This is a genomic window from Sphingomonas psychrolutea (genome assembly GCF_014636175.1).
GTDB classification, from domain to species: domain Bacteria; phylum Pseudomonadota; class Alphaproteobacteria; order Sphingomonadales; family Sphingomonadaceae; genus Sphingomonas; species Sphingomonas psychrolutea.
Genome location: NZ_BMDW01000001.1, coordinates 1 through 56,883, shown reverse-complemented (window position 1 = coordinate 56,883; position 56,883 = coordinate 1). Strand labels below are relative to the sequence as shown.

Below are 56,883 nucleotides of genomic sequence, written 5' to 3'. Positions count from 1 at the left end.
TTCCCGGCCAGCCAGCGGTACAGCGCGCTATAATCGTCCACCACGCGATCCCAACTGAAATCCCGCGCCACCAACGCCAGACCATTGGCCCCGATCGCCCGCAGGTCACCATCATCGGCGAGGCGTTGCGCGAGGACGCTGGCGAGCGCAGCGCTGTCGGTTTCAATCCGGATCGCGGCATTGGCGGCAAAGCCACTCGGCAGATTGCACGCTTCGGTCATGAACACCGGCAAGCCGTATGCCCACGCCTCGAGCACCGAAATCGGCAAACCTTCGCTGCGCGAGGGCAAGATGAAGGCGTGCGCTTGTGCGAAGGCATCGTGCTTCGCCTCGCCGAATACCGCTCCGGGCACAGTAATGTGATCGCTCAGGCCGAGCTCCGCCACCTGCTGTCGTGCCGCATCGATCAAACCGCCGTCATCCCATCCGGCCAGCGTCAGGCGCCAGCGCGTGCCGATCTCGGGGGCACGGTCGAGCATTTGCCGCCACGCCGCAATCAGTTCCTGCACGCCCTTCTTTGGGTGCAGGCGCGCGAGGAACAGCATCGTGCGACGCCGGTCCGCCGACCAGTCGCGCGTCGCGACGACGCTTTCCTCGGGCAGGTCGACCCCGTTCGGAATGACCGCGATCGGCACATCGATCCCGTAGGCGCGGACCGCCGCCGCCTCCGCCGTGTTCAGGGCATGGATTGCGGCAGCGCTGCGCAGCGCACGCCGTTCGTAGAGCGCCGCGACGATCCGCTTCTTGGTCGGGGAAAACACCAGAGCACCGGGGTCGAGCATCCCGTGCGGTGAGATTACCAGCGGGCGCTGCGTCCGTTTTTGCCAGTGCAGGCCGGCGAGCGACGCGAAATTCCAGATCCCGTGGACATGCAGCACTTCGAGCGCGGCGCGGTCGAGCGCTTGAATCAGCGGAAGGCTGACCTTGAACCCGCGCGGCCCGAATCCGTCAAAGGCGGCAAGATGCGAGATGCGCCATGCCGCGCGGTCGTCCGCGAAGTTCGCGTCGCGCAGACCGAAGACCGATTGCGCAATCCCCCGCGCCTCGAGCCGATTGGCGACGTCGCGAAGCGCGAAGAACAGGCCGCCTGCCGCGGTCGACAGGCTCGCGGTCAGCACGCCGACCTTGGGGTTGCGCGGCGTCACCGCTTATCGCCGCCGCGCAACCAGATTGAGCATCGCGCGGTCCATCCCGTTTGGACCGGCCGGCGCGGCGACCGCGGCACGCACCGCCTCCGCCATGCCGCTGCCGAAGCGTGCCGGACCCCACGCATCGACGCGCGCACGCCCGTGCGCGGCAAAGGCCGCACTCTCGTCCGTCGCGGTCAGCCGCGTCAGTACCCGCGTGATCGCCGCCGTATCGAACGGGTCGAACAGCAGACCGGTTACGCCGTCCTCGACCAACACTTCGGCACAGCCGCAGCGATTGGAAATCGCGACAGGCAAGCCGCTTGCCATCGCTTCGTTAACGACCAGCCCCCATTGTTCGGTGGTCGAGGCGTGGACGAACGCGCCTGCGGTCCCGTAAAAACGCGGGAGTTCGTCGATCTGGCGGAACCCCGGCATCAGCACATGGCGCTCCAGCCTAAGCGCCTTCCGCTGTGTCTCCAGCGCCGCGCGGAGCGCGCCATCGCCAAGCAGCACCAGCGGCCAATCCGCCGGATCGTCGCTGCGCCCGCGGCGGAACGCGGCATAGGCATCAAGCAAGCGCGCCAAATTCTTCTTTTCGATGAAGCGGTTCGAGGTGAGGAAATACCGTCCATGAGGCGTCTCGGGCAATCCTTCGGGCATCGTGGCATTTGCCGATGTGCTTGCGAAATAGGCGTTGTCGACAGCATTATAGCCACGGAAGATCGCGTCTGCGTTCAGCCCGAGATCGACGAGATAGCGCGCTTGTGAATCACTCGTCACCAGCCCGGCACTGTAATGCGCCACGATCCGGCGCTTGACCCATTCCGCGATCGGCTTGCGCGCGAAGTCCCAGCCATTGGTTTCGGACATCAGGATCGCCGGGACCTTGCGCTGCCGCGCCCAGATCAGCGCAGCGAAGGCCGCGCGCGACGACCAGCCCGGCAGCGCGATTGCAGCGGGGGCGAGCGGCGTGAGCTTGCTGTCGAGTTCGGCGACAATCTCGCGAAGCGTTCCCGCGCCCGCTAACGGCAGATAGTGCAGCGGGGCAGGGACCACAGGCTTGTCCCAGCCATATTCGGTCCCGCGCGGTGTCGCCTCGATCGCCACGACGTCGAGCGGCGCCGCCGCACCGAGCATCCGCGCGATATGATACGGCCCAAAATTATCAAACAGGATGGCGACGCGCGGTGCCATCACAAAAGCTCTGCCAAATGGTCGTACAGCGTCGTCGTCGCGGCGCGCCACGTGAACCGGGCGCTCCGTTCGGTTCCGCGCGTCGTCAGCGATGTGCGTAGCACCGAGTCGGCCAACAGCGCGTCGATCAGCGCAACATGCGCGTTAGGATCGTCGATATCTGCATATAACGCAGCGTCGCCGCCTATTTCGGGCAAGGACGAGGCATTGCCTGCTACGACTGGCGTGCCGCACGCCATCGCCTCGATGACCGGTATGCCGAAACCCTCATAGCGTGACGGGAACCAGACGATGTCTGCCGCACGATAGAGCGCGCGCAGAACTGTGTCGTCGACGAATCCCAGCCGCTTGATCGACGGCTGCGTGTCCGCAGCGGCGCTATACCGATCCTCCGAATTACTCGTGACCAGCAATTGAAGATCGGGATGCTGCCGCGACAGGATCGGCCACGCCGCCAGGATCAGATCGGCATTCTTCCGGTACGAAAGGCCACCGGGAACAAGGACGAAGCGCCGGCGGTCGGGATTGTGTAGCGCGACGAGCGCGTGGTCATTCGCGCCCGCAGTTCGGAAAAAATCGGACACGCCGTTGTGGGCAACGCGGATGCGGGGGGCCATTTCGGGGAAAAAATGCGCCAGACGTGACGCCGAAAAGGTCGAAACGGTATGGATCATGTCGACGTGTCGCGCGATTTTCCGATGCAACAGTGCAAACTTCGCCCTTTGCCAGGCAACGGCCGCTGTCTTGGGGTGACCATCGCGCTCGAAATAAGCGGTATCATGGATGGTGACGCTGCTCCGCGCGCGGCGCACCGGGACATAGGCCTCGCTCGGGGAATAGACGATCTCGGCATCGGGCCACCACGATTCGGCGGTCGGTCGGTCGGTCAGCAACCAGCGCAACTGCTGTCGCGACACGCTGGTCTTGAAGCTATGGGCAGGAAAAGCGCGCCAGGTGTCATCGAGCTGCGGTACGACATTTGCAACATCGGCCTGACGCGCCAGGATCTCGACCCTTGCCAGATCGCCCAACCCGCGCACCATTTCGTCGATCACCCGACCAACGCCGGTCGGAGCGATCAGGCGGTGGAGATGAACATAAGCAAGCAGCTTCATGGGCGCGATTCAGAAGGCATCGCGAATCGCGCCGATGAAGCGCGTTTCCCATGCCGCCAAAGAATAATGCTCGGCCTCGCGGACAACGCTCTGCGCCATGCGATCGCGCAAGCCGCGGTTGTCGCAGATGCGCACAACGGCATCGGCGATCGCGTTCGGATCTCGCGGTGGAACGACGATGCCACTTTCTCCGTCGCTGAAATCGACGCCGCCGGCCCGCGTCCCGACGATCGGTAAACCGCTCGCCATTGCCTCGAGGACTGATCCGGCCGCGCCCTCGGCCAGCGATGGAAACAGAAACAAGTCGGCGCGCCCAAACTCTCGCATCAAATCCGCTTTGCCGAGATGGCCGAGCACTTCAATGTTTGGTGCCGATAGCTTCGCTCGCATCGTCGCGGTGGCGCCGCCGGCCATGACGAACCGAATATGCGGGTGGCTGTCACGCAACATGTCGGCGGCGGCCCGGATGTATTGCACGCCTTTGCGCAGATGGAGCGAGCCGCAGAAGAGCACACGGCCGGGCTCCGGCGTTCCACCCGCATTACTCAGGCTAGCGCCGTAAGGAACCAGGCGACATTTCTGAGCATATTGCGCGCCGTACGTCGCGACATCGTCCATCACTGCCTGTGAAGGACAGAAAAGCAGGTCGGATTGCTCGAACATCGCGCGGGAATGCGTTTCATAGTGCTCGGCCAGGGCCTGCGGCGTTGCAACCTCGCCCCAATCAGGAAAGGCGGCGGCCTCGGCATCGTTCACGCGAAACGCGCTGGGCACAATGAAGACGTCGGAAATGATCGGCTTGCGCGGCGCGCGTCGGCGAATGTCTGCACCACCGGTGAAGTATTGGAGGTAGGAGCCGTCGCTCTGCGCGAGGTCCTGTGCGCTCGGGCGCCGCAAGTCGCGGTCGCCCAGCCGCGGCAGCGTGACACTCATTCCGGACCGGATCATCGCGGCGGGTAGCGCGTCGGTGGTGCGGCGGTTGAGTTTGGCGTGGAGCGACCGCGGCATCGGCAACTTTAATATTCCGCGCAGCGGATCTCCTGACCCCATCGCAAAGTCGGTATAGACGCGTTGCAACATGTCGTGCCGGTACAAAAACCGGCCGAAAGCATAATTGTGCCGAGCGCCAGACTGAGCGAGCAGGACGCGTGGCACGTGTTTCGCTCCCTGTGTTCGGTGTCGTCGGCCGCGCCTCACCATCGCGGCGCGCCTGGACCCGTCAGCGCTTCTATTGAGGAAAGAGAGCCCCCGCAACCGGACTTTTTTGCAGTGCATCAATGCGATCGTCCCAAGTTTCGAGGTGCGGGACGCGTCCTTTGCACAGCGCGGTCAGTGCTCGGGCTACCAGGTCCGGTACTGTCTGAACCTCGCCGGTCAACACGTCGTCGCGCTGTGTGATCTGGTCGCAATGCAGCGTCGCAATGATCGGCTGGCCGATCGCGAGATGATCGTACAACCGCATAGGCGAACAGAATCGGTTGAACTCGGTTGCGGCATAAGGGATCACCGCGACGTCGAACGCAGCCATCCATTGCGGCATCTCGCTATGCGGCTGCGCGCCCGTAAAGCGCACCTTTGAGAGCGTACGAAGCCTTTCCAGCGCGGGATCGCCTTCCAACTCCGCCTCGATCGGCCCGACCAAAACGAGCGTACCGACCTGCTCATCCGCGGCAATCGCTTCGAGGAAGGTAAAATCAATCCGGCGATTGAAAATTCCGGCAGTGCCGAATACCGGTCCGGGTAACCCGGCCAGCGTAAAGGGCTGATCGCAAGGTTGCGCAAAGCGTGGCTCGGTCGCGTTGGGCGAAACCCACGTCTTGGCGGGATCAAGCCGATATTCTAAAATCGCCCGCTGCCGTAACGCTTCGCTCACGAATATTGAGAGAGCCGCCATTCGACAGATCGTAGCTTCGGCCTTGGCCATCCGTGCGGCGTTCCAGCCAGCGTAGGAGCGGTAATCGTCCGAACAATAATAGACAATCTTCGTGTGTGGTGCGGCTCGTTGGACGAGCCGAAGGTAGTGCGGTGTCGTGACGACGATGGCGCTGGAGGTTTCGCGCGGAAAGCCAACCATGCCCCTCACCCGGTGTAAAAGCCGCGGCATCGCGAGCCACGCCAGGATCCCGGCCCAGCCGCGGATCAAGCGGACCGGTATGATCTCGCCATTCTGATCGGGTACCGAGGGTGTGCCAGAGAAGGGCGCGATCAACGACACATCGTCAACGCGCCGCTTCAGCGCATCGCCGAATTTCCGTCGCCAGATCGTATTGACGTCAAAAAAAACGATCATGCCTCAGCACCTGGCACGGTTCAGGAAAGGCGCTGCCGGGCATATGGCACCAGAGGCTGTCCCCCTTTGCCCGGGACCTTGCGCTGCGCGTATCGAAACACCACGAAAGTCGACCCGATAATCAAAGGGAGAATACCAATGAAAATACTCGTTGACTCGGTAAAAACCTTCAAACCTACGGCAAGGAGAAGCATATAATAAAACTGCGACACAATGTCACCGGACCGGGCATTTTTCCAAAGTATTCCCATACAATATGAAATTGCGAAAAATATCAGGCATCCAAAATAATGAAATGATTGAAAAGAGTCGGAAAATCCGGTGCGCGTTGCACCATTTGCAAAGTATCTACTGTATCGTTCAGAGTCTGCGTCGTCAGCTCTCATTGCATTCTTAAAATCTCTGCCAAAAATGAAGGCCGGAACATAAAGCTGTACGATAGTATTGTAATAAGGCGATAGTAATTTGTAATCATTTGACCAAGAGGCGATAGCAATATCTGATACACCACTTGCCATCTCATCGTATCTTTTGAGGTTGGTGTCGGCGCTTTGCTGATCGCTGGCGGCAACTGCCTGAATGAGATTGGAATCCTTCTGCGAGATATATCCGCGAATTTCGCCGGCTTGATTGACCAAAATTCCGCCAAACAAGACTAGGGGTACTAAAATCAGTCGACTGACGGATCTTCCCTTTACGAAAAAAAATCCCAACAAAATGATTGACGCGACCGTAAAACTTAATTCGCGGCGCGCGCCAAATAAGATCGTCGGAACGGTAAATGCCAAACCAAATACCGCAATCGTCAAACATCTGAGACTGGAAGTGTATAGGTACAACAGCCACGATAGACATGCGCCATAAATCAGAAGAATTGAGATCATTGCGTAAAAGGCAATCGCGCCTGTCCACGCTTCATTGGCGGCCATCGTTGCCGCCTCGCGTGAAATCATGATCATTGCAAAGCCGCCGATGGCAACGAGCGCCACCGAACCAATGAACAATTTATTCAAATCATATTTTTCGCTCAGCGCTTCGAGCGTGTTGCGATTGACGGCGGGCGTTCGGGCGCCGCCTGCCACGAAGCCAATGACTGTCATCAGGACGCACAGGATCATGTAGCCCCAAGTCAACGTCGGCTCGAAATCGTTCAACTCCCCGACGGATTCGATCCGCCATGCTTGCGGTATCAGGAAAAACCACATCAGCATCGCAGCCGCGATCGGATATCCGAACAGCATTGACGGACGGACGATCGCAAACAGTGCAAGCACTCCGATCAGCCCGGTGAGGATAGTGAGTTCGACGGACATACGGCACCAATCTCGAAGGTTAGGTCGATCTACCGAAAATTCGCCGCCACCGCGAGCGCTAGTTTTGGCGCATCCCGGCCAAATCGGCATCGACCATCAGCCGTGCTAGCGCGGCAACATCGGTCTGTGCGCGCCATCCGATCGCTGCCGCCGCGCGGCTCGCATTGCCGACCAAAGCGGCGGCATCGGCTGGACGCAGGAAGCGTTCGTCCACTTCGACATGCTCCTGCCAGTCGAGCCCGACATGCGCGAAGGCGTGCGCCAAAAATGCTCCGACCGAGGTCGACACCCCGGTCGCGAGGACAAGATCTTGCGCGGTCGGCGCATTCATCATCCGCCACATCGCCTCGACATATTCGGGCGCATAGCCCCAGTCGCGCGTCGCCGAAATCGCGCCCAATTGTAGCTTCGGTCCGCCCTCGCTTGCGATACGCGCAGCGGCCTTGGTGATCTTGCGCGTCACGAAGCTCTCGCCGCGCCTTGGCGATTCGTGATTGTAGCAAATCGCGTTGACGCAAAAGAGCCCGAACGCCTGCCGATAGACGCGCACCATATCGACCGCGAACGCCTTGGCGACGCCGTACGGCGTGATCGGGCGGAACGGCGTATCCTCGTCCTGCGGGCTGTGCGCGGCATTGCCGAACAATTCGCTCGATCCGACATTCAGAAAGCGCGGCGGGGTCGGCAGGTCGCGCACGATTTCAAGGATCTGCAGCGTCCCCATCGCGGTGAATTGGCACGTCGATTCGGGGATTTCGAAGCTCAAGCCAACATGGCTTTGCCCGGCAAGGTGATAGAGTTCGGATGGCTGGATCGACAGCAACAGCCGGCGCAGCGTTGTCACATCGTCGAGATCGCAATAGTGCAGGAACAGGCGCTGATTATAGACCGCAACATCGCCGGTCAGATGATCGAGGCGTGGCCGCTGGATCAGACTCGCGCGACGGACGATGCCGTGCACCTCATAGCCCTTTTGCAGGAGCAATTCGGCCAGATACGAGCCATCCTGGCCGGTAATGCCGGTGATGACGGCCTTGGTCATACGCGTGTCTCCCCGACCAGATCGAGCAGGAATGCCTCCCACCGATCGCACAAAGCCTTGTACGAGAAATGTTCGAGATAGTGGCGCTGCAATCGCTTATGGTCGATTTCGCCGGCATAAAGTGCGTCCGCCAGCGTTCGCAACGCAGGCACGAATTCAGCGAGCGCGCCGCTGGTGACGCGGCAATCCAGATTGTCATAATCGGCAATGCCGCCCATCCCATTGGCGACAAAGGGTACCCCGCACGCCATCGCCTCGAGCAGGACGAGCGGCGCGCCTTCGGCGCCATAGGTCGGCAGCACCTCAAGATCGTAGGTTTGCAGCAATGCCGCATAATCCGCACCGCCCGGAAAGCGCCCGAGTAAGCGGATCCGGTCGACCAGCCCGCGCGCCGCGATCATCGCGCGAAGCTCTACGTCTTGCGGCCCGCTGCCCCAGATGTCGAGCGAGGCGATGTCCTGTCCGACGGTATCCCAGCGCTCGATCAGCCATCCAAGCCCCTTGTGTGGGGCAAGCCGCCCGAAATAGCACGCCTTCAGTATGCCGGGCGCTGGCGCGGGCTTCGGCTGCAGTGTCAGATCGGCGACAAGTTCGAGCGGATCGGACAACGCCGGGATCGTGACGCTCGGACCAGCCCAGCCGAAGCTTTGCCGAAACAGCGCCTCGACCGGTCGCCCTTGGCCGACCACCACGTCATAACCGCGATGGACCAGCATGCGCGGGTCGATCCGCCCGTTGCGTGCGCCGCTCATCACCTCAAAAAATACGCGCTTGCCGATCCGGCGGTTGAGCAGCGGCCCCAGCATCGATTTCCAACCGGTACCGACCACCACCGCGCAATCGAACGCCTCGGGCGTGCCGGTCGGGTATCCGCGCAGGATTTGGCCGATTCGCGCGACATTGACGACGCGGATATCGGATTCCTCGGGCAAATCGTAGGGCTCGGTACCGATCGGCCCCGGCGTCGCCACGGTGACGTCATGCCCGCGCGCGGCCAGGCCACGGCCGAGCCACAGCGTATGGTTCTTCACCCCGCCTTCGCTGTGAAGATAGCCGACCAGCAACAGCTTCATGATGCGACCGCGGCTCCACCGGCGCGACCTACGCCGGTAAACAGGTCGAGATAGGTTTGCAGGATGTCGTGCGCGCGATAGGCGCGCCGATAATCGGCGGCAACCGCTTCGGGCGTCCATCGACCATCGCGCCACTCGGCGATCGTACGCTGCACGATCGTTGCGGCAGCGGGCGCGTCTTCGAGCGGGAGGATCGCGCCAAAATGCCCGCGTGCGAGCATCTGCGGGATCGCGCCGACGCCCGAGGCGAGGAACGCGCGTCCGCGGCTCAACACCTCGAGCGCGACAAGGCACTGCCCCTCACTGGTCGAGGGGTTGAGAAAAATATCGCAGGCATCGATCGCGCCGGGCACCTCCGCGCGGGGGACCGCGCCGTGGAAGATGACGGGCAAGCCCCGCGTTGCGACTTCGGCGCGCAGTCCCGTATCATCCTCGCCTTCGCCAAACATGTGCAGCTCGATCGCGTTCTTGGCCAGCTCCGCGATGATGTCGAGTAAATAGAACAGGTTCTTCTGCGAGACGAACCGGCCGAGAAAACCGAGCCGGCAGATCCGGTCGGCTGGCGGATCGAACGCTGGTGTCTCAGGGGCCAGCGGCGGTAGATACGGCACTTCGACGATCCGCCCGGAAAAGCCCATCGCGCGCAGGTCGGCGGTAAAGTCGGCACTCTGCACGATCATCGTGTCGACGCTTTCCGTGACGAAAGCGGGCAGGCCGGCGGGCCACATTTCGGACGGACGATAGGCCGTGATGTATTGCACCTCTGCTGGCCGTCCGCGGTTGCGCCCGCCAATCGCGAGCATCCGCCGCAGCACCGCAGGCGGCGGAAACTTGCCCAGCACGATTGTGTCGACATCGGTCAGTTTCGCGCCGTGGCGCAAAAACAGGGCACGGTCGGGCCAACCGAAGCGAGATCCGCGCCGGAGAGAGCTGCGGTGAACGCGAACGCCGCTGCGCGCGATCGTCCGCAACTGCGGCAAATCGTCCGCCCAGGCGAACAGCGAAAGGTCGAGCGGCTGCCCGGCAAGTGCAACCGCGATGTCCTCGAAACACGCCTCGATCCCGCCGATCGCTTCGAAGCCGCCGACGTATAACGCCACGGCTGGGACCATGATCGGCTGCCGCGCCATTAACGGGTTTTTCCGACGATCCGTGACCGGCCTGTCCAGATCCGACTGGCAATCTGGGACAGTTCATCCGGCCGGGTCCACAGGCTGACACCGATGGAAAGCACCATTACCGCCACGCCCAGCACGATCGATGGTGTGGTGAACGCGGCCCAGCCATGCGCCGCAAACAGCAGCGCGGCCGCGACGGGCATCGCGTTTGCCGCTACAATCCGAAGATCCGCTCCCCGGATCTTGGCGAGCCATAGACGTGCCAGCAATATTAAAATGTTGCGGGCAAGATAGGCCGCAGCCACGCCGCTGGCACCTGCTAGCCACGTCCCCAGTGCCAGCATGCCGAGATAGGGTAACACGATGCCTAGCGCGATCAGGAAATTGGCGCGCGCATCGCCGCGCGCATTCAACTGGTAGAAATAAATGGCCGACACGCCCTCAATCCACAACGCCGCTGCCAAAAACTCCATGCAAAGCGATGCCTGCTCGGAGAAATCGACCGAGATCCAATAGCGCAACAACGGCGACGCCAGGGCGATCACAACGACATAGCCCGGCGTGAGCAGCAGAATGAAGCGGGTGATTTTGGACAGGAGCGCCTTGCCCGCGTCTTCATCGGCGCCGACCATGTTGGGAAACATCGTCGACAAAAGGTTCAACGGGATGATCATCGCCCGCGATGTGATCGACAGGGGAATGCTGTAAACCGGGATCTGTACCGCGCCGCCAAGCGTACCCAATATCAATCGGTCGGCCGAGGACACGATTGTCTCGACGAATGTGCCGAGCGTGACCCAACTGCCATAACGGGTCATCAGGCGGAGCTGCGTAAGCGAAACGCGCGGCAAGCGGTAGTTAAACATCCGCGCCGAGCATAACGCCATGCCCCCAGCGAGCAGACTAATCCTTGCGGCGAACGTCGCATATAATAATGCCGAAATTTCATTGGAAACATAAAGGGCTGTCACCACCGGCAACAGGATCGTGAACGCCGTTTCTATTGAAGAAAAGCCGGCAAGCGTCAAAAACGCCCTTCTGCCATTCCATGTACCACGGATATTCGCGGTCAGAATTGTGCAAAGCCCGATACCGACCAACGGGGTTATGGCACCGCGTAATTCGATCCGGGCGGACGCACTCAGATGCATCACATTCGCCAGACCGATTGGTAACAATCCGAAGATCAAGACACTGGCAATCAAGCCAAGCGGTGCGCTGAGCGCCATTGCCGACCAATAGGCATCGGATTGCGCCGCGATCTTCCCGTTCAGCGTGCCCGCGATATGGTAAGTAAGTGCCGGACCCATACCGAAATTGAACGTCGATATATACATCGACAGCGACAGGATAACGGCAACGATACCATAGCGTTCAGGCCCGATCGCGCGCAGATAGACCGGCGTCAAAAGCGCAAACAGCAAGAGGCCCAGGAGATTGCCTCCTAAGCTTATCCAGAAACTGCGCCCGGCGGACATCAGTCGCGCAACCGACCAAGGATAAACGCTTTCAAGGGACTCATTTAGCGCACGTTGCGGAAATAATCGATCGTGTGCTTCAGGCCCTCGCGCAGCGGCACGTTCGGTTCCCAATTGTTCAGAAACTGCTTGGCCTTGGAAATGTCGGGCTTGCGCTGGGTCGGGTCGTCCTGCGGCAGGGGCAGATAGACCAGCTCCGACTTCGAACCGGTCAGCGACAGCACTTCCTGCGCCAGCTCGATCATCGTGAATTCGACCGGATTGCCGATGTTGATCGGTCCGGTCACGTCGGGCCCGGTGTCCATCAGGCGCAGGAAACCTTCGACCAGATCATCGACATAGCAGAATGAACGCGTCTGCTTGCCCTCGCCGTAAATCGTGATCGGATCGCCCTTGAGCGCCTGGACGATGAAGTTGGAGACGACGCGCCCGTCGGCCGGGTGCATGCGCGGGCCATAGGTGTTGAAGATCCGCGCAACCTTGATCTCGACCTTGTGCTGGCGGTGATAGTCGAAGAACAGCGTCTCGGCGCAGCGCTTGCCCTCGTCATAGCAGGAGCGGATCCCGATCGGGTTGACGTTGCCCCAATAGCTTTCGGGCTGGGGATGGACGCTGGGGTCGCCATACACTTCGCTGGTCGACGCTTGGAAAATCTTCGCCTTCACGCGCTTGGCGAGGCCGAGCATGTTGATCGCGCCGATCACGCTGGTTTTGGTCGTTTGCACCGGATCGTGCTGATAATGCACCGGCGAGGCGGGGCAAGCGAGGTTGTAGATTTCGTCGATCTCGACATAAAGCGGGAAGCACACGTCGTGGCGCATGAATTCGAGGCGCGAATGGTTGTGCAGATGTTCGATGTTGCGCTTGGCACCGGTGAACAGATTGTCGACGCACAGCACTTCATGGCCCTGTTCGAGCAAGCGGTCGATCAGATGCGATCCGACGAACCCGGCGCCGCCGGTGACGAGGATGCGCTTCCTGCTTTCGTAAAGACGTGCCACGTAAACTTCCCCTTGATCGTCGCGGATCAGGCGACGGCGCCGCGCGCCGCGCCTTCATTATGGTGTTCGAGAAACCAGCGATAGACCGCCGGGATCCCTTGATTAAGCGGCACCGACGGGCGCCAGCCAAGGCCGTTCAGCTTGGTCGTATCGACCAGTTTGCGCGGCGTCCCGTCGGGTCGGCTCGCATCGAAGACGAGATCGCCGTCAAAGCCGACCGCGTCGGCGACGTGCCGCGCGAGCACGGCAATGTTGACTTCGTCGCCCGTGCCGATATTGACGAACTCCTCGTCCGAATAGGTTTGCGCGAGATAGACCAGCGCGTCGGCGAGATCATCGACATGCAAGAATTCGCGGAGCGGCGTGCCGCTGCCCCACACCGTCATCGCCGCCGCGCCCGCCAGCTTCGCGTCATGCGCCTTGCGCATCAAAGCGGGGAGGACATGGCTGGATTCAAGGTCGAAATTGTCGAACGGGCCGTAAAGGTTGGTCGGCTGCGCAGAGATGAAGTCGCAGCCATATTGCCGGCGATACGCGGCGCACAATTTCAGCCCCGCGATTTTGGCGATCGCGTACCATTCGTTGGTCGGCTCGAGCTGCCCGGTCAGCAGCGCGCTCTCCGCCATCGGCTGCGCGGCAAGTTTCGGGAAGATGCACGACGATCCCAGAAAGACGAGCTTGGCGACTCCGGCGCGGCGCGCACCCTCGATCACATTCGCCGCGATCATCAAATTGTCGTAGAGAAATTCGCCCGGAAACGCGTCGTTCGCGGCGATCCCGCCGACCTTGGCGGCGGCGAGGAAGATCAGGTCGATCTTGGCACTGTCGATCCACGCAATGGTCGCGGCCTGGTCGCGCAAATCCACGCGCGTTTCGGGCGAAACGATCGTGCAGCCTTGACCCGCCAGCCGCCGCACGATCGCGCGCCCGACCATGCCGCGGTGCCCCGCGACCCACACGCGTTTGCCGCCTAGAGGGAAAATCACCACCGCCATCACTCAGCCGAGCAGCTTTGCCACGTCGGGGCGGTCGACCAGGCTGGCAAGCGTGATCGCGCGGCGGTGGCCGTCGGGCAGGTGAATATTCAACCGCTCGACCAAGTCGCGCGTGAGCAAATTCTTGCGCACGCAAATCCAGTTCGATTGCGAGAAATTGTCGAGCCCGCGCTCATAGGCCAGTAACTCAAGCCCTCTCGGCAACAGGCGGCACAGGAAATAGCGCTCGCCGAGAAATTCGTAGAAATCAAACAGCGCCTCGCGCGCGAGCAGCGTGAAGATATTATATTCGAATTGGATCACGTCGATCGCGCCGCGCGCCAGCATCGCGTCGAACCCACGCAGGACGGTCAAATCGTGCCCCTCGGTATCGACCTTGAGCAAATCGATATGCGCGATCCCGAGCCGCGCGCATTCGGCGTCGCCGGTTTCGGCCGGCACTGTCACCTTGGTCACGGTGAGCGTGTCGTCGAAGCGATGCACGTCGTACACCGATGATACGACGCTCAGATTGGAGGCGTTGAACTCGAGCGCACCGGGCACGTTCGACAGCGCCTTGTTGAACACATGCGCGCGGGGGTCGGTGACGTTCGCGGTCAGCTCGGCATAGGTCGTCGGGATTGCTTCATAGCAATAGACCGTTGCGGTCTTCGAAAAGTGCAGCACCTCGGCCACCCAGTCGCCGATATTGGCACCGACGTCGAACACGGTGGTCAGCCCGCGTGCGCTCATCCGCTGGAGGAAGAGGCGCTCGCCATTGGTGGCGATGTTCACATCCTCGTTATTATAGCCCCACAGGATCCGCCGCGCGGTCACATAGAGCAGGTACGAAGCCTTGCCGCGTTTTCGCAGCACGCCATCGAGCGCTTTAATGACAAGAGCCTTGATCACAGCGTACCTCTTCTCAGCTCTTGTTCGCATACAGCGTCGAGGGCCGCTCTTCGTCCGGCCGACGGCTTTCGGCCTCGCGCGCGATGACCTTCAGATCCTCGCGCACCATTTCGGCGCACAATTCGGCCAGCGTCGTCGTCGCTTCCCAGCCGAGCAAACGCTTGGCCTTGGCGGGATTGCCGATCAGCAGATCGACCTCGGTCGGGCGGAAATAGCGCGGATCGACCTTGACCAGCGTCTTGCCAGTCTTGGCGCAGCGACCGACCTCATCGACGCCTTCGCCGCTCCAGTCGATCTTCACATCGACCTCGGCAAAAGCGAGTTCGACGAACGACCGAACCGTTTGCGTAACGCCCGTTGCCAGCACGAAATCGTCGCCGTGCGGCTGCTGCACGATCCGCCACATGCCCTCGACATAATCGCGCGCATGGCCCCAGTCGCGTTTGGCGTCGAGATTGCCGAGGTACAGTGTCTCCTGCAGACCGAGATGGATCGCCGCGACCGCGCGCGTGATCTTGCGCGTGACGAAGGTCTCGCCGCGGCGCGGACTTTCGTGGTTGAACAAAATGCCGTTGGAGGCATGCATCCCGTACGCCTCGCGGTAATTCACCGTGATCCAATAAGCGTACATCTTGGCCGCGGCATAAGGCGAGCGCGGGTAGAAGGGCGTCGTTTCCGACTGCGGTACTTCCTGCACCAGCCCATAGAGTTCGCTGGTCGATGCCTGATAGATCCGCGTCTTGTCGCTCATCTTGAGCAGCCGGATCGCTTCGAGCAGTCGCAGCGTGCCGATGCCATCGGCATTGGCGGTATATTCGGGCGTTTCGAAACTGACCGCGACATGGCTCATCGCCGCAAGGTTATAGATTTCGTCGGGCTGCGTTTCCTGGACGATCCGCGTCACATTCATCGAATCGGTCATGTCGCCATAATGCAAATGCAGCCGCGCGCCGATTTCGTGCGGATCCTGATAGATATGGTCGATCCGCCCGGTGTTGAACGACGACGACCGCCGCTTCAACCCATGGACTTCATAGCCCTTGGCGAGCAGCAACTCGGCCAGATATGCGCCGTCCTGCCCTGTAATGCCGGTAATCAACGCGGTTTTGGTCATTAAGCTATTCCCGCCGTGCAGCGTAGACGCCATAGCATCCTGTCGCGTCGCGTCCAGTGCTGCATTTGCGAAGAAAATTTCGACGCAGGGACCTGGTTCTGCTAATTTTATCAACAATCGAATACGGTACGCCGCGTTGTACCCCTGATAGCACGCAATGACCCGCCGTCTGCCGCCGGCGACCGATGGAGACGGTCGTGGGGTGTCTTCGCGCAGCAGCAGCGTGCGGATGTTGACGCACAGGAGAAGCCCCTCGATCCGTTGGACATGGCGGCGTTTTCGCACCCCACAGACGCTACGGTCGCCGAATCGCGTTGGGCTTGGCCGCTGGGCCGATCACGCTCGACTGCCGTACGGGGTCACTTTCCGTTCTCCGGGCAGGCGCTATTTGGCGGAGGTATGATCCTTGCGTTTCGCAGCGCGAGCGGTACTTAAACCCTGCAAAGAGGGAAGCCCCGAGTGAAACGAGCGCGCAGGCTAGTCGAGTTGCTCTGGACTCAGCCCGATTATATCTTCGGACGCTTTCTGATGGTTCGCCGACTGTATTCGGCGAGCCGCCGCCTCGTCAGCGCGCCCCTGGCAGGGTCACTGCGAATCTCACGAATCTATAGTCCCGAAACAGAACCCATTGTCATCGCGGCGTCCGATCTGGTGATCTCCGATAAGACGGTCGATGCGCATTGCGCCAGTCTGCAGAAAACGGCTTGGTCCGATCGTATTGGCCTCAGCGCAGCTGCCGTCTCCGCCCTGACCGAGACGGCGCGAACAACGCGGCTGTTGTTTAAATCGTCTGGCGATACGGTCGAGTACGCACCCTCGCTGGAAGCCTTGTCGCTTGAGCGCCGCAAAAGCGCGGCGCTGGCCCAGGTTGCTGACGGGTGGCAGGATGCCACGCTCCAGGCCATCGCTGGCGACCCGGCAATCGTCTCGGTCGTGTCGAAATATCTTGGCTACATCCCTGACCGGGCCTCGGTGTTTTTTTTCTGGAGCTTCGCCAATACGCTGTCGCGTGAGGAACGGATCGCACGCAACCAGACCGTGGACTTTCACTATGACGTGGACGGCTATAATTTCGTCTATGTCAGCTTCTATCTGGTCGATGTCGACCGCAATGGCGGCGCGCATGCCCTGATCGAGCGAACGCATAAATCGAAGCGACTGGGCCATTTGCTGGGGACTTCCTGCCTATCCGACGCCGAGGCGGAAGCGGAGTTTGGAGCGGCGTCTATCATCACGGTCGAAGCGCCCGCCGGCAGCGGCTTCTTCGAGGACACGTCCTGCTATCACAAGGCGCTGGTGCCAACGCACCGCGACCGGCTGATGCTACAGATCCGCTATCAATGACGTCCGTGCTAGGCTTCGGAACAGCGTCGGTTCTCGGCCGACACGGTCGTCGCGACAGCACGCGCGCGATTCAAGCCGCCCTGGACCTCGGCATCCGCCACTTTGACACGGCGCGTTCCTACGGATGGGGTGAAGCGGAGGCGCTGCTCGGCCAAGTCCTACGCACCGTGCCGCGTGAAGAACTGGTCATCGTCAGCAAGTGCGGGCTGGTGCCCCCACGCCAATCGCCCTTGCTCCGCTTAGCCAAGGCGGTGGGGCGGCAGGTGGTCGCATGGGTGCCTGCGGCACGGTCGCGCGTGGTCCGTCTCGCTTCGTCGCGCGCCGTCCAGCCCACCGATACCTATGATCTCGAAACGCTCCAGCGGAGCTTCCGCGACAGCCTGGCGAAGCTTGATACGCCGTATCTCGACGTTTTGCTGCTGCACAATTTTCAGGTTGGGAAGCCGGGGCTCGATGACGTGGTGGCGTGGATGCGCGGGCTTAAGGCCAGCGGCGAGATCCGCGACTACGGATTCTCGGTCGAAGGCGCTTTGCTGCCCAGTCTGGCATGGCTCGCCGATGCGGGGCTGCTCGAAGGCGCGGTGATCCAGACGCCGCTTGTCGATACGCTGCTGCATCTGCCAGCGCGTTTCGCCGCGGTCGCGTTCATCGTCCACTCGCCGTTCCGCTATCTCGAGCGGGCGCAAGAAACGCGTCCGGCGCTCACCTTCGCCGACGTCCTGGACGAAATTGCCGACGCCGTACGGTGCCGGGCGGTGGTCACCTCGATGTTCTCGCAACACCATCGCGAGGAGAATGTGGCGGCAGCGCGAAGGGCGCTCGCCGAATCCTGACGGCGGCGTGATTCGGCAAGCCAGGCTTCGCGGTCCTCCGACGATGCTTGATCTGCCCGGCGTGCGGCAATGGCGCGGCGCTGGACCTTAACCGACCAGACGCAACGGCTCCGCCCTCGGCGCGGGGCGCGGCTGGTCGGGCCAGATGCCGCGCGTGTCATAGACGATCTTATCGGCGCGCTCATCGACCGGCACCGATTTGAACACGTCGTGATCGACCAAAACGATCATGATGCCGCACGTCTCGATCGCGCTGTCGATGTCGGTCAGCGTGGCACCGGTCCCGTCAAAGTCGGTCGGCAACGTGTCGGTATAGGGCTCGACCACATCGAGCCGATCGCCGAAGCGCGCGGCGAGTGCGAGCGCGACCTTCAGCGCGGGGCTTTCGCGAAAATCGTCGATATTCGCCTTGAACGCCAAACCGAGGCACGCGACGCGCAGCCTTGGATGCGCCGCGACCATCGCCTCGGCGCGCTCGACGACATAATCGATCTTCGCATCATTCACTTCGCGCGCGGTGCGGATCAGCGGCGTGTTGGCGCGGTCGGCATGGACCAGGAACCACGGGTCGACCGCGATGCAATGCCCGCCGACGCCGGGGCCGGGCGACAGGATGTTCACGCGGGGATGGCGATTGGCGAGGCGAATCACCTCCCACACATCGACCTCCATCGTGTCCGCGACGCGGCTTAGTTCGTTGGCAAACGCAATGTTCACGTCGCGGAACGCATTTTCGGTGAGCTTGGTCATTTCCGCCGCGCGGCTCGTCGTGGTGACGCACGCGCCGCGCACGAAGCGGCGATAGAATTGCAGCGCCTTGCGCGCGCACCGCGGCGTGATCCCCCCAATCACGCGGTCGTTATCGATCAGCTCGACCAGGATGCGACCCGGCAGCACGCGCTCGGGGCAATAGGCGATCGCGATGTCGGGGCTTTCTGCCGTCTTGCCGGGCACCTTCAGATCGGGCCGCAATTGCGCCAGCAAATCGCGCACCTTTTCAGTCGTCCCAACGGGCGAGGTCGATTCGAGGATCACCACGTCGCCCGCCTTCAACACCGCGGCGATCGTCGTCGCGGCGCGCAGGACATAGCCAATGTTTGGCGCATGATCGTCGGCAAAGGGGGTAGGGACGGCGATGACGAACACGTCGGCAGGTTCGATCGAGGTCGCGGCGCGCAAATTCCCGCGCGCGACCACGCCCGAGACGAGCCCGTCGAGATCGACCTCCTCGATATGCACCTTGCCCGAATTGACCGTCTCGACGACATGCTCCGAAACATCGATGCCGAGCACTTGCGCCCCCGTCCGCGCGATGACGGCGGCGGTCGGCAGCCCGATATAGCCGAGGCCGACGACGACGACCTTCAATGCAGAATCCGAAACCATCGCTCTTTCCCGTCCGCTATGCGCGGGACGGTGTGGCCTTGCGGTGGTGAAGAATTCGCAAAGGCGTACGCGATTGCTTGATCTTCGATACCAAGCGTGGGAGGCGCGCGCCGTGGCGCAAGAGGGCATGATGCAGACGACAGAACGGCCGAGCGTGCCCGATGCGACCAAGGCTGGCTGGGCCTATTGGCCGGAAATCGACGGGTTGCGGACGATCGCGGTGCTGGCGGTCGCGCTCTTTCACCTGAACCGGGCGGCCTTGCCCGGCGGTTTTGTTGGCGTCGACATCTTCTTCGTGATCTCGGGTTTCCTGATCAGCGCGATCCTGATCGAGGACACCGACACGCGCAGTTTTTCGATTGGCCGATTTTATCAACGGCGCATCTCGCGCATCTTCCCCGCCCTCATCCTCGTGATCCTGACGACGCTCGCCGTCGCGAGCTTCGTCTATTCGGCGCAGGATCTCGCATTGCTGGGCATCAGCAGCGCAGCGGCGGCGACCTCGCTGATCAATCTGAAGCTGATGCTGCAGGGAAGCTACTTCATCCTGTCGGCCGATGCCCAGCCCTTGCTGCATTACTGGTCGCTCGCGGTGGAAGAGCAATTCTATGTCGTCTTCCCGCTCTATCTCTACGCGATCATGCGCCGTACGCGGCGCCCGCTGACGATCACGCTGTCGCTGGCTGTGCTCAGCTTCGTGCTGTGCGTCGCGCTGACCCCGGCGTATCAGCCGGTGGCGTTCTATTCGCTGCCCACCCGCGCTTGGGAGTTGCTCGCCGGCGCCAGCATTGCACTGTGCCGGGCGGGTAAGGGCCGCATCATCGGCCGCGCCGGATCGGGCACCGCGTGGGTGGGGCTTGCATTGGTCCTTGGATCGATCGTGCTGCTGCGCGAAGCCGATGGTTTTCCAGGCTGGATCGCCGCTTTTCCGGTGATCGGAACGGTCCTGCTGATTGCCCCGATCGGCGCACCCGACACGCGCGCACTACCGCTCCGGTTGCTGGCACATCCGACAATGGTGGCGATCGGGAAGCGGTCCTATTCGCTGTATCTGTGGCATTGGCCGGTCTTTTCGCTGATCGATTATCGCTTTTATGCCGAAAGCGGACTGTTTCGCACCGCGCTCAAGATCGGGCTTACGCTGGTGCTGACCGGATTGAGCTACGAGCTCATCGAGCGTCCTGCGCGGCGCTATCTCAACCTCCGGCAACGGCGTGTCGCGCTGTTTGTCGCGACGGCGATTGTCGTCGCGGCCATCGCGGGCGGCGGTGTCTGGCTGCGCTCAGCGCTCTATTTCGACATACCGCCAAGCACGATCCCAAGTGGTGGCACGATCGTGCGCGGGGGGGGTGCAGCGACTGTCATTCTTTCCGGCGACAGTCAGGCGGCAATGTATGGCACGGAGATCGGTAAGATCGCCCGCGCGCGCGGTTTTACTTTGCACGCGCTCGGCACGGCCGGTCGCAATCAACTGCCCGACGAAGCGGGCACATCATGGCCGGCGGTCGCGCGCTTGATTGCCGACAAGAAACCCGATCTCGTGATCCTGATCGATGCCTGGGCGGACAAGCTGAAAGGCGATCCGCGCCTGCTTCAAAAGGCGTTGGCCGAGATTTCAGCAAGCGCCAAAGCGGTCCTGATCGTTTCGGAAGCACCGTCGCTTCCGGATGTTCTGAGCCGGGACACGATCCGCAGCGGGCTTGCGCCGCCTTATCTCGAACCGGCAGCGGCGCGATCCGCGCGCGTTGCGACCGCCGCAATGTTGCACCGGCTGGAGCGTCCGAACGTCCATGTCGTGGATGTGGCAGATGTTTTTACCGATCCGCGCGGCGCGCTCCGCGTGATCGGGTCGGACGGGCGTTGGACCTATTTCGACTCGCATCATTTGTCGGATAGCGGGACAGCAATGACGTCGCCGCAGCTCGGCCGCGCAATCGAAAGTGCTTTGAAAAAGCAGTGAGGGCTTACGATGGGTCAACCGAGCGGGAACGAACAGGAGCATCGACGTTATGAAATTCCGCAACATCTCAGCCGCGCTGGCGAATCCGATGCTCGGCATCGAATATCTCGGCTGGCGGGTCGAAAAGGCGCGGACCGGCAACCCGACGATCACCCTCGCCAATGGCGCGAAAATCGCCCATTTTGCCAATTTCAGCGAATATCATTCGATGAAGCAGTGCATCTCGCTGGCGGAGCAGCGCTTTTTTGGCGAGCGCGTGGCGAGCACGTCGGGCGACATCATCGATATCGGCGCCAATGTCGGGGTCGTGAGCATCCCGCTGGCGCTCAAATTCCCCGACCGGACGATCCACGCGCTTGAGCCTGCGCCGACCACCTTCGCCACACTCGGCAAGAATGTCGCGCTCAACGCCGTGACGAATGTGAAACTCCACCGCTTGGCCTTGGCCTCGTCGCCCGGCGTGCTGGCCTTTAACGCCGATCCCGTCAGCCGCGGGACGGCGCGGATCGCAACCGCAGACGACCCGTATGTCGAGCAGGTCGAAGCCACGACGCTGGACCTGTTCGTGGCACGCAATGCGATCACCGACGTGGCGCTGCTCAAGATCGACGTCGAAGGGTTCGAGAGCGTGGTTTTTTCCGGCGGTCGCGAAACGCTCGCCAAACGGCTCGCGCGCGTCATTTTCATGGAGGTTTGCGCGCCGATCACGCGGTCGGCCGGGTTCGATCCGGCGGCGGCGGCGCAGGCCGTTGCCGACGCCGGATACACGTGGTGTGACCTTACAGAGCGCGGCGATCTGGTCCCGGTCGTGCCTGCGCAAGCGGCCACCGTCGCTTATGCCAATTGGGTAGCGTTGCCGGCCTGAAGCGCGCGTGCCTCACGCGCGCGGGACGCCGAGGAAGTTGTGATATTCGATCTGGAGAAACGCGTCGCGCGTCAGCGCTGGTTGCGGCCAGATATGCTGGGTGATGTCAAATCCCGCGCTATCCAGCACATCCCACAGCGCTTCACGCTCGCCAATAGAGCGGTGCGATTCGAACAGCATGATTGGCCGCCGCGTCGCCAGCAAGTGCGTCGCCCCTTCGAGGATCGCCATCTCACTGCCCTCGGCATCGATCTTCAACACCATCGGCCCCGGCGGCAGCGTGTCACAATAACTGTCGAGCGTGCGCATCGGCACTTCGCGCGTGACCATGTCGGGATCATCGAACGCATCGGCCACTGCCGCGTTGGTCGATCCCAGCCAGGTCTCCAGCCGCGGATAGCGCAGCGTGATCGACCCCGGTGCGGCGCCGAGCGCGATCGGTTCGACATGCGGACGGAAGCCGTTGCGCGCCGAGGTCGCCTCGAAATAGCCATGACAGGTTTCGTTCGGCTCGAAATAAAACGCCTCGACGCCATGCGACATCATCAGCGTCGAGTGCGTGCCGTAATTGCCGCCGACGTCAAGGAAGACGCTCGGCTTGGCGGCTGAGCGCACGATCGCGGCATAGGTCTGCTTCTCATCTATATCGTGCCCGAGATAGGTCAGCGCTGCCGCCCAATCGAGATAGATATCATCCCGGCGCAGCGGCGCGTAAAAGGTACGGCCAGCGAAATCGATGCGCCATTCGGCGTCTACGCGCCAGCCGGGGGTTCCCTCGGTCATCGAACGGGCAAAGGCGCCGTGCAACCGCTGCTTGCCACGCCACGACACCGCGTTCGCCACTGAGTTGAGGCCGCGTCGCGCAACCGAATTCGCGAGCGCTTTCCGGAAAACGCGGCGGATCGATGCCTTTGTGGTCTCTTGCACCGTTTTCCCCAAACCACCGTTCTTTCAGCGTGATGGTCGCATATCCGGAGCGGTCTCGAAAAGCTATGTCGAATCGAGCCGCGTGTTGGGGGAAGTCAGCGGAAGGCGCCGTCTATCACGCGGGCAATCCGCGCACTTGCATGGCCGTCGCCGAACGGATTGTGCGCCCGCGCCATCGCGGCATAGGCGGCATCATCGTCGAGCAAGGCGGTGACTTCGGCGACGATCCGGTCAGGGTCGGTGCCGATCAGCTTCGCCGTCCCGGCGACCACGCCTTCGGGGCGCTCGGTCGTTTCGCGCATCACCAGCACCGGCTTGGCGAGCGCGGGCGCTTCCTCCTGCACCCCGCCCGAATCGGTCAGCGCGATGTGGCACAGTCCGAGCGCGCGGATGAAATGCGGGTAATCGAGCGGGTCGATCCGCGCGATATTGGCCTGCGCGCCGAGCACACGCTCCATCGCTTCGACGACATTGGGATTGGGGTGCATCGGAAACAGGATTGCGACATCGTCGCGCGCCGCGATCCGGCCAAGCGCGTGCGCGATATTGTCCATGCCCCCGCCGAAATTCTCGCGCCGGTGCGTGGTGACCAACACGATCCGCTTGCCGGCAAAGCGCGCGGCGATCTCGTCGAGGCCAGACGCCAGCGAGGGATCGGCTTCGAGCTTGGCGCGCGTCGCGTGGAGCGCGTCGATGACGGTGTTGCCGGTGACGTGGATCGTCGCGGGATCGATATTCTCGCGCCGCAGCGCCTCGGCGGCGGTCTCGGTCGGCGCGAAATGCTGGTCGGCGATCGGGGCGACGATGCGGCGGTTCACCTCTTCGGGCCACGGCTGATAGATATCGCCTGAGCGCAGCCCCGCCTCGACATGGCTGACCGGCACCTTCCGGTAATAAGCGGCGAGCGCGCCGACCATCGCGGTTGCCGTGTCACCCTGCACGATCACGCGGTCGGGCCGTTCTGCATCCATCACCTCGCCCAACCCCGTAAGCAGCCGCGCGGTCAGCCGGTCGAGCGACTGGCCCGGCTCCATCAGGTCGAGATCGATATCGGGCGTCAGCCCGGCGATGCTCAGCACCTGATCGAGCAACCCGCGATGTTGCGCAGTGACGCAGGTGCGGACATCGAGACCGGGCGTGGCCTTCAGCGCGGCGACGACCGGGAAGAGCTTGATCGCCTCGGGCCGGGTGCCGAAGATGACGAGAATGCGCGCGGGTTTCATGCTTCTGCCCTAGCAAGTGAGGTTTAAGGTCGCGCTAACCGAGACAGGTGGAAGGGGCCAAAAATTCGCGATTTCGGAAGGATAAGACGCACAATGCGCAATCCGCCACCGCTGACAATGTCCTTGCTGCGACCCATGCGCGGGGATAATGCACTGCAGCAAATCCGTACGCTGCGGCTGGAAGGTTCGAAAATGTTTGAAGGGACCAGCATCGGGGCAGGAGGACGCGTTCAATTTGCGATCGTGTTGCCGGTGTATAACGACTGGGTCTCCTTCAACCGCCTTTTGCTCGATATTCAGGCGCTTTTCCCCCGGGAAACCTTCGATATCGTCATTTATGCTATCGACGATTGTTCGGATACGCTGGCCCAACCGCTGGCGTTGAATGGCCCGATCGCCGCGGTAAACATCGTCCGCCTTTCCATGAATGTGGGGCATCAGCGCGCGATTGCGGTTGGGCTGGTGTTGGCCGCCGAACGACCATCGGCCGATTGGATCGCGGTCATGGATGCCGACGGCGAAGATCGCCCCGAAGATTTGCGCACGCTGGTAACCATGGCGGCAGACGCGCCTGACAAGGTGTTCGTCGCGCTCCGCAAAAAACGCTCCGAAGGTGTTTCGTTCAAGCTGTTCTACTGGCTCTATGTCCGGGCCTTCAAAATGCTCACTGGCAAGTCGATCCGCTTCGGCAATTTCTCGGTCTTGCCGCGGCGCTATGCCGTGCGGCTCGCGCATAACGGCAATGTGTGGAATCATTTCGCCGCGACGCTGGTCCAGGCGAAGATGCCGCTAGAGGCGATCCCGACGATCCGGGGCACGCGGTACGCCGGGCGCTCGTCGATGAATTTCGTCAGCCTCGTTACGCATGGGCTGGGCGCGATGTCGGTCTTTTCCGAAGCGATCTTCGTGCGCATCATCCTGATGAGCGGCCTGTTGCTGGGGGCGTCCCTGATCGGGTCGCTGACCGTCATCGCAATGCGCCTGTTCACGTTCGTGACCGTGCCGGGCTGGGCGACCAGCGTGCTGGGCTTTGCCGCATTGCTCAGTGTCCAGGCGATTGTAACGCCGATCCTGATGGCCTTTATGTTGCTGAACAATCGCTCTGCGTTACAAATCGTACCGAAGGATACCGTCCTGAATTTGGTCGAAAGCGTTATCCCGATCTACGAGCGGGAGGCGGCGGAGGTGCCGGAGCAGCGGTAATGGTACTGCGCCCAACCGAGGATCAGCGCATCGCTTCGTCAACCAGCTCAAGTGTGACCGAAATCGCCTATATCGGTAACGAACTCGCGCTGTTCGCAGATGCGCACAACTGGAAACGCTATCTTGCCGACACGCTCCGACCGTATTTGCGCGGCGCGGTGGCGGAGGTGGGCGCCGGAATCGGCACCACGACCGCAGCGCTGATCGCCAATCCTGCGATTACCGAATGGACCTGTATCGAGCCCGATCTCGACCAAGCACGCAGCTTAGAAGCGATGCTAATCGAAAATGGCGGGCGGGTGGCGCGGGTCGTCGCGGGCACGCTGGGCGATCTTGCCGCAGATGCGATGTTCGACACGATCATCTATATCGACGTCGTCGAACATATTGAGGATGATCGCAGTGAACTGGCCTTGGCTGCCGCGCATCTCAATCCCGGCGGCAATCTGGTCGTTCTCGTTCCCGCTTGGGAATTTCTGTACAGCCAGTTCGATCGCGCGATCGGGCATTTTCGACGCTACAACAAAGCCAGCCTGCGCGCGGTGGCCCCGGCTGGGCTTCGCGAAGTGGCGGCGTTCTACCGCGATAGCGTCGGCTTCTTCGCCTCGGTTGCGAATAAGCTCGCCTTGCGCCAGGGTATGCCGACCGTCGCCCAGATCGCGCTGTGGGACAGCTATCTCGTTCCGCTGTCGCGCATTGCCGACCCGCTGCTTGCTTCGCTATTCGGCAAAAGCGTGATTTTGGTCTGGCAGCGGCCACGCTGATGCGCGATCGGACGGCGGTGTGCGATGGGGGCGGGGGACATTTTGGAAAATCGTAACGCTGTGGGGGCCGGGCTGATCGGGCGGTTCGGGAAAGATGCCGCCTATCTCACGCTCGTCTCCATTCTGTGGGTGGTGGCGATCCTCCTGATCGATCCGCGCGGCGAATATCCGGTCGCCGACGATTGGGCCTACACGCACTCGGTGCGGACCCTGCTTGAGAGCGGACACCTCAAATTCTCCGATTGGAACGCGACCAACCTGTTCACGCAGGTTTTTTGGGGCGCGTTCGTCGGTGCCATTTTCGGGCCGTCGAACTTTGTGTTGCGCATGTCCACTTTGGTGCTGGCGTGGGTTGGTGCCGTCGCTTTCTATCACTTGATGCGCAGCGCACGCTGCGCGCCGGAGCCTGCGCTGCTGGCGACACTGGCGTTGCTCTTCAATCCTCAGTCGATGCTGTTCTCGTTCAGCTTCATGACCGACGTGCCCTATACCACGTTGCAGATCGTCGCGATGTGGTTGCTGGCGCTCGGAATGCTGGCAGGGTCCTATCGCACCCAAATTGCCGGGTGGGGTGTCGCGGTCGGCGCGCTGTTGATCCGGCAGGTCGGCTTTTCCATCCCGGTCGGGCTTGCCGGGGAAGCGTTGGTGCGCAAGCGCCTTACGATCCGGACGGTCGCGCTCGCACTTCTGCCGATCGTCGCCTTCTTCGCGGGTCAAGCGGCGTTCCAATCCTGGCTGCGCGCCAGCGGAATCGCTCCGGCGATGTTTGGTCGGCAAATCCCCTCGGCCGCGGCTTTGCTCGCGCATCCGTTCGCCACGCTGCGCGATCTCTTCGCGGTCTTCGTCATGTTCTCGCTCGACCTCGGCCTGTTTGCCTTGCCACTAAGCGTCCTGGCAGCCGGGGCAGTATTGCGCCGTGTGGGGCGTCGCTCGGCCAAGGCGCTGATCTCGGCGGTGGCGGGTGTCGCGATGATCGCGGTTTTGGTGATCGTCGGATTGAAGTTGCACATGCCGGTCGGGCTCCGCAGCGCGTTCGTTCCTGATTTTACCGGTTCGCCGATGCCGACCTGGGTGGCGATTCCACTCGTTGCGGTCGCGCTCTTCGGGACCATCCTGCTGTACTTCGCGGTCGCAGCCGCCATGCTCACCTGGTATCGCCGCGAACGGACCGACCGGTTCGACATCGCGATTTTCGCGTTGGTCATGGCGCTGTGTCTGCTCGCACCGCTGCCGTTCACCCCGTTGAAGCTGGATCGGTACCTGATCCCGATCGTGCCGTGCGTACTGCTGGTGCTTGCTGAACTGTTTCGCGAGCAAGCGTCCCAGCGTCGTAGCGTCGTAGCCGCCGGATTCGTTACGGCCGCGATTTTTGTGATCGCCTCCGTGCTGGCGACTCACGATTCGATGGCAATGAAGCGCGCGCAATGGGCCGCGTTCACCGACCTCACGCGCCACGTCGCGCGCGATCATGTTGATGCGGGCTGGGTGATCAACGGATCGGTTTCGTATGGCAAGCATGGCAGGCTGGATTGGATGGTCGACTGGTTCGCGGCGGACGATTACGTCATCGATCCGGGAGCGCGGCCGGGCTTTCGCACCATCGCGCAATACCCCGTCGATGCATGGCTCCCCTGGATCTGGGCGGGCCGACCGATCCTGGTTCAGCAGAAGGTGGCGGTACCCCCGCACCCTCAAACGGCAGCGCAACGGGAAACCTTGCTAAGGACCGCACCCCGCGCAGCCCGGATCCTTAGGCAGCGCGATCGTCCGGAACCGAAACGCCAGCGCGTCGACCAGCAACAGCTTGCCCGCGCTATCGTCGCCAAAGCCGATGATCGAGCGCATCGCCTCCAGCGCGGCGAGGCTGCCCAGCACCCCGGTCATCGCGCCGAGCACGCCGAGATCGGCGCAGCTGTCGCCCGCCGCATCGGCGGCGTTGCCGACGAAGCAGCGATAGCATGGCTTGTCCGCCTCCCAGCCGCGGAACACGCCGAGCTGGCCCTCGAATTGCCCGACCGCCGCCGAGACGAGCGGGATGCGCGAGGCATGTGCCGAGTCGGCGACGGCGAGCCGCGTCGCGAAACTGTCGGTGCCATCGAGCACAACGTCCGCTCCCGCGATCAGGTCGGCAGCATTGTCTACGGTGAGGCGCTCGGCGTGCAGATCCAACGTGACATGCGGGTTGATCCGGATCGCACTGACGGTCGCTGCGGTGACCTTGGAGGCGCCGATATCCGCGTCGCCAAACAGCGTCTGGCGCTGCAGGTTCGACAAATCGACTGTATCGTCGTCGATCAGGATTAGCCGCCCGATTCCCGCCGCCGCCAGATATTGGATCGCGGGGGAGCCGATCCCGCCCGCCCCGATGATCGCGACGGTCGCCCGGCGGAGCTTCACCTGACCCGCGCCGCCAACTTCGCGTAGCACGATGTGGCGGGCATAGCGGTCGAGTTCGCCGTCGCTCAGAACCGCGTTGGACAGGCTCATCCGTGCCAGTCGAAGGTGATCGTCGCGCGGTACCACGAATCGCTCGCACCGGGTCGCACCGTCAGATTGCCGCGCGCAAAGCCAGCGACCAGGCCCGCTGCATATTGCTCGACCGTCGGGCAGGCGATGGCGTGCGGCACGGTCTGACGGATCACGCCCGAGGCATCAATCAGCGTCGCGACATCGACCTTCACGACATAATGCCCGTCGGCAGGCCTCGGCAGCGTACAGCGCCCCGCCGCGATTTCACTGCCGACGAAAGCCGTGAGGTGCGGCGTCATTTGCGGCGCGCTGGTATAGGGGATTGGCGCAAGCGCCGCCCAATCGGTCGGCACCGCGGGCGGCTCCGCTGTCTGAAGAAGTAAAAAGGCGATCATCGTCCTGTCGATCCGAACCCCCCGGCCCCACGCTCGGTATCGTCGAGCGATGCGACTAGGTCCAGCACGGCGCGTTGAACCGGGGTCGGAACGAGTTGGGCGATCCGGTCGCCACGAGCAATCTCGAACGGGTCCGCGCCAAGGTTGATCAGGATCACCTTCACCTCCCCGCGATAATCGCTGTCGATCGTGCCGGGCGTGTTGAGGCAGGTAATGCCGTGCTTTAGCGCAAGGCCCGAGCGCGGGCGCACCTGCACTTCGTAGCCCGCCGGGATCGCGATCGCGAACCCAGTCGCGATCGCGGCTCGCGCGCCGGGGGCGAGCGTCGCAGCTTCGGCGGCGACGACGTCCATCCCGGCTGCACCATCGGTCGCGTAAGCGGGCAGGGGCAGGCCTTCGCCGTGGGGCAAGCGCTTCAGTGTGATTGTGATCGGTGCGGTCATCCGGGCTATCCCAAGGGCGATTTGCGGGCCGAAGGCGTTGCGATCGGACGACGGCGCAGAGTGGTCAGCCGATATAGCATCAGCACGACCGCGCCGATTGCCAGCAGCGCGCTGACGCCGAGCAGTACACCGGTCAACATGTGTTGCTGCGCAACGCCAAATCCGAGCACCGTCAGGCCCTTTGCGGCAAAATATCCCGGGGCGAGCACGACAGCCACCCACGCCGTGCCCGATACGATATTCCAAGCGTGAAAACGCCGCGCATCCATTTTCGCAACCCCGGCGACCATCGGCATCATCGACTGAAACGGTCCCAGCACGTATCGGCCAAAGATCAGCGACGGCCCGCCCCAGCGTCGAAAATACAGTCGGACGCGGGCGATGGTCCGGCGTTGCCCGGTAAAAATGCGCCGCCGATAGACGGCCGATCCCATCCGACGCCCGCTCCACCACGACGCCCAATAGCCGCCGATGGCCCCCGCGATTGCCCAGGGAATGACTGACCACGGGTCGAGTTTTCCGCTCCCGAGCAACGTGCCGACCAGGAACAGGACCGGCGTTGCTGGAATGATGACGCCCGCCACGGCCAGCGATTCGCCGAACGCGAACAGACCGAAGACCGGCCCCGCCCAGGCTGCGTTCGCCAGCATGAAATCGACGATGGGTTGCAAAAGGCCTTCCACGCCGTGTCCTAAAGCGAGAGCTTCTTGAAGATTGACTCGGGGATAGCAGCGATGATCGTCATGACAAGGCGCCAGCGACCGAGCACATAGAGCACGTCCCGGTGTTTCTCGTGCGCGCGCAGGATCGCATCGGCGACCTGCTCGGGGCTTGCCGTCAGCGGGGGCGCCAGCTTCATGCCGGCGGTCATTTGGGTCCGCACGAACCCGGGCTTGACCGTCATGACGTGCAGGCCGGTTTTGGCGTGGGCGTTGCGCAGGCCCGAGAGAAACGCGGTCAGGCCGGCTTTGGCCGAACCATAGATGTAGTTCGATCCGCGCCCGCGGTCGCCCGCGACCGAGCTGATCCCGATGATGCAGGCGTTTGCCGTGCCCTGCATCACGCGGGCGCCTGCAAGCAGATAGCGGGCCGCGCCGGTGTAGTTGGTCTCCATCACCAAGGCTGCAGCCGCATCATCTGCGGCGCTCTTCGCTTGATCGCCGAGCAGGCCCGCGACCAGAACGATCGTCCCCGGCACCGTACCGAGCGATTGAAAAAAGGCGTCCGGAGCGCCGTCGGTGACATCAAACGCGACCGTGGAGGCATTGCCACCAGTGCGCAGCATCAGGTCGCTGCAATCGTCCGTCAGATCCCCGCGTCCGGCCAAGATTACGGTAGCGCCGCGCGCCGCATACGCCCGCGCGAGGGCGCGCCCGATATCGGACCGGGCACCAAGGATGAGGACGGGGAATGCGATCATCAGATTTCCAGGCGGCGTGAGAGAGACGAAGAAAAGGCGCGCCGCGTGCCGATCCGATCGAGCACTGCACGGAAGTCCGGTGCGCGCGGGTAGCTTGCGGCAAAGCGTTCGGCGGTCATGCAGGCGTCCTTGGCGAGATAGACGCGGCCGCCATGTGCGGCGGTGATTGCATCCAGTCGCTCGACCAGCGCCAGGCTTGCTGGGGTCGCAGGGAAATCGAGTGCGAGCGTATAGCCTTCAAGCGGAAAGCTCAGAATGCCGAAGGATTGCGGACCCATCCGTTTGAGCACGGCGAGGAAGGAGGCATTGCCAGCCGCAGAGACTTCTTCGAGCAAGGCCCGGATGCCTACCGCGCTCGTCGCCAGCGGCAAGACGCACTGATATTGCACGAACCCGCCACGTCCATAGATCCGGTTCCAGTCGAGCAGCGCATCGAGCGGATAGAAATAGGGGTCGAGGTCGACCAGCCGCTCGCCCGCGCGCTGTGCCGCATAGTAAGAGCGATTGAACAGCTTTACGATCGGGCGGCTCAAAGCGAAGCCCGGAAAATCGACGGGGACTCGTTTGACCCGTCGCTTCGGACGATGGAGCGGCGTGCTGCGTCGCTCCGGATCGAGTTCTGCCAGTGTCGCATGCTCACCGAGCAACAGCACCGAGCGCCCGAGCGCAGATCCTCTCGCCAGACAGTCGATCCAGGCGACGGCATAGGTCCAGTCGCTCGTCTGCTCGAACAGCGCCATCGCAGCCGCGAGATCGGGGGCATGGATCGTCTTTTGACGCACCATGCTGGTCTCGACCCGCAGCATCCGGAATGCCGCGCGTACGATGATTCCGGTCAACCCCATCCCGCCACAGGTTGCAGCGAATAAATCGGTATTCTCGGTCGCCGAACAGCGGCGTGCGCGTCCCTCCCCGGTGTCGAGGTCCAACCATGCGACACTGTCGCAGAACGACCCCGATCCGTGGTGGTTCTTGCCGTGGACGTCGCTGGCGATCATCCCGCCGATCGTCACGAACTTGGTTCCCGGCGTGACGGGTGGAAACCAGCCGCGCGGCAACATCGCGTCGATCAGATCGGACAGCATCACGCCGCCCTCGCACGTCATCGTCCCGCTTTCCGGATCGAACGCGAGCATGCGATCGAGCCGCTTTAAGTCCAGTGTCGCCGCGCAATTCAGGCTCGCATCGCCGTACGAGCGCCCGTTGCCGCGCGCGATCGAATCGGGCAGCTGCGCGACCAGCGCGCGCGCGGCATCCGGGCTTCCCGGGAAATTCACCGGGCAATCGACGATCGGGTATCGGCCCCAGCCCGACAGCGGCAATATCGTCGTCATGTCGCGAGGACGATGACGACGCCGGCCAGCAGCGCGACAACCCAGCTGACCCGATCGGTCAGCGCGAAGATGACCGGATCTTCGTGCAGCGTGCCGCGCGACGACAGGATCAGCACCCGGCTGATCCAGTATAGCAGCAGCGGGCAGATCAGCCACATCCGCATCGGATACGTGTACAAAACCGTCACTTCGGGACTCGAAAGGTACAATGTTACGACTAGCACCGCCCCATAGCCCGCCGCGGCCGCCAAGGGGAAAAGAACCGTCAGATCGGAAATCTGATAGCCACGGCCGAGCGGCGCGGACTTGCCCGCATCGCGTCGCGCGACCAGTTCGGAACAGCGTTTGACGGTCGCAAGGCTGAGAAACAGAAACAGGCTGAACATCAACAGCCAGGGCGACTGCCGCTCACCCGTCGCCGCGACCCCGCCGAACACGCGGATCGTGTACAGCCCACCAAGCGTGATGACGTCTATCAGCAGCCGCCGCTTGAGCACGAGCGAATAGCCGAGCGTCAGGATCACATAGCCGATCAGAATCACCAAAAACCGCTCGGGCAACAGTGCGGCGACCAAGACGGCGGCTGCCATCAACACGCCCGACATCGCTATTCCGTACGGAATCGCGAGATCCCCGGCCGCGAAGGGCCGGTTACGCTTGGTGGCATGATCGCGATCGCCGGGAAGATCGAGCAAGTCGTTGATGACGTAGGCGCTCGATGCGGCCATGCTGAACGCTAAGAACGCCGCGCAGGCGACCGTCAGCACCGCGATATTGCCGAGATTGTGGCCGGCAATCACTGGCAGGAACACCAGCAGATTTTTCGCCCATTGATGCGGCCGCAACGCACGCAGACTGGCCCGCGCGATCGGCTGCGGGCGCGCGATCGTTTCCATACCTGGAAAGCGCCGCGTCATTGCCGCTTCGAAACCGTTGCTGTGGCTGACCAGCAATTGTTTGTGCGCCGCTTCCCACACCGGAATATCGACACGGTTATCGCCGATATAGTCGAAGCCCTGTTCGCCGAAGCGTTCGACCAGCGCGGCTTTTTTCGCCACGCCGGCCAGATTGGTTTTGCCATCGGAGGCGAACACTTCTGTCACCCCGCCGACCCGCGCGGCAATCGGCTCGACCCACCGGCGGTCCGACGCCGAGGCCAGATAGACTTTTCGTCCATCGGCATCGGCGTTGCGGATGACATCGAGCACCTCTGTCCGCAATGGCAAGCTGTTCGCACCCAAATCGATTCGTGCGGCAAGGTGCGCCTTAAGATGTGCCTTTCCTTGCACCAGCCATAGCGGCAGACGCCACAGCTCCCACGGATAACGCGCGACGAATTGCAGCGTCGCTTCGTACAGCAGGTCGCTCTTCAGCAACGTCCCATCGACATCGACCACCAACGCAACGCCGGATGAGATCGCATCGGTGTTGCTCACTTAACGCAGTCCCGGTGAAGATTTGACGGTGGTGCCAGGCCGAAAGGTATACCGCTTGTGCGCCCAATAGCTTGTGCAGATCGGCGACACCAAGCCGATCGCATGGGCCAGCAAATCGGGGTGAAACTGCATCCCGATGCGCGGAAACACGAAGCGCGCCAGCAGAACGCTAATGACAAAAATCTGCACAAGCGCGACGAGATTGACGATCAGGAAACGACCGAATTGTCCCGTCCAACTCCCCGTGTCCGCCTTGAAGATCAGCCACCGGTTGAGAATGAACGCGAAACTCAACGCGACTGGAAAGGCGAGAATGATCGCGATCTCGTAGCTGAACAGATAATTGAACGCCACGCGTACAACGAGGTTCACCAGGGACGCCACGCCTCCGATGATCACAAAGATAACAAAGTCTTTGTATCTGTTCACTTCGGCTTGCTTGCCACGACCAAAAACTGCTTGCCGAACCATTTCCAGGCAAACGGCATTTTCAAATAGGCTCGAATGATGAAATCTGCGGTCGGCGCCCCGTTGTTCATCGTGAACGGCAGGAAACGGTCGATCACCTTGTCGGCTTTGAACCCGGCCAACGCCAATGCCTCGACCAGAGAAATATCCGAGAGCGGTAAATAATGATCGTAATAATCCCAATATTCGCGATACGCGTACCGAATATTGGGACCGAGAATGATGAATTTTCCGCCAGGTTTCAAAACGCTGTAAAGTTCGCGCAAAAAAACATCGAGGTTCTGCTTGTCGCGAAAATGTTCGAGAAAATTTGACGTAAACGCAATGTCGATTTCATCTCGCGGCAGCATCGAAAGATCCGTCGCTTGCGTATGAAAAAACGTGACGTCGGGATTGAGATGCTTTGGCGAATCCTCGTTGAGATCGACCGCAAATTTCTTGCGCGCCACGATATTGTTGATGAACTCGCCATATCCGCAGGCGACATCGAGGATTGCCGAGTCGGCCGGCACCAGCTTCGAGAAGAAATGCTGGCACAATTGGCGCCAGACCGCTTGGCGCTTGGACACGCCGGTTTGCGTAAATCGCAGATCGTACAATGCGCTAAGATCAGACATTATACAGTCTCCAACGGGGCGATCGTGTCAGTGAACGCGTTGGCCACCATCTCTTTAGCGAGCCGCGCGCTTTCCGAAATCCCGCGATCTTCCGGATAATAAAAGCAGGTGTCGGCAATTTGAAGGCCAATGATGGGCGTCTGGACGGGCGGCAGCTTCGCCGCGAAACCCGGTTCGCAGACCGGTTGGGCGTACCGCAAGCGTGCGACCTTGGTCGCGAGGATGTCGGCGCGCGTGATCGCCGGATTCACTCGGCGCACGCAATCGAACGCCTCGTCGAGCAAGCGCGCGTCGTCCCACGCAAATTTCGGGTTGGTGACGGGCATGTAATAGGGGACGAACACGATCGTCTCGCCGCCGGGAAGCGGCCGGAGGTTGGAGAATTCGATGATGCCGGGCACCGGAACGTCGGGCTCGGCGATATTGACCCAGAAATGGGGGGTCACTGACCGCTTCAATTTGAACAGCAAGCAGCACACGCCGATATTGTTGATCGCGTCATACTTCGCTTTCCAGTCAGCCGGCAGGTCCGGGACTGCGGCCGAGACAAGCGGCGTCGGCATCGTCGAAATAACCGCGTCGGCAGGATGAAATCCATCCGACGCCTCAACCCCGGTAACGCGACCGTTTGCGCTGGTCACTGTGATTGCGGGGGTCGAGAGCCGGATCGTACCGCCCATCGCCTCGATCCGCTCGACCAATCGATCGACCAGCGTCTGACTCCCGCCCTCGATATAGCCGAGCTTTTCCGCAAAGAGCGAGCTGCGCGAGCGCCCGATCCGCTTGACCCGAGTCCAGATCCACGCTGCCGAGACATTGTCGGCATATTCGTAGAATTTCAGGTCGAACAGTGGCTTCCACAGCTTGGCGTAGACTTCGGCACCCGACCACCGCGTGATCCAGTCGCGCGCGCTTTCGGTTTCGATGGCATCCCACCGCTCGCGCCGGGTCGAGACAAAGGCCAGCAAACCGTAGCGCAGCCGCGAAAGCAGACTGACGCCAGGAAAGCGCAGCAACGCAACGGGGTCACCCCAGCGGTGCAGCTTGCCGCCGGTGAACAGCCCCATCGTCGTGCGCCGCCACCGCATCGCGTCGCCGAGGCCCAGTTCGTCCAGCAAGGCAAAGGTCGGTGCATCGGCGGTGCAGACGAAGTGGTAAAAACGTTCGATCGACACACCATCGAAATCGAAATGGGCCGCCATGCCGCCCGGCTCCGGTCCTGCTTCGAGGACCTCGACCGCGTGTCCTGCCTTGGCCGCATGATAGGCAGCGGCAAGGCCCATTGCGCCCGCTCCGATGACGATAACCCGCGACATTTCCCAGATTCTCCGCAGGCTTACCTTAACCAAAATGCTAGATGCTGCAGCGCAGAAAAGCAACCAGCGTTAAAATTGCAAGGCGATCTTTGAATAGACCGGGTGCTGGAAGGTCTCGTCCAGCGCAGCCTGCAACGGTGTGGCGCGCACCCCGAAAATCGTCGGCCAATCGATCACCTCGAAAATGTCGGGCGTGACGAGCGCTTGCAATTGTTTGACCGTGAACGGCGGGTTGCTGCTGACCAGTGCATAGGCGCGCAGCAGCGCGTAAAACGCCGCATAGGGGATGCGGACGATCCTCGCCTTGGCATGCGTCGCGGCCTTCATCGCCCGAACCAGATCGATATAGTCGATCCGTTCCTGGCCGCTGATATTGAAGGCGCCGGTCGTGCGGCGTTCGATCGCGGCGACGATGATGTTACAAAAATCGCCGACATAAAGCGGTTGCCTGATGTAGCGCCCCGATCCCGGAATCGGGAAGATCGGCACGCGCTCCATGAACCGTGCCAGCCAACCGACATGTTTGCGATCGAACCAGCCGAACATCAGCGTGGGCCGCAAAATGACCTGCCGAATACCCGAAGCGGCGACCATGGCTTCCTGCGCCTTTTTGGTCTCGGTGTAATTGTCGATCGCCATCGAGTTCACGACGGACGAGGAAATGTTGACGATATAGGCAATGGCATGGGCTTGGGCTGCCGCCATCACGCGCTCGCTCGCGGTCACATTGTTGCGAACGAATTCATCCGCAAAGAGGCCGCCGATCTGCGCGTGGGCATGGACCAGCGCATCGGCCCCGTCGAAGCTGTCTTGCCATCCATCGTCGCTTGCAAGATCGGCGACGATCACGCGAATGTCGGGATGATGCTCACGCAAGACCGTAGCATTGGCAGCCGATTTGTCGATCACGACAATGTCGCGAAAGCCCTTGTCCTTCAAGCGGCTGACGAGATTCTGCCCCACCAGACCGGCGCCGCCCGTGACGATGATTTTGCGCGTATTCATACCATTCCCATGGCTTTGAGCTGTCCTGTGTCTTGCTAACGGGCGGGCCACGGGCTTCAGAGGAACGGCCATTGCATAAAGGCGACGTCGGGGACATCGGGCCAGCCCAACATATAATGCGCCACCGCGGCGAGATCGAACGGAAATGCCGAGGACCGTGGATTCCCGGTGAGGACCCAACTCCACGCGCTCAACGTCGAAATAATCCACAACAATGCCGCTTCACGCTCATCGATCGTCGCAAGCCACTCCTTGTTGAGCAACAGCGCGACCGCGATCAGGGGAAAGGTAATGAGGCAAGCAACGCGCGTTTGATCATCGACGATCGGCACGAAGACAAAGATGGTTCCAACGAGCGTGACGAAAAATGCAGCAGTTGATCGACCGCCATCGGCGTAGCGCATGACAGCTAGCCAACCGACCCCGCAGATCGACCATAGAATGACGTGCATCCTGAAGAAAAAGGTCGAAGTGATCCGCGCAAGCTCACTCAAGACATAGTGGGTGCGTCCCGGATCGGTCTCGATCGCGTATCTCTGAAAAATATAGAGCAATACCCCATGGCCCAAAATGACGCTGATCAGAAGCGGTACCGAGAATTTGAGAGTGTAATCCGACGTGTTGGATTTGTACCGCAGGAGCGAAAAGGCGCAGAGTGCGGTCGTGGCAACCAAGGCGATTTCAAAGTGCTGCATTCCCAGCAAAATGCCTGCGGCCACGGTGACGACGATCTGACGCGGCCAGCTCAGCGCAAGCATCATCAAAAACAACGTCAGGGAATCGTACCCCAAGTTATAAAAAGACGTGGCCGATACCGGAAGCACAAAAAATAAAATAACCGCCTTGCGCCATTGGTCATGTCCGATGCGGGTTATGGCGATGCGCACGAATAAGGCGACATAGGCCACCGAAAAGGCAGCATACATCGCAATGAATCCGAAGCGACTTTTCAGCCCGAGCGCCCATGCGATGAACGGCCCGAGCCAATTCCAGATCAAATAATAATTATGCGGATCGTGCAGAAACGGGTTCGTGAACGGATCGATCGCGAGCCGCCGTTGCGCGAAGATTCCAGGCATGCCCCAAATTCCCGTGCGCACGACCATGACCGCGCTCAGGATCGTAACGAACAGCCACCATGGGCTCTCGAAGAGCCAAGCGCGTACCCGATCCAACGCCCGCATTCCCTCAACCCCAACCGATTTCGCTGCGGCGCAACGCATATTGGGTTTTTGGCCGAAGGGAACCGGAAAGTGCGATCGATGCGAACTTGGTCGTAATCGTGGTGCCGAGTGGTAGCGCGGGGTTGGTGGCTAACGCAGCGCAGCAGCAATCCGCTCGGCCAGCCGCGCGGCAACCGCGTCCTTCGGCATCCGCTCCCAGCTTTCGACGCCGTTGGCGGTGACGATGTGGACGGTGTTCGCCGCGCCGCCCATCACGTCGCCGGACACGTCATTGGCGACGATCCAGTCGACCTGCTTGCGCGCGCGCTTGGCGGTCGCGTGGTCGATCACATGCTCGGTCTCCGCCGCGAACCCGATCAGCAGACGCGGCCGCAGCGGGCTGCGCGCAAGCCCGGCGAGGATGTCGGGATTTTCGACGAGGTGCAGGACCGGTGGGCCGCCTGCGCCTTTCTTGATCTTCTGCCCCGCGCCTTCCACACGCCAGTCGGCGACCGCTGCGACCATGATGGCGGCATCGGCGGGGAGGGCAGCCTCGACCGCGGCCTGCATCTCGAGCGCGGTCTCGACATCGATCCGCGTCACCCCCTCGGGCGTATCGAGCGTCACCGGCCCCGCAATCAACGTCACCCGCGCGCCGAGCCGTGCCAGCGCGGCGGCAATCGCAAAGCCCTGCTTCCCCGAGGAACGATTGGCGAGATAGCGCACCGGATCGATCGGCTCATGCGTCGGCCCGGCGGTGACGAGGATATGCGTTTCTTCCAAGCCAGTCGCGTCGGCCATCACTTGGCCAACGCCGCCGCGATCGCCGCGAGAATCGCCGCTGGCTCGGGCAAGCGGCCGGGTCCGAACTCGCCGCACGCCATCGCGCCTTCGTCGGGCTCGAGCACGGTCACGCCGTCGCCGCGCAACGTCGCCACGTTGCGGCGCGTCGCGGCATGCTGCCACATCCGCACGTTCATCGCCGGTGCGGCCAACACGGGCTTGTCGGTCGCCAGCAGCAACGTCGTCGCGAGATCATCGGCGATCCCAGCCGCCATTTTGGCCAGCAAATCGGCGGTGGCGGGGGCGATGACGACCAGATCGGCCGCGCGGCTGAGCTGGATATGCCCCATCTCGGCTTCATCCTTGAGATCCCACAGCGAGGTGTAGACCTGATGCTCCGACAGCGCCGCAAGCGTCATTGGCGTGATGAAATGCGCGCCACCCGCAGTCAGCACACACGTGACCTCGATCCCGGCCTTGCGGCACAAGCGGATCAGCTCGCACGCCTTATACGCCGCGATCCCACCACCGACGATCAGTAGGATTTTCATCTCGTCACCCGCGTGATCGTGATTTTGCGGCGCGGCGTACGCGCGGCGGCGACAAGGTCGCGCACGCCATCGGGTGCAAAGGCAAGACCGATCAGGAGCGTGGGCGCGATCATCAGCCCCCAATAGAAGGTGTCGGTCCGCCCGAACAGCCCGAGCAACGCGGCATAGACCGCGAAGATCGCCAGCCCGCGCAGCGCGAGCGGACTGTTCCACGCTGACCAGCCGAACAGCGCTAGTCCGACGAGCGGCGCGGCCAGCCACAGCGGCGCGAGGTCGAGCGCGGTCGACAGTTGCATCGTCTTCACGAAGAAGCCGAAGCCGAGCAGCCCGGCCCAGCCTGGTGATGCCGGATCGGTCGGCTGGATCACTTGCGCCACGGCATGCGCGTGGAACGCGACGACCGCTGCGAAGATCGCCACCGCCACCGCCCAGCCAGCGGCTTCCTTCCGGTTGCCCTCTGCAAACGCCAGCACCGCCATTACCCCGACATAGAGTGCGGCGGTCTCGCGGATCAGCATCGCGATCAGCCCGATTGCGACCGCCTCGACCCATTTATCCTCGCGCCGCACCGCCAGCGACAGCGCGATCAGCAGGCCCGCCCACACTTCATGGAAACTGGCGAGCGCACCCTGCACGAACGCGATCAGCCCGCCGCACAGCAGCGCCATCGCGATCAGTCGCGGCGGGGTGCGGGCAAAGGCGGGTCGCAATCGCGCGTACCACGCCAGCAGCACTCCGACCGTCAGCGCATAGAGCAGCCCAATCGTCACGCTGCGCGGCAAAGCGGCCTGCACCACCGCCAGCGTCGGCAGCCGGAAGGTCACGAACGGGCGCATCGGGTAATCGCCGTTGCGGAGCGCCCGCGCGGTCACCGAATAATAATCGCCCCCGCCGCGAATCCCTTGCACGATCGTTTCGTACAGCACGACATCCGCCTGATTTTCCGCGCGGGCCGCGGGATCGAGGCTGACCGGCGGCGGGCCGGGGCTGGTGAGCGCCAGCAACGTGGCGGCCAGCAACAGCGCGAGCAGCGCAAGCGCGAACCGCGCGGCTTGCGGCTTGAGTCCCGCATAGCGCGAGGGGAGGGCGAGCCAGAGGGTCATAATGCGTCGAACTCGTTGAGCGCATCCTTCCCCGGCAAAGGCCGGGGCCCAGCTGCGGCACAGGCGTTATCGTCGCCAGCGCTTCGCTTCCTCGGCCTTCGCCACTGGGCCCCGGCCTTTGCCGGGGAAGGGCCGTAGTGCTCGAGGGAGGGCCTCTTCACCCCCACAACATCCACCCGATCCCCAAACTCGCCGCCGCGCTCACCAGCGACACCGCAACATAACGCCACCCGCCGCCGATCCGCACCACCTCGATCTCCCGCAAGGGCGGTTCGGGCGGCGCGCCCGGCGGGTTGGGGAAGCGGCGCTCGATATTGCGGATCAGCTCGGGCAGCCGCGCGAGCGTACGGAAATCCTCGACCAGCCGGTCGGCCACCGCCGCCTCGGGCCCAAGCTCGGTGCGGATCCATTCGCGCACGAACGGGGCTGCCGCGTCCCACAAATTGATATCGGGATCGAGGCTCGTTGCCACCCCCTCGACCATCACCATCGTCTTTTGCAGCAACAACAGATGCGGCTGGGTCTGCATGTCGAAATCGCGCGTGATGTTGAACAGCCCGTCAAGCATCATCCCGATCGACATGTCCTTGACCGACATGCCGCGCATCGGTTCCCCCACCGCCCGCAGCGCGGTCGCGAATTCGGCGACGCTGTGGTGCGCCGGGACATAGCCCGCCTCGAAATGGATTTCGGCGACGCGCTTATAATTGCCGGTAATCAGCCCGTAGAGAATCTCCGCCAGCCACACCCGCGCGCGCCGGTCGATCCGCCCCATGATTCCGAAATCGATCGCGGCGATCTTGTTGCCGGGCAATGCGAACAAATTGCCCTGATGCATGTCGGCGTGGAAAAACCCCTCGGCGATCGCCTGGCGCAGGAAGGCGTGGACGAGCGTGTCGGCCAGCTTTTGCATGTCATACCCGGCGGCGACCAGCGCATCGCGGTTCGACAGCTTGATCCCGTCAATCCATTCGAGCGTCAGCACCTTGCCCGCAGTGCGCTGCCAATCGATCGCGGGCACGAGGAAATCGGGCTCGGCGGCCATCGCATCGGCGAGTTCGGACGCCGATGCCGCCTCCCGCCGCAAATCGAGTTCGCGCGCGGTCCAGCGTTTGAACGTCTCGATCACCAGACGCGGGCGCAGCCGCGCGATTTCGCCGCCATAGCCTTCGACTTGCGCCGCCGCCCACTGATAGGTGTCGATCGCGCGGGCGAAATCTTCCTCGACGCCGGGGCGCAGCACCTTGATCGCGACGGTGCGGCCGTCGGTGGTGATGCCGCGATGGACTTGCGCGATCGAGGCGGCACCAACCGGCACTGGATCGATCGATTGGAACAGCTCGGCTGGATCACGCCCGAACGCGCGCGTCATCGCGGCGTGGATCGTCTCGTACGGAACGGGCGGCAGCGTATCCTGCAGCCGCATCAGATCGGCCGATGCGGATTCGCCGACGATATCGGGCCGCGTCGCCAGCGTCTGGCCGAACTTGATCGCGGCGGGGCCGATCGCCTGCAACGCATCGGCATAGCGCGGCACCACGGGTACGCGCGCGCCGATCCGCGCGATCCGGGCGAGGCGGCGGAGCGGAGTCGGCGTGTTCGGGTCACGCTCGATCCCGCGCAGCGCCCCATGCCGCGCGAGGATGCGTCCCCATTTCAGGAGCCGCCAGAGATGGATTGCGGGAGCGGTCACTACTGCTCCCCTCCCGCTCGCGGGAGGGGCTGGGGGAGGGACTGTGAATACATTACGACGTTCATTGTGTCGGCCATGCCCTCCCCCAACCCCTCCCGCAAGCGGGAGGGGAGATTAGATCTTCCACCCCGAATGAATCGCGACCAGCCCGCCGAGCATCGGCTCGACCCCGGTCTGCACGAACCCGGCATCGCGGATCATGCCTTCGAAGGTCGGCATGTCGGGAAAACGCCGGATCGATTCGATCAGATAGCGATAGCTGTCCTCATCCTGCGCAAGCAATTTGCCGAGCTTGGGGACGACCTTGTGCGAATATGTATCGTACACCTCGGCAAAGCCCGGCCACAAAGTCGTCGAGAATTCGAGGCAATAGAACCGTCCGCCGCGGCGCAGCACGCGGTGCGCCTCGCTCAGCGCCTTGGGGATGTCGGTGACGTTGCGGATGCCGAAGGCGATCGTATAGCCATCGAAGAAGCGGTCGGGGAACGCCAGCATCTCGGCATTCGCTTCGGTCCACACCAGACCGTCAATCCCGCGCTTCGCCGCACGGTCCATCCCGACTTCGAGCATTTGCGGATTGATATCGGCAACCGTCACGCTTGCCCCCGATTCGGCAAGGCGAAAGGCGATGTCGCCGGTGCCGCCGGCCATATCGAGGATCTGTTCGCCGGCGCGTGGCTTTACGCGGCGCACGAAACGGTCCTTCCACAGCCGGTGCGCCCCGCCGGACATCGCGTCGTTCATGATGTCATAGCTGCGCGCGACACTCGAAAAGACTCCGCCGACCCGCGCCGTCTTGTCGGTGGCGGGGATATCTTCGTAACCGAAGGAAACGGTGTCGGCGGCCTTGCCCGGGAGTGCGGCGATCATTGGGTCGGTCATACCCCGACTCTAGCCGAGCCGCGCGCCCACGCAAACCATCGCGTAGCGACTGCGTCGAATTCTCACATTTCCGCGTGAGCGGCATCGTCCTTTCGTCTTCTCCGCGTCCTCCGCGCCTCTGCGCGAACCAAATCCTTTTTTTTCGCGCAGAGGCGCGGAGGACGCGAAGAATAGGAGCCTCGACCGTGGTCGGCGCACGGTGCCGCACAAGGGCTCCGTCCCGGTTTGCCTGTTTGGGTAGCCGCTTGCGCGGGGAGGCGGGAAGAGGGCAGGGATGCGGGATGCCTGAACTTCCCGAAGTCGAAACCACCGTGCGCGGGCTGACCCCCGTGCTCGAAGGGCAGCGCATTACGCGCGTGCAACTGCGTCGCCCTGATTTGCGGCGACCCTTCCCGGACGACCTGGGCCAGCGGCTGACCGGCGCGACCGTGACCGGCCTCAGCCGCCGCGCGAAATACGGGCTGATCGCGACCGATCGCGGCGACACGATGATCTTTCACCTCGGCATGTCGGGGCGCTGGCGCGTCGATCCGGCTGAACTGCTGAAGCACGACCATTTGATCCTCGAAACCCCCACGCAACGCCTCGCGCTCAACGATGCGCGCCGCTTCGGCTCGGTCGATCTGGTGCCGACCGCATCGCTCGCCGACTTTCCCGCGTTCAAAACGCTCGGCCCCGAACCGCTCGGGCCCGGCCTGACCGCTGGCTATCTCCACACCGCGCTGGCGGGGCGGATCGCGTCGATCAAGCTGATGCTGCTCGATCAGCGAATCGTCGCAGGGCTCGGCAACATCTATGTGTGCGAGGCGCTGTTCCTCGGGGGCATCGCGCCCAAGCAGGCCGCAGGGACGCTGTCGCGCGCGCGGCTCGACCGACTCGTGCCGGCGATTCGCAGCGTTTTGCTCGCGGCGATCGAAGCGGGGGGATCGAGCTTGCGCGATTATGTCCGCCCCGACGGCGAACTCGGCTATTTCTCGAAGCAATTCGCGGTCTATGGCCGCGAAGGGCAGCCGTGCGGCTGCGGCGGCGCTGTCGCGCGCTATGCCGAGGGTGGGCGATCGACCTTTTGGTGTCCGAAATGTCAGCGATGACCGCGGGGCCAGTTGACCCTCGCAGCGCTTCTCGCTAAGGCGCACTGCTTCCGGGGCCGGGAGGTAACTCCCGCCCTTTCTTATTTACAGAATCAGAGGGCTTCATGGCGAACACGCCACAGGCGAAAAAGCGTATCCGTCGCAACGCCGCGCGGACCATCGTGAACGGCAACCGCACCGGTCGCATCCGCACCTTCGTCAAGAAGGCCGAGAGCGCGCTGGAAGCGGGCGACAAGGTTGCGGCAACGGCTGCGATGGCACAAGTCCAGCCTGAGCTGATGCGTGGCGTCGCCAAGGGCGTGCTGCACAAGAACACGGCAAGCCGCAAATTCTCGCGACTGACCAAGCGCCTCTCCGCGCTGGCCTGACCCTGCGGTAAGAATGACGCTCCATCGCCCGTCGGACGGAGGTCCGGCGGGCTTTTTGTCGTCCGCGTCGTATTTTTCTGGCCGATCCGGTCGGTCTCAGAACGTTCTGCGAACCCCTTTTTGCGGGACGGGCCGTAAGTCGCGGATTCCTCGCGATTCGCATAAAGTTCACGGAAGTGTAACGATAAAATCTATGTAATTTCCGTAGCTTATAAGTTTTTTGACGTGAATCTGCGGGCAAATGCGAGTCAACCGGATTATTTCAAAAATCTGACAGCTCTGGCTCTTGCCCGACTCGCTGCGATCTTCATAACTGGCCCTCCGCCGCGCAGACGATCGTCTCGCGACTCATTTCGAATGGCAAAGTCAGACGGACCGTGATTCCGGCTATGGGGAGCCGTGTGCATTTCTCCATGTACGTTTCGCGAGTGAAACGTCTTTTAAAACAAGGGTTTGGTGTCGGCGTGTGGAATGAAGGGGAGGCAGTCACGATCGCCAATCGCAGGAGCGGGAGCCGGATCGACGGTTCGCAGGACGATACCGTCGCCCGTGCATGGGCCACGGTGCGGGCGCATCTTCGCGAATCGGCTGGGGCACGCCTGTTCGATCAGTGGCTAAAGCCGATGGCGCTGGCACCCTCGCCAGAGCAGGGTGCCGTGCGACTCACGTTGCCCTCGGCGTTTATGACCAATTGGGTCCGCAACCATTATGCCGATCGCTTGCTGCAGGAATTCCGCGCCCAATTGCCCGGTGTCCACAGCGTGACGATCGAGACCGGGCTCGCCGCGGCGTCAACGCCGGTGCTCACGGTCGAATCGCTTCCTGCCCCCGCCGAACCTGCTGAACCCGCTGCCGTGGTGACGATCGCGGCGCGACCGCCGCTCGACGCGCGCTTCACCTTCGACCGCTTCGTCGTCGATGCCTCGAACCGTGTCGCCTTCAACGCCGCGCGGGCGCTGGCCGAACCCGGCGTACCGCGCTTCAGCCCGCTCTTCCTCCATTCGGGAACAGGGCAGGGCAAGACGCATTTGATGCACGCAATCGGTGCCGCCTATCTCGACGCGGTGCCCGCGGCGCGCGTGCTGCTCATGTCGGCCGAGCGGTTCATGTTCGATTTCGTGTCGGCGCTGCGCAGCCGCGACACGCACAGCTTCAAGCTGCGGCTGCGGTCGGCCGATCTGCTGCTGATCGACGATCTGCAATTCATCGCCGGCAAGGATTCGACGCAGGAAGAATTCTTCCACACGATGAATGAAGTGATGGGTGCGGGCAAACGCCTCGTCATTTCCGCTGACCGCTGCCCGCAGGGGCTCGACGGGGTCGAGGCGCGAATCACCTCGCGGCTGTCGTGCGGCCTGGTCGCCGATATCAAGACACCCGATCTCGCGCTGCGTCGCGCGGTGCTGACCCGCAAGCTTGCCGACATGCCCGGCGTGACGGTGCCCGCCGAGGTGCTCGATTTGCTCGCCGCGCGGATCACCGCGAACATCCGCGATCTCGAAGGCGCGCTCAACCGCGTCGTTGCCTATGCGCAGCTGACCGAAAGCCCGATCGATCTGGAATTCGCGGTGGCGACGCTCGGCGATGTGCTGCGCGGTGCCGAACGCCGCGTGACGATCGACGAGATCCAGAAGGCGGTCTCGGCGCATTTCGAGCTGAAGCCGGTCGATCTCGTCTCGGCGCGCCGCGCCGTCGTGGTCGCGCGCCCGCGCCAGATCGCGATGTACCTCGCCAAGCGCTTGACGACGCGCTCGCTCCCCGAAATCGGCCGCAAATTCGGCGGGCGCGATCATTCGACCGTCATCCACGCTGTCCGCCGGATCGAGGAACTCCGCGACAAGGATCGCGAGATCGACACCGCGGTGCGGGTGTTGTTGCGCGAGCTCGAGGGGTAGCGTGCCGACCGGATATACGATATGCTATTTCGTATATCCGGAGACTCGTCATGCAGCTGTCGAAATGGGGCAATAGTTTCGCAGTGCGTTTGCCCAAGGAGATGGTCGAGGCGCTTGCGCTCGAATTGGGGCAGGAACTCGACGTTCGCGTGCAGTTTGACGGTTCGCTTCGGATCGCTCGAAAGATGACACCTGAGGAAGCGATACGCGGTCTTCGTAAATTTCGCGGTATGATGCCGGCCGATTTCAAGTTCGACCGCGAAGAGGCCAATGCCCGGTAGCTTTTTCGACAGTAATGTTCCGCTCTATTTGGCCGACGGAACTTCCCGTAAGGCGGATCGCGCCGAAGATCTGCTGTCACACGGTGGCGTCATCAGCGTGCAGGTTCTCAACGAAATCGCCAATGTCGGACTTCGTAAATTCGGGATGACGATGGCGCAACTGGAGCAGTTCCTCGCCGGAATTCGCTCCGCTCTGCATACGGTCCCGGTCTCCGTCGAAATCCATGAAACAGCGCTCTGGGTTCGCGAGCGGTACCGCTTTGCCTTTTACGATTGTGCGATCATTGGTGCCGCCCTTCAGACCGATTGCGACACCCTGTGGTCGGAGGACATGCACGACGGCTTGGTCATCGACGGCCGGCTGACGATCCGCAATCCGTTCGTTTAGACCTGCAACCCCACCGCTGCCTGCACCTTCGCCAGCGTTGGGGCCGCCAGCACGCCCGCCCGCGCCGCGCCGTCGGCCAGCACGCCGTTCACCGCCGCGCGGTCGCCCAGCAACGCCGTCAGCCGCTCCCGGATCGGGGAGAGCGTTGCCACCGCCAGATCGGCAAGCGCGGGCTTGAACGCGCCAAAGCCTTGTCCGGCAAACGCCGCCAGCACCGCATCGGGCGTGCTGCCCGCGAGGGCTGCATAAATCATCACGAGGTTCTTCGCCTCGGGCCGCTCGGCAAGCCCGGCAAGCTCACCCGGCAGGCCATCGGCGTCCGATTTGGCCTTGCGAAATTTGCCCGCGATCAGCTCGTCCGAATCGACCAAATTGATCCGCGACGCATCGCTCGGGTCGGACTTCGACATTTTCACGCTCGCATCGCGCAAGCTCATGATGCGCGGCGCCGCCTTGGAAATGAACGGCTCGGGCAGGACGAACGTATCGCCATAATCGCTGTTGAACTTCACCGCGATGTCGCGCGCCAGTTCGAGATGCTGCTTCTGGTCCTCGCCCACCGGCACGTGCGTCGCCTGATAGAGCAAAACGTCGGCCGCCTGCAGCACGGGATAGGTGAACAGCCCGACGCTCTGGGTCTCGCCCTTCTTGCCGGCCTTGTCCTTCCACTGCGTCATGCGGCTGAGCCATCCCATCCGCGCGGTGCCGCCGAGGATCCAGTGCAGCGCGCTATGTGCGGGCACGCGGGCCTGGTTGAACAGGATCGCGCGCGTCGGGTCGATCCCGCACGCCAGCAGCGTGGCGGCCATTTCGGTGGTGTGCGCGTTGAGATCGGCGGGCACGACCGGCTGCGACAGCGCGTGCAGATCGGCCAGGAAGAACAGGCATTCGTCGTCTGCCGCCATGGAGTCCTGCATCGCGACCCACTGCTTGGTCGCGCCGAGATAATTGCCGAGGTGGAGGTTGCCGGTGGGCTGGATGCCGGAGACGACGCGCATGGGTTATTCCTGAACGGGTTTTGAGGTGGCACCGCGTTTGCGGATCAATGCCGTAAGATCGGCAATACGGTACGCGCGCGTCAGAAAACAAGCGACGACATAGATCGCCATCCCCGCGCCGACCAGCACCCCTAGCGCCGCATAGCGGTACACGAGCGGCCCGCCGAGATACGGATCGAGCAACTGTTTGCACGCGAACACCGTCGCCCCCATCAGCACCGCCGCCAGCGCGAGACGCGGCACGCGCCGCCGCAACTGCGCATCCGCCACGAAATGCCCGCGCTTCGCCAGCGTGCGGTACAGCATCGCGACGTTGACGGTCGAGGCGAGCGCGGTGGCAAGCGGCGGGCCGACATGACCGATCCACGGGATCATGATGAGATTGCCGACGATATTCACGACAATCGACAGCATCGCGAAGCGCACCGGCGTCCGCGTATCGCCCCGCGCATAATAGCCCGGCGTCAGGACCTTGACGAGCACGTAGGACGGCAGCCCGATCGAAAACGCGCTGAGCGCCCAGCCGCATTTGCGCGCATCCTCGGGCGTGAACAGGCCATACTGGAACAGCCCGCGCACGATCGGTTCGGCCGCGATCATGAAGGCGACGGTGGCGGGCAGGGTGAGGAACAGCGCGAGCTCGATCCCGCGATTCTGCGTGTCCATCGCGGCCTCTTCCTGGCCGGTCGACAGCAATTTCGAAATCGTCGGCAGCAGGATCGTGCCGAGGCCAATGCCGATCAGCCCGAGCGGAAGCTGGTTCAGCCGGTCGGCATAATAAATGTACGTGATCGATCCCGAAGCGAGCAAGCTCCCGGCGAGCGAAGTCGAGATCAGCAGATTGATCTGCGCTGCGCCAGCTCCCGCGGCGGCCGGCACGATCAGCCGCAACATCTCGCGCACATCCGCGTCGAGCCGCGGCATCCGCAGCCGCATGTCGACCCCGGCGCGATGACACGCCCAGATCAGCCAGAGGAGCTGCAGCACGCCGCCCACCGTCACCGAAATCGCCTGCACCCGCGCGGTGTCATATTCATTGGCACCGTGGAAGAACCACAGCCCGCCGATCATCGCGAGGTTGAGCAGGATCGGGGCCGCGGCATTGATCCAGAATTTGTCGAGCGAATTGAGGATCCCGCCGAGCAGCGATGCCAGCGAAATCAGCGCGAGATAGGGCAAAGTGATCCGCGACAGCATCACTGCAAAGGCAAATTGCGCCTCGGTCGGGTTCTGCCGCGCAAATCCGCCCGACAGCAGCCACGTGATCGGATACGCCGCCAGCAACAACGCCACGGTGAAGACGATCAACACCGGCAAGAGCACCGCCAACGCGCGCTCGGCAAAGACGTACCCGCCCGCGATGCCGTCGGGCCCGGCCGCCTTTTTGTTGAACATCGGGATGAACGCGGCCGAGAACGCGCCTTCGGCGAATAACGCGCGGAACATGTTGGGCAGCCGGAACGCGACGCCGTTGAACGCGTCCGAGGCAAACCCCGCGCCGACATAGCGCGCCGCCAGCGAATCGCGCAGCAAGGCGAGGATGCGGCTGACCAGCGTCAGGCCCCCCACTGAGCTGAGCGATTTGACGAGGTTCATCGGCGACACATGCGGTTTCGACCCGTCCTTCAATCTAGCCTGTTTTCCCACGAAAGCAGGAATCCCCAGCGTGTTCTCCCGCGAAAGCGGGAGTCCAGAGTTACGGGCGGCGCGCTTGCGGCTCTGGACTCCCGCTTTCGCGGGAGAACCAACGTCGGGCGGACCCGAATTTACGCCGTCCCGATCGTCCCCATCACGTCGCCCGATTCCTGCTGCGCCATGAACGCCCCGCCGAAATCGATCGGCTCGAGCATCAGCGGCGGGAAGCCGCCGTCGCGAATCGCATCGGCTAGCACGCGGCGCGCGAACGGGAAGATCAGGCGCGGGGCTTCGGCCAGCAAGAACGGCTGGAGATGCTCGGCCGGGAAGTTGCGCAGCCCGAACAAGCCAGCATAAGACAGGTCGACCAGGAACGCGACGGTGCCCTCGGCCTCGGCCTTAACCTCGATCCGCAGCACGATTTCATAGACATCCTCCCCGACCTGCGCCGATGCGATGTTGAATTGCACGTCGATCGCGGGGGGGATCTGGTTCTGATAAATCGCCGGTGCGTTCGGATTTTCGAACGACAAGTCCTTCACATATTGCGAGATCAGCCCTGCCGCGGGTGCGGTATCCTCGCCATTGGCGAGCGGTGCGCTCATGCCATCGGTGCTAATCGTGCCGTCGTCCTGCTCGCTCATGGAACTTCGTCCTATTCCTGTCCGTATAGCCACGGCTATGCGCCGTCGTCGAAGGCGCGCGCCTAGCAGGGGGTGAAGCCGAGTTCAACACGGCCCGCCGCACAAGATGCGATCGCATCATTTGAATCCGCGACCCGTTACGCCTATGTAGCGAGCTCGCAGGACGGACCGGAGGCTAAGTGTTCCTAGTTGTAATTCTCGCAATGGTGGCCGGTTTCATGGCGTTGCAGCTCTACCGTGTGCTCGGTAAGCGCACGGGGCATGAGCAGCCGCTTCCCAAACCGGCCGAGGACCGTGCGCCGCTAACCGTGGTGCAACGCCCGATCGAGGCGATTGCGGAAGCGCGCGAGCCGGTTGGCCGCTCGGTGGAGCCCAAGGCCGAGGCGGGAATTCGCGCGATCATCGCTGCCGATTCGTCCTTCGATGTCGCGCGCTTTCTCGAAGGCGCGCAGTCGGCCTATCGCATGATCCTTGAGGCCTTTTGGAAGGGCGACGAAGAACAGCTCGGCTGGCTCGCCGAGGATGAGGTGCGCGATGCCTTCACGCAAGCGATCCTGGCGCGCAACACTGCGGGTCACGTCCTCGACAACCGTCTTGTCTCGATTGAGCATGCGATCATCACCGACGCATCGCTCGAAGGGAAAATGGCGCGGATCACGGTGCGGTTCGATGCCGATATCGCTGCCGTCACGCGCGATGGTGAGAGTGTCGTGATCGCCGGGTCGATGACCGACGCGGTCGAGACGCACGACATCTGGACCTTCGCGCGGACGCTGAAGAGCAAGGATCCGAACTGGAAACTCGCCGACACCGACGAAGTGTAACGCGCGTGCTGCGGGCGGTTTCGGTCGGAATGTTATCGTCTGCCCCTTCCCCGGCGAAGGCCGAGGCCCAGGCGCGGTCCGGTATTTGGCGCGCGCTGTACGCGATATTTGATGGGCAACCGGGTCCCGGCGCTCGTCGGGGATGGGGTGCTGCAACCGTTGCAGTATTGACCTTGCTTCTCGCAGGCTGCGGCGGTGGTCAGGTCGCGCGCCCGAACCAATATCGCCCCGCGCCCGCGCGCACTCCGGTTCGCGCTACACCGATCGCCCCGCAACCCGCCATGCCCGTCGCCCCCGGCACCGCGACCGCGGCAAGCGCAGGCGTGATCGCTGGCCCACCGGTTTACACGCTGCCGATCGATGAATCCGTCGCCGCCCGCGCGCTCACCGCCTTTCGCGCCTCCTGCGCCGCGCTCCAGCGCCGCTCCGATCTCTCGGGCCTGACACGCGGCAGCGACTGGGCACCGGCTTGCACCGCCGCCGCCACCGTGCCCACTGGCGAGGCGCGCGCGTTTTTCGCGCAATATTTCGAAGCGGTGCAAGCCGGCGACGGCAAGGCCTTCGCCACCGGCTATTACGAACCCGAAATTCGCGGGTCGCGCGATCGGCGCAGCGGCTATGACGTCCCGATCTACGCCCGCCCGCGCGATCTGGTCGAAGTCGATCTCGGCGCGTTCAGCGATACGTTGAAGGGCAAGCGGATTCGCGGCCATGTGGTCGGCCAGAATTTCGTGCCGTATGACGATCGCACCGCGATCGAGCAGGGCACGCTCGACGGGCGCGCGCAGATCATTGCCTGGGCGGCCGACCCGGTCGAACTGTTCTTCCTGCAAATTCAGGGTTCCGGTCGGCTACGTCAGCCCGACGGATCGGTCATCCGGATTGGCTATGACAGCCAGAACGGGCGCGATTATACCGGCATCGGCGCGTTGATGAAAAAGCGCGGCCTGTTGGCACCGGGGCAAAGCTCGATGCAAGGCCTGGTGCAATGGCTGCATGATCACCCCGAACAGGGCCATGAGATCATGCGCGAAAATAAAAGCTATGTCTTCTTTCGCGAACAATCCGGCCCCCCGCTCGGTGCGCTCGGACTTGCCGTGACGGGCGGCGTCAGCGCCGCCGCCGACCCGCATTTCGTGCCGCTCGGTGCGCCCGTTCTGCTGTCGATGGACCGCGCCGATGCCAGCCGTTTGTGGGTGGTGCAGGACACAGGCGGCGCGATCAAGGGCGCAAACCGGATCGATACGTTCTGGGGCGCAGGCGCCGATGCCGAGGCGACCGCCGGTGGCATGGCGGCGCATGGCGCCGCATTTCTGCTGCTGCCGGTCGGCACGCTGGCGCGTTTGTCCGGTGAGAGGGCCGATGGGAACGCGTCCCCTCAGCCCTGACGAAGCGGCGCTTTGGGCGCGCGTCATGGCAGGCGTACGGCCGTTGGTCGGGCACCGCGCGCCCGTTGCGGGCGCTTCTACCGGCCTCCCCCCCAAAAAACCGTTGGTTTCGAGCACCGTCGAGACACCGTTTCGTCCGGGCGCTAGCCCCGCGACGCTCGCAACAGCGCCCGATGCGGCGTCTCGACTGCGCTCGAAGCGAACCGATGCAAGAGTCGCACCGTCCGCCCCCGCCAACACGCTCGACGGCACATGGGACCGCCAACTTTCGCGCGGGCTCGTCTCGCCCGACCGCACGATCGATTTGCATGGTCACACGCTCCACTCGGCGCACGATGTGCTCGATGCCGCGCTCGATGCGTCAATCCGGCACGGTAATCGGTTGATCCTGCTCATCACCGGCAAGCCGCCGCGCCCGACCAGTGAACGGCCGCATGCCCGTGGTGCGATCCGTGCCGCGACCGGCGACTGGCTGGCGGGTTCGCGCCACGCCGCGGCGATTGCGGCGGTGCGGGCCGCGCATCCGCGCCATGGCGGAGCAGGGGCGCTGTACATCGTCCTCAGAAAACCGCGCATGCCAACGGCGCTTTGGCGAAAATCTTAACCTTTCGCTGGCATGGTCTGCGTTGGGTCCGAGCACTTTGTTCGGGGGTGGGAGTCATGCGACATCGCGATGGACGACGTATCGCTGAAAAGCCGCGCGATCGTGTTCGCGATGTGTGCTGGGGCGGTTGCGTTCATCCTGGCGCTGATCGCGACCTCGGGCGGCGGCGTCGACATCGCCAATGTGTCGCGCGCGCTGATCCCGGCGGTGGTTTGCGCTGCCATGTGCTGGGCATCAGCGGAACGCAGCATTTCCGCTACGGCAGCCGCGATCGATGCGGCGATCGCGCGTCTCTCCCGCGCTGCGCAGGGTGATCTAAGCGGCGAGATTCCCCCGGAAATCGCCGCCAACGTGCCACAACTCGCCGATGCGATGCACAGCCTGTTCGAACAGTTGAACGCCAATCTCGACAGCGTTCATCGCCTCGCCATGTTCGATCCCGTCACCGGCCTTGCCAACCGCACCAACTTTCGCCGCACCTGCGAACGCTTGCTCGCCGAGGCGCCGCTCGGCACGGGTGGCGCGTTGTTTTTCATCGATCTCGATCGCTTCAAGACCGTCAACGATACGATGGGGCATGCCTGCGGGGATATGCTGCTCGGCATGGTCGCCAATCGGCTGCGCGCTGTCGCCGATGGCGTGGCGTTCGCCCCCGGCAGTCCGCCGCCGCTGATCGGGCGTTTGGCGGGCGATGAATTTACCATCTTTTTCAACGCGCTTACCGATTCCGCGGAGGCGGCGCGGATCGGGCGTGGCATCTTGTTCGCGCTCGCCGAGCCGTTTGATCTGTCGGGAACCGAGGTCACGATCGGCGCGTCGATCGGCATCGCGCTCCGCCCGCAACATGGCGAATCGTTAACCGATCTGATGCGCGCCGCGGATGCTGCGATGTATCATGCCAAGGCCAGTGGCCGTGGTCGCGCCGAACATTTCAGCGAAGCGCTCGCCGCGCAAATTGCCGAACGCGCGACCCTCGAAAGCGACCTGCGCGAGGCGATCGACCGCGACGAATTTACCCTCGTCTTCCAGCCGCAAGTCGCCGCCGAGGACGGCCGGATCGTGGCGGCCGAGGCGCTGCTGCGCTGGCGGCATCCGCGTGACGGCCTGCGCTTCCCCGGCAGCTTCCTCGAACGCGCCGAGGAGACCGGGCTGATCGTCGAGATCGGCGAATGGGTCGTCCAAACCGTCGCCGAGACGATCGCGCGCTGGGGCCGGATGGGGGTCGAACAGCGTCTCGCCGTCAACGTCTCGCCGCGTGAGCTCGACCATGCCACCTTCTTCCGGCGTCTGCGCGAGGCGATGCGCGCCGCCGCCGCGCCGGCGCATTTGCTCGAGCTCGAACTCAGCGAAACGCTGGCAATGCATTGCAGCAGCGAGGTGATCGAGGCGATCGCCCAGCTCCGCGCCGACGGTGCGACGATCGCGATCGACGATTTCGGCACCGGCTATTCCAACCTCGCGCGCTTGCGCAGCTTGCCGATCGATCGCGTCAAGCTCGACCGCAGCCTGATCGAACACATTGCCGTTGACGCCGACGCCCGCACGATTGCGCATGCCGTGATCGGGCTGATCCACGGTCTCGGCTGCGAAGCGGTGGGTGAGGGGATCGAGAGCCACGCCCAGGCCGAAATCCTGCGGATCATCGGCTGCGACGTGATTCAGGGCTATGCGATTGCCGCCCCGATGGACGAGGATGCCTTCATCTCGTGGAGCAAGGGCGAGGTCCGTTGGGCCTCGGCGGGGTAAAGCGCGCCGCGGCGCTGTCCTACACGAACCGTATCGGTTAAATCGTGACGCATGCAAAACCGCGTCCCCACCTGCATCGCCCCGGCGCTCGACTTCGAGCCCTTCCCGCGCAACTACCGCCATGACGGCTGGACCGCCGAGCGCCAGCGCGCCTTCATCGCTGCACTCGCCGAAACCGGTTCGGTCAAGGCCGCCGCCAAGCGCATCAACATGAGTGCCGAAGGCGCCTATTACCTTCGCCGTCAGCCCGGTGCCGACAGTTTCCGCGCCGCGTGGAGCGCCGCGCTCGATCACGGCTTGCAACGCCTGACCGACCTCGCGATCGATCGCCCGATCGAGGGCGTGCCCGTGCCGATCTTCTGGCGCGGCGAGCAGGTCGGCGAGAAGCGCACCTACAACGAACGCTTGATGATGTTCATTCTGCGGCACCACATGCCCGATCGCTACGGCAGCGCCGGCCTGCGCCAGGGTACCAAAAAATTCCCGACACGCTCGCGCGCGAGGCCGCCGAGAACTGCCCCGTCTGCAAGGCGCAGCGCGCGGCAGCGGCGGCGAACCCCGATCCGGCACAATTGCAAGCGCGCGCCGATGATCTTGCCGCCTTGCTGACCCTCTATGCGACCAAAGTGCAGGGCGAACGCCGCGCGCGGCTGGGCGGCGATGTCGCCGCCGCCGACTTTGTTGTCCGCCAATTGACGCAGATCGAACTGATGCTGTGCCTGGGTGGCGCGGCGGAGCGGTGCAGCGCGCTGTGGGCCCGCGCACAGCACACGATCGATCATGCGGATAACGCAGCGCAAGTCCCCACCGACGACACTATCCCGCTCCTCGCAATGTGCGATCTGCTCGCCGACGTGCGGCACGCGGCATGGGACGAGGACGCGCAACTGCGGCCGCACGCCAGCCCGAAAAGCCCGCGCATCGGCTTTCAGTCCCCGGCAAGCCCCAGCGCACCCGCGCGCGCCGCCGCGCAACGTCAGGCACGCGATCACCTCGCCGCCGCACAGGCGCTTTGGCAGGCGGCGGCGACCGAGGATGGCTGGCGTGACTGGTGCGCCGTGCACGGGGCCGATCACGCTACGATCGTCGATGCGAACGAGGACGGGGATGAGGACGCGCAATGATCGACTTGTCGGCCCCGCAATCGCGCCTCACTGCGCGCATGGTTCTGATCGACTGGGAGAAAAGCACAGCCCCCACCGATGGCTGCTCGAGCGCGGAGCACCTCTACGTCGCCGAGATCGAGCATTGCCTGTCGGTCGGCTGGATCATCCGCGACGATTGGGAAACGGCCGTGCTGGCTGCAAGCATGACCGGCTGGGCGGAGGAGGATGCCCTGCGACTGTCGGGGGTGATTCGCATTCCGACGGGGAGCATTCGGTCGGTGCGGGTGTTGGCGGTGGCGGGATGATGGCGGGTGGAAAAAGCGAAGGAACAGCGCAAACAACCGCTACAAGTTCGCTTGATCACCCTCTACGTTTTGGCCCAGCTTGAGCAACTCACGGTGGTACCGCTGCAACCGCGGAAAGTGCGCTTCCATTGCACCTGCAATCTCTCGCGAATTCTTGACGGTTAGGAAAGGCTTTGTTGCAAAACTGACGTTGGGGATTCACGTAGGGAATCGAGTGGGATAGATGGGCGTGATGCCCAAACCTGCCGCACCTGTGTATCGCACGACGAACTG

General features: G+C 63.0%; 55 protein-coding genes and 1 pseudogene (1 of these 56 only partly in view). 18 read left to right on the top strand and 38 right to left on the bottom strand.

Annotated features, from left to right (window positions below; genetic code table 11):
• From IEV62_RS00280 to gmd, 14 genes are all read right to left on the bottom strand, one after another.
• A protein-coding gene (locus IEV62_RS00280) for a glycosyltransferase (protein WP_188444775.1) crosses the window boundary here: on the bottom strand, positions 1 to 1,145 show its 5' portion. The gene continues 64 nt to the left of window position 1, outside the view; only the first 1,145 of its 1,209 coding nucleotides appear in the window; it begins with the start codon at positions 1,143 to 1,145; the stop codon falls past the left edge of the window.
• A gap of 3 nt (positions 1,146 to 1,148) precedes the next feature.
• Positions 1,149 to 2,324 (bottom strand): glycosyltransferase family 4 protein, encoded by a 1,176-nt coding sequence (locus tag IEV62_RS00275; RefSeq protein ID WP_188444774.1) that lies wholly within the window; start codon positions 2,322 to 2,324, stop codon positions 1,149 to 1,151.
• Positions 2,324 to 3,439 (bottom strand): glycosyltransferase family 4 protein, encoded by a 1,116-nt coding sequence (locus tag IEV62_RS00270; RefSeq protein WP_188444773.1) that lies wholly within the window; start codon positions 3,437 to 3,439, stop codon positions 2,324 to 2,326. The genes IEV62_RS00275 and IEV62_RS00270 overlap by 1 nt, the downstream gene beginning before the upstream one ends.
• Before the next feature lie 9 nt (positions 3,440 to 3,448).
• Positions 3,449 to 4,387 carry a glycosyltransferase family 4 protein gene (locus IEV62_RS00265; RefSeq protein ID WP_188444772.1) on the bottom strand — a complete coding sequence of 313 codons (939 nt, stop codon included), beginning with the start codon at positions 4,385 to 4,387 and terminating at the stop codon, positions 3,449 to 3,451.
• Between the two features lie 280 nt (positions 4,388 to 4,667).
• Positions 4,668 to 5,729, bottom strand: coding sequence for a glycosyltransferase (locus IEV62_RS00260; RefSeq protein WP_373868526.1), 1,062 nt, complete (start codon positions 5,727 to 5,729; stop codon positions 4,668 to 4,670).
• Positions 5,730 to 5,749: 20 nt separating this feature from the next.
• Positions 5,750 to 7,042, bottom strand: coding sequence for a hypothetical protein (locus IEV62_RS00255; RefSeq protein ID WP_188444770.1), 1,293 nt, complete (start codon positions 7,040 to 7,042; stop codon positions 5,750 to 5,752).
• A 58-nt stretch (positions 7,043 to 7,100) separates the two neighbouring features.
• A complete protein-coding gene (locus IEV62_RS00250) occupies positions 7,101 to 8,084 on the bottom strand; it encodes a GDP-mannose 4,6-dehydratase (RefSeq protein ID WP_188444769.1) in 984 nt (327 codons plus the stop codon).
• Positions 8,081 to 9,157, bottom strand: coding sequence for a glycosyltransferase family 4 protein (locus tag IEV62_RS00245; protein ID WP_188444768.1), 1,077 nt, complete (start codon positions 9,155 to 9,157; stop codon positions 8,081 to 8,083). The genes IEV62_RS00250 and IEV62_RS00245 overlap by 4 nt, the downstream gene beginning before the upstream one ends.
• A complete protein-coding gene (locus tag IEV62_RS00240) occupies positions 9,154 to 10,287 on the bottom strand; it encodes a glycosyltransferase (protein WP_188444767.1) in 1,134 nt (377 codons plus the stop codon). The genes IEV62_RS00245 and IEV62_RS00240 overlap by 4 nt, the downstream gene beginning before the upstream one ends.
• Positions 10,287 to 11,753, bottom strand: coding sequence for an oligosaccharide flippase family protein (locus IEV62_RS00235; protein ID WP_188444766.1), 1,467 nt, complete (start codon positions 11,751 to 11,753; stop codon positions 10,287 to 10,289). Before IEV62_RS00235 ends, IEV62_RS00240 begins: the two co-directional genes overlap by 1 nt.
• 44 nt (positions 11,754 to 11,797) lie before the next feature.
• Positions 11,798 to 12,754 carry a UDP-glucuronic acid decarboxylase family protein gene (locus tag IEV62_RS00230; protein WP_188444765.1) on the bottom strand — a complete coding sequence of 319 codons (957 nt, stop codon included), beginning with the start codon at positions 12,752 to 12,754 and terminating at the stop codon, positions 11,798 to 11,800.
• A 26-nt stretch (positions 12,755 to 12,780) separates the two neighbouring features.
• Positions 12,781 to 13,749 (bottom strand): GDP-L-fucose synthase family protein, encoded by a 969-nt coding sequence (locus IEV62_RS00225; protein ID WP_188444764.1) that lies wholly within the window; start codon positions 13,747 to 13,749, stop codon positions 12,781 to 12,783.
• Between the two features lie 3 nt (positions 13,750 to 13,752).
• Positions 13,753 to 14,640 carry an FkbM family methyltransferase gene (locus tag IEV62_RS00220; RefSeq protein ID WP_188444763.1) on the bottom strand — a complete coding sequence of 296 codons (888 nt, stop codon included), beginning with the start codon at positions 14,638 to 14,640 and terminating at the stop codon, positions 13,753 to 13,755.
• A 13-nt stretch (positions 14,641 to 14,653) separates the two neighbouring features.
• Positions 14,654 to 15,754: a GDP-mannose 4,6-dehydratase gene (gene gmd / locus IEV62_RS00215; RefSeq protein WP_188444762.1), complete on the bottom strand. Its 1,101-nt coding sequence runs from the start codon at positions 15,752 to 15,754 to the stop codon at positions 14,654 to 14,656.
• 651 nt (positions 15,755 to 16,405) lie between these two features.
• On the opposite strand from gmd, the gene IEV62_RS00210 reads away from it, so the two are divergent.
• Both IEV62_RS00210 and IEV62_RS00205 read left to right on the top strand, forming a co-directional pair.
• Positions 16,406 to 17,098: a phytanoyl-CoA dioxygenase family protein gene (locus IEV62_RS00210; protein WP_188444761.1), complete on the top strand. Its 693-nt coding sequence runs from the start codon at positions 16,406 to 16,408 to the stop codon at positions 17,096 to 17,098.
• On the top strand, positions 17,095 to 17,931 hold the full coding sequence (locus IEV62_RS00205; RefSeq protein WP_188444760.1) for an aldo/keto reductase: 837 nt from the start codon (positions 17,095 to 17,097) through the stop codon (positions 17,929 to 17,931). Before IEV62_RS00210 ends, IEV62_RS00205 begins: the two co-directional genes overlap by 4 nt.
• Before the next feature lie 87 nt (positions 17,932 to 18,018).
• On the opposite strand, the gene wecC is transcribed toward IEV62_RS00205, so the two are convergent.
• The gene (gene wecC / locus IEV62_RS00200) at positions 18,019 to 19,317 is read right to left on the bottom strand and encodes a UDP-N-acetyl-D-mannosamine dehydrogenase (protein ID WP_188444759.1); all 1,299 of its coding nucleotides are present in this window, start codon (positions 19,315 to 19,317) and stop codon (positions 18,019 to 18,021) included.
• A 127-nt stretch (positions 19,318 to 19,444) separates the two neighbouring features.
• Between wecC and IEV62_RS00195 the strand changes: the two genes are divergently transcribed.
• Together IEV62_RS00195 and IEV62_RS00190 are read left to right on the top strand one after the other, a co-directional pair.
• A complete protein-coding gene (locus IEV62_RS00195) occupies positions 19,445 to 21,277 on the top strand; it encodes an acyltransferase family protein (RefSeq protein WP_188444758.1) in 1,833 nt (610 codons plus the stop codon).
• A 49-nt stretch (positions 21,278 to 21,326) separates the two neighbouring features.
• Complete coding sequence (locus tag IEV62_RS00190; protein ID WP_188444757.1) at positions 21,327 to 22,142, top strand: FkbM family methyltransferase; 816 nt, start codon at positions 21,327 to 21,329, stop codon at positions 22,140 to 22,142.
• A gap of 12 nt (positions 22,143 to 22,154) precedes the next feature.
• On the opposite strand, the gene IEV62_RS00185 is transcribed toward IEV62_RS00190, so the two are convergent.
• Both IEV62_RS00185 and wecB read right to left on the bottom strand, forming a co-directional pair.
• Positions 22,155 to 23,069, bottom strand: a complete 915-nt coding sequence (locus IEV62_RS00185; RefSeq protein WP_188444756.1) for an FkbM family methyltransferase — start codon at positions 23,067 to 23,069, stop codon at positions 22,155 to 22,157.
• A 95-nt stretch (positions 23,070 to 23,164) separates the two neighbouring features.
• Entirely contained in the window at positions 23,165 to 24,292 is a 1,128-nt protein-coding gene (gene wecB / locus IEV62_RS00180; protein ID WP_188444755.1) for a non-hydrolyzing UDP-N-acetylglucosamine 2-epimerase, read from the bottom strand.
• Between the two features lie 252 nt (positions 24,293 to 24,544).
• Between wecB and IEV62_RS00175 the strand changes: the two genes are divergently transcribed.
• Both IEV62_RS00175 and IEV62_RS00170 read left to right on the top strand, forming a co-directional pair.
• Positions 24,545 to 25,495, top strand: coding sequence for a glycosyltransferase (locus IEV62_RS00175; RefSeq protein WP_188444754.1), 951 nt, complete (start codon positions 24,545 to 24,547; stop codon positions 25,493 to 25,495).
• Entirely contained in the window at positions 25,495 to 26,259 is a 765-nt protein-coding gene (locus IEV62_RS00170) for a class I SAM-dependent methyltransferase (protein ID WP_188444753.1), read from the top strand. The genes IEV62_RS00175 and IEV62_RS00170 overlap by 1 nt, the downstream gene beginning before the upstream one ends.
• On the opposite strand, the gene IEV62_RS00165 is transcribed toward IEV62_RS00170, so the two are convergent.
• The 18 genes and pseudogenes from IEV62_RS00165 to IEV62_RS00080 all read right to left on the bottom strand — a co-directional run bounded on the left by IEV62_RS00165 (position 26,215) and on the right by IEV62_RS00080 (position 43,337).
• The gene (locus IEV62_RS00165; RefSeq protein ID WP_188444752.1) at positions 26,215 to 26,976 is read right to left on the bottom strand and encodes a hypothetical protein; all 762 of its coding nucleotides are present in this window, start codon (positions 26,974 to 26,976) and stop codon (positions 26,215 to 26,217) included. The two genes, IEV62_RS00170 and IEV62_RS00165, sit on opposite strands and share 45 nt — an antisense overlap.
• Positions 26,973 to 27,464: a hypothetical protein gene (locus IEV62_RS00160; protein ID WP_188444751.1), complete on the bottom strand. Its 492-nt coding sequence runs from the start codon at positions 27,462 to 27,464 to the stop codon at positions 26,973 to 26,975. The genes IEV62_RS00165 and IEV62_RS00160 overlap by 4 nt, the downstream gene beginning before the upstream one ends.
• A 514-nt stretch (positions 27,465 to 27,978) precedes the next feature.
• On the bottom strand, positions 27,979 to 28,746 hold the full coding sequence (locus tag IEV62_RS00155) for a HesA/MoeB/ThiF family protein (protein ID WP_188444750.1): 768 nt from the start codon (positions 28,744 to 28,746) through the stop codon (positions 27,979 to 27,981).
• Positions 28,743 to 29,123, bottom strand: coding sequence for a hypothetical protein (locus IEV62_RS00150; protein ID WP_188444749.1), 381 nt, complete (start codon positions 29,121 to 29,123; stop codon positions 28,743 to 28,745). Before IEV62_RS00150 ends, IEV62_RS00155 begins: the two co-directional genes overlap by 4 nt.
• Complete coding sequence (gene dut / locus IEV62_RS00145) at positions 29,120 to 29,566, bottom strand: dUTP diphosphatase (RefSeq protein ID WP_188444748.1); 447 nt, start codon at positions 29,564 to 29,566, stop codon at positions 29,120 to 29,122. The genes IEV62_RS00150 and dut overlap by 4 nt, the downstream gene beginning before the upstream one ends.
• A gap of 5 nt (positions 29,567 to 29,571) precedes the next feature.
• On the bottom strand, positions 29,572 to 30,249 hold the full coding sequence (locus IEV62_RS00140; RefSeq protein ID WP_188444747.1) for a DedA family protein: 678 nt from the start codon (positions 30,247 to 30,249) through the stop codon (positions 29,572 to 29,574).
• Between the two features lie 8 nt (positions 30,250 to 30,257).
• A complete protein-coding gene (locus tag IEV62_RS00135) occupies positions 30,258 to 30,965 on the bottom strand; it encodes an SDR family oxidoreductase (RefSeq protein ID WP_373868532.1) in 708 nt (235 codons plus the stop codon).
• Between the two features lie 20 nt (positions 30,966 to 30,985).
• Positions 30,986 to 32,320, bottom strand: coding sequence for an FAD-binding oxidoreductase (locus IEV62_RS00130; RefSeq protein ID WP_188444745.1), 1,335 nt, complete (start codon positions 32,318 to 32,320; stop codon positions 30,986 to 30,988).
• Entirely contained in the window at positions 32,317 to 33,756 is a 1,440-nt protein-coding gene (locus tag IEV62_RS00125) for a UbiA family prenyltransferase (protein ID WP_188444744.1), read from the bottom strand. Before IEV62_RS00125 ends, IEV62_RS00130 begins: the two co-directional genes overlap by 4 nt.
• Positions 33,757 to 34,227, bottom strand: coding sequence for a GtrA family protein (locus IEV62_RS00120; protein ID WP_268234219.1), 471 nt, complete (start codon positions 34,225 to 34,227; stop codon positions 33,757 to 33,759).
• Entirely contained in the window at positions 34,182 to 34,841 is a 660-nt protein-coding gene (locus IEV62_RS00115; protein ID WP_188444742.1) for a class I SAM-dependent methyltransferase, read from the bottom strand. Before IEV62_RS00115 ends, IEV62_RS00120 begins: the two co-directional genes overlap by 46 nt.
• On the bottom strand, positions 34,841 to 36,157 hold the full coding sequence (locus IEV62_RS00110; RefSeq protein WP_188444741.1) for an NAD(P)/FAD-dependent oxidoreductase: 1,317 nt from the start codon (positions 36,155 to 36,157) through the stop codon (positions 34,841 to 34,843). Before IEV62_RS00110 ends, IEV62_RS00115 begins: the two co-directional genes overlap by 1 nt.
• Positions 36,158 to 36,226: 69 nt before the next feature.
• Positions 36,227 to 37,162, bottom strand: a complete 936-nt coding sequence (locus IEV62_RS00105) for an NAD-dependent epimerase/dehydratase family protein (RefSeq protein WP_188444740.1) — start codon at positions 37,160 to 37,162, stop codon at positions 36,227 to 36,229.
• A gap of 56 nt (positions 37,163 to 37,218) precedes the next feature.
• A complete protein-coding gene (locus IEV62_RS00100) occupies positions 37,219 to 38,346 on the bottom strand; it encodes a hypothetical protein (RefSeq protein ID WP_188444739.1) in 1,128 nt (375 codons plus the stop codon).
• A gap of 129 nt (positions 38,347 to 38,475) precedes the next feature.
• A pseudogene (gene coaBC / locus IEV62_RS00095) lies at positions 38,476 to 39,659 on the bottom strand (bifunctional phosphopantothenoylcysteine decarboxylase/phosphopantothenate--cysteine ligase CoaBC).
• Positions 39,656 to 40,762 (bottom strand): glycosyltransferase family protein, encoded by a 1,107-nt coding sequence (locus IEV62_RS00090; protein WP_188444738.1) that lies wholly within the window; start codon positions 40,760 to 40,762, stop codon positions 39,656 to 39,658. The pseudogene coaBC and the gene IEV62_RS00090 overlap by 4 nt, the downstream one beginning before the upstream one ends.
• Positions 40,763 to 40,919: 157 nt before the next feature.
• A complete protein-coding gene (ubiB, locus tag IEV62_RS00085) occupies positions 40,920 to 42,455 on the bottom strand; it encodes a 2-polyprenylphenol 6-hydroxylase (RefSeq protein ID WP_188444737.1) in 1,536 nt (511 codons plus the stop codon).
• Positions 42,456 to 42,569: 114 nt separating this feature from the next.
• Positions 42,570 to 43,337, bottom strand: a complete 768-nt coding sequence (locus tag IEV62_RS00080) for a class I SAM-dependent methyltransferase (protein ID WP_229732726.1) — start codon at positions 43,335 to 43,337, stop codon at positions 42,570 to 42,572.
• A 281-nt stretch (positions 43,338 to 43,618) separates the two neighbouring features.
• Here IEV62_RS00080 and mutM point away from each other — a divergent pair, with 281 nt between their 5' ends.
• The 5 genes from mutM (at position 43,619) to IEV62_RS00055 (ending at position 47,360) form a co-directional block, all read left to right on the top strand.
• Complete coding sequence (gene mutM, locus IEV62_RS00075; RefSeq protein WP_188444736.1) at positions 43,619 to 44,428, top strand: bifunctional DNA-formamidopyrimidine glycosylase/DNA-(apurinic or apyrimidinic site) lyase; 810 nt, start codon at positions 43,619 to 43,621, stop codon at positions 44,426 to 44,428.
• A gap of 104 nt (positions 44,429 to 44,532) precedes the next feature.
• Positions 44,533 to 44,796, top strand: a complete 264-nt coding sequence (gene rpsT, locus IEV62_RS00070; protein ID WP_188444735.1) for a 30S ribosomal protein S20 — start codon at positions 44,533 to 44,535, stop codon at positions 44,794 to 44,796.
• 518 nt (positions 44,797 to 45,314) lie between these two features.
• On the top strand, positions 45,315 to 46,691 hold the full coding sequence (gene dnaA / locus IEV62_RS00065; protein WP_229732747.1) for a chromosomal replication initiator protein DnaA: 1,377 nt from the start codon (positions 45,315 to 45,317) through the stop codon (positions 46,689 to 46,691).
• A 50-nt stretch (positions 46,692 to 46,741) separates the two neighbouring features.
• A complete protein-coding gene (locus IEV62_RS00060) occupies positions 46,742 to 46,972 on the top strand; it encodes an AbrB/MazE/SpoVT family DNA-binding domain-containing protein (protein ID WP_188444733.1) in 231 nt (76 codons plus the stop codon).
• A complete protein-coding gene (locus tag IEV62_RS00055; RefSeq protein ID WP_188444732.1) occupies positions 46,962 to 47,360 on the top strand; it encodes a PIN domain-containing protein in 399 nt (132 codons plus the stop codon). Before IEV62_RS00060 ends, IEV62_RS00055 begins: the two co-directional genes overlap by 11 nt.
• On the opposite strand, the gene trpS is transcribed toward IEV62_RS00055, so the two are convergent.
• The 3 genes from trpS to secB all read right to left on the bottom strand — a co-directional run bounded on the left by trpS (position 47,357) and on the right by secB (position 50,637).
• Positions 47,357 to 48,358, bottom strand: a complete 1,002-nt coding sequence (trpS, locus tag IEV62_RS00050; protein WP_188444731.1) for a tryptophan--tRNA ligase — start codon at positions 48,356 to 48,358, stop codon at positions 47,357 to 47,359. The two genes, IEV62_RS00055 and trpS, sit on opposite strands and share 4 nt — an antisense overlap.
• Before the next feature lie 3 nt (positions 48,359 to 48,361).
• Positions 48,362 to 49,954 (bottom strand): murein biosynthesis integral membrane protein MurJ, encoded by a 1,593-nt coding sequence (murJ, locus tag IEV62_RS00045; protein WP_188444730.1) that lies wholly within the window; start codon positions 49,952 to 49,954, stop codon positions 48,362 to 48,364.
• Between the two features lie 170 nt (positions 49,955 to 50,124).
• Positions 50,125 to 50,637 (bottom strand): protein-export chaperone SecB, encoded by a 513-nt coding sequence (gene secB / locus IEV62_RS00040; RefSeq protein WP_188444729.1) that lies wholly within the window; start codon positions 50,635 to 50,637, stop codon positions 50,125 to 50,127.
• A gap of 179 nt (positions 50,638 to 50,816) precedes the next feature.
• Between secB and IEV62_RS00035 the strand changes: the two genes are divergently transcribed.
• From IEV62_RS00035 to IEV62_RS00005, 7 genes are all read left to right on the top strand, one after another.
• Positions 50,817 to 51,461: a Tim44/TimA family putative adaptor protein gene (locus IEV62_RS00035; protein ID WP_188444728.1), complete on the top strand. Its 645-nt coding sequence runs from the start codon at positions 50,817 to 50,819 to the stop codon at positions 51,459 to 51,461.
• A 167-nt stretch (positions 51,462 to 51,628) separates the two neighbouring features.
• Positions 51,629 to 52,849 (top strand): murein transglycosylase A, encoded by a 1,221-nt coding sequence (gene mltA, locus IEV62_RS00030; protein WP_507772839.1) that lies wholly within the window; start codon positions 51,629 to 51,631, stop codon positions 52,847 to 52,849.
• Positions 52,824 to 53,453 (top strand): Smr/MutS family protein, encoded by a 630-nt coding sequence (locus IEV62_RS00025; protein WP_188444726.1) that lies wholly within the window; start codon positions 52,824 to 52,826, stop codon positions 53,451 to 53,453. The genes mltA and IEV62_RS00025 overlap by 26 nt, the downstream gene beginning before the upstream one ends.
• Positions 53,454 to 53,522: 69 nt before the next feature.
• Complete coding sequence (locus tag IEV62_RS00020; protein WP_188444725.1) at positions 53,523 to 55,199, top strand: putative bifunctional diguanylate cyclase/phosphodiesterase; 1,677 nt, start codon at positions 53,523 to 53,525, stop codon at positions 55,197 to 55,199.
• Positions 55,200 to 55,250: 51 nt separating this feature from the next.
• Positions 55,251 to 55,808, top strand: a complete 558-nt coding sequence (locus tag IEV62_RS00015; protein WP_188444724.1) for a hypothetical protein — start codon at positions 55,251 to 55,253, stop codon at positions 55,806 to 55,808.
• On the top strand, positions 55,772 to 56,323 hold the full coding sequence (locus tag IEV62_RS00010) for a hypothetical protein (RefSeq protein WP_188444723.1): 552 nt from the start codon (positions 55,772 to 55,774) through the stop codon (positions 56,321 to 56,323). The genes IEV62_RS00015 and IEV62_RS00010 overlap by 37 nt, the downstream gene beginning before the upstream one ends.
• The gene (locus IEV62_RS00005) at positions 56,320 to 56,610 is read left to right on the top strand and encodes a hypothetical protein (protein WP_188444722.1); all 291 of its coding nucleotides are present in this window, start codon (positions 56,320 to 56,322) and stop codon (positions 56,608 to 56,610) included. Before IEV62_RS00010 ends, IEV62_RS00005 begins: the two co-directional genes overlap by 4 nt.
• Positions 56,611 to 56,883 lie beyond the last annotated feature (273 nt).

Excerpts from the sequence above, each read along its gene's own strand:
- IEV62_RS00060 (WP_188444733.1), top strand. The coding sequence starts at position 46,742 with ATGCAGCTGTCGAAATGGGGCAATAGTTTCGCAGTGCGTTTGCCCAAG.
- IEV62_RS00275 (WP_188444774.1), bottom strand. The coding sequence starts at position 2,324 with ATGGCACCGCGCGTCGCCATCCTGTTTGATAATTTTGGGCCGTATCAT.
- IEV62_RS00110 (WP_188444741.1), bottom strand. The coding sequence starts at position 36,157 with ATGTCGCGGGTTATCGTCATCGGAGCGGGCGCAATGGGCCTTGCCGCT.
- mutM (WP_188444736.1), top strand. The coding sequence starts at position 43,619 with ATGCCTGAACTTCCCGAAGTCGAAACCACCGTGCGCGGGCTGACCCCC.
- IEV62_RS00150 (WP_188444749.1), bottom strand. The coding sequence starts at position 29,123 with ATGATCGCCTTTTTACTTCTTCAGACAGCGGAGCCGCCCGCGGTGCCG.
- trpS (WP_188444731.1), bottom strand. The coding sequence starts at position 48,358 with ATGCGCGTCGTCTCCGGCATCCAGCCCACCGGCAACCTCCACCTCGGC.
- IEV62_RS00005 (WP_188444722.1), top strand. The coding sequence starts at position 56,320 with ATGATCGACTTGTCGGCCCCGCAATCGCGCCTCACTGCGCGCATGGTT.
- IEV62_RS00020 (WP_188444725.1), top strand. The coding sequence starts at position 53,523 with ATGGACGACGTATCGCTGAAAAGCCGCGCGATCGTGTTCGCGATGTGT.
- IEV62_RS00265 (WP_188444772.1), bottom strand. The coding sequence starts at position 4,387 with ATGATCCGGTCCGGAATGAGTGTCACGCTGCCGCGGCTGGGCGACCGC.
- IEV62_RS00120 (WP_268234219.1), bottom strand. The coding sequence starts at position 34,227 with ATGGTTCGGCAAGCAGTTTTTGGTCGTGGCAAGCAAGCCGAAGTGAAC.
- IEV62_RS00105 (WP_188444740.1), bottom strand. The coding sequence starts at position 37,162 with ATGAATACGCGCAAAATCATCGTCACGGGCGGCGCCGGTCTGGTGGGG.
- IEV62_RS00055 (WP_188444732.1), top strand. The coding sequence starts at position 46,962 with ATGCCCGGTAGCTTTTTCGACAGTAATGTTCCGCTCTATTTGGCCGAC.
- IEV62_RS00250 (WP_188444769.1), bottom strand. The coding sequence starts at position 8,084 with ATGACCAAGGCCGTCATCACCGGCATTACCGGCCAGGATGGCTCGTAT.
- IEV62_RS00260 (WP_373868526.1), bottom strand. The coding sequence starts at position 5,729 with ATGATCGTTTTTTTTGACGTCAATACGATCTGGCGACGGAAATTCGGC.
- IEV62_RS00270 (WP_188444773.1), bottom strand. The coding sequence starts at position 3,439 with ATGAAGCTGCTTGCTTATGTTCATCTCCACCGCCTGATCGCTCCGACC.
- wecB (WP_188444755.1), bottom strand. The coding sequence starts at position 24,292 with ATGAAACCCGCGCGCATTCTCGTCATCTTCGGCACCCGGCCCGAGGCG.
- IEV62_RS00090 (WP_188444738.1), bottom strand. The coding sequence starts at position 40,762 with ATGACCCTCTGGCTCGCCCTCCCCTCGCGCTATGCGGGACTCAAGCCG.
- IEV62_RS00255 (WP_188444770.1), bottom strand. The coding sequence starts at position 7,042 with ATGTCCGTCGAACTCACTATCCTCACCGGGCTGATCGGAGTGCTTGCA.
- murJ (WP_188444730.1), bottom strand. The coding sequence starts at position 49,954 with ATGAACCTCGTCAAATCGCTCAGCTCAGTGGGGGGCCTGACGCTGGTC.
- dut (WP_188444748.1), bottom strand. The coding sequence starts at position 29,566 with ATGACCGCACCGATCACAATCACACTGAAGCGCTTGCCCCACGGCGAA.
- IEV62_RS00225 (WP_188444764.1), bottom strand. The coding sequence starts at position 13,749 with ATGGCGGTGGTGATTTTCCCTCTAGGCGGCAAACGCGTGTGGGTCGCG.
- IEV62_RS00115 (WP_188444742.1), bottom strand. The coding sequence starts at position 34,841 with ATGTCTGATCTTAGCGCATTGTACGATCTGCGATTTACGCAAACCGGC.
- IEV62_RS00100 (WP_188444739.1), bottom strand. The coding sequence starts at position 38,346 with ATGCGGGCGTTGGATCGGGTACGCGCTTGGCTCTTCGAGAGCCCATGG.
- IEV62_RS00130 (WP_188444745.1), bottom strand. The coding sequence starts at position 32,320 with ATGACGACGATATTGCCGCTGTCGGGCTGGGGCCGATACCCGATCGTC.
- gmd (WP_188444762.1), bottom strand. The coding sequence starts at position 15,754 with ATGACCAAAACCGCGTTGATTACCGGCATTACAGGGCAGGACGGCGCA.
- IEV62_RS00025 (WP_188444726.1), top strand. The coding sequence starts at position 52,824 with ATGGGAACGCGTCCCCTCAGCCCTGACGAAGCGGCGCTTTGGGCGCGC.
- IEV62_RS00160 (WP_188444751.1), bottom strand. The coding sequence starts at position 27,464 with ATGACCAACGCGAAAATCGCGATGTCGAACCGGTCGGTCCGTTCGCGG.
- IEV62_RS00015 (WP_188444724.1), top strand. The coding sequence starts at position 55,251 with ATGCAAAACCGCGTCCCCACCTGCATCGCCCCGGCGCTCGACTTCGAG.
- IEV62_RS00245 (WP_188444768.1), bottom strand. The coding sequence starts at position 9,157 with ATGAAGCTGTTGCTGGTCGGCTATCTTCACAGCGAAGGCGGGGTGAAG.
- IEV62_RS00190 (WP_188444757.1), top strand. The coding sequence starts at position 21,327 with ATGAAATTCCGCAACATCTCAGCCGCGCTGGCGAATCCGATGCTCGGC.
- secB (WP_188444729.1), bottom strand. The coding sequence starts at position 50,637 with ATGAGCGAGCAGGACGACGGCACGATTAGCACCGATGGCATGAGCGCA.
- IEV62_RS00155 (WP_188444750.1), bottom strand. The coding sequence starts at position 28,746 with ATGAGCCTGTCCAACGCGGTTCTGAGCGACGGCGAACTCGACCGCTAT.
- IEV62_RS00235 (WP_188444766.1), bottom strand. The coding sequence starts at position 11,753 with ATGTCCGCCGGGCGCAGTTTCTGGATAAGCTTAGGAGGCAATCTCCTG.
- IEV62_RS00240 (WP_188444767.1), bottom strand. The coding sequence starts at position 10,287 with ATGGCGCGGCAGCCGATCATGGTCCCAGCCGTGGCGTTATACGTCGGC.
- IEV62_RS00195 (WP_188444758.1), top strand. The coding sequence starts at position 19,445 with ATGATGCAGACGACAGAACGGCCGAGCGTGCCCGATGCGACCAAGGCT.
- IEV62_RS00080 (WP_229732726.1), bottom strand. The coding sequence starts at position 43,337 with ATGACCGACCCAATGATCGCCGCACTCCCGGGCAAGGCCGCCGACACC.
- IEV62_RS00170 (WP_188444753.1), top strand. The coding sequence starts at position 25,495 with ATGGTACTGCGCCCAACCGAGGATCAGCGCATCGCTTCGTCAACCAGC.
- wecC (WP_188444759.1), bottom strand. The coding sequence starts at position 19,317 with ATGGTTTCGGATTCTGCATTGAAGGTCGTCGTCGTCGGCCTCGGCTAT.
- IEV62_RS00205 (WP_188444760.1), top strand. The coding sequence starts at position 17,095 with ATGACGTCCGTGCTAGGCTTCGGAACAGCGTCGGTTCTCGGCCGACAC.
- rpsT (WP_188444735.1), top strand. The coding sequence starts at position 44,533 with ATGGCGAACACGCCACAGGCGAAAAAGCGTATCCGTCGCAACGCCGCG.